Origin of the sequence: Paenibacillus macquariensis, assembly GCF_900156375.1 — a bacterium.
Lineage (GTDB): Bacteria > Bacillota > Bacilli > Paenibacillales > Paenibacillaceae > Paenibacillus_AQ > Paenibacillus_AQ macquariensis.
Genome location: NZ_FTNK01000006.1, coordinates 1 through 57,671 on the forward strand (window position 1 = coordinate 1; position 57,671 = coordinate 57,671).

A 57,671-nucleotide genomic window follows, 5' to 3' on the forward strand; every position below is an offset into this window, starting at 1 on the left:
CCCGTTAGTTGAACAACCGCTGCCAGTAATTTACTGACAGCCATTTTATTTACTAAGGGGATTCTTTAATTAAGTTGTAGAAAACGTATGATTTCACCGTCAATTATTTCTTCGCTAAACCTCTGAAACCCCAAGGATTCATACAGGTTCCCAGCAATCAAGTTGTCGGGTCTGTGCCCGATCATTAATCTATTACAACCATTTTGACTCATAAGATCAATTAATTTTTCCATTGCTTTTTTGCCAAAACCATTCCCTTGATGATTCTCATCAATCATCAGTGCAGGTATCCAATGGTTACCGTCTTCGTCGGGAGTTTTACAAAAGACAATAAATCCAACTAGCAACGCCTCTGAATATATTGCACGCAACTCAAAATCATGAACGAAATTAGATTCTGCAATCCAATAAACAACAGGAGCTGGAAAAACACTGTTTTGTTCTTGCTTTACATTTAACTTGGTACAATCGTACCAGTTCTCAATTGATACTGGCTTTAATTCAATAACCACATAAATTCCTCCAGAATTTTGATATCACAGAGGAATTCCTCTGTGATTATAATTGAACTTCCTCCGTAACAACCACGACAGCAAAGATTTTCTTCATACCTCACCACTCCCTTCAATAATGGAACACATATCCAATAGTATACTACTAATTAATTCTTTGCGATTAGTATAAAACTGTTATAAAAAAGATTTCTCGAGTCCTGCCTTAGTTTGATCATTCGCCACGTTATCCTGCCCGTTAGCTTAATCAATCAACCTCTCTACGCTCTACTTCGTTTCATGCGCACTAAGTAAGAGCGTTGATAAGATTTTTGCAAGCCGAGGTCTATTGAAATGAATTATCTCAAACTAGCTTCCTCGTCTAAATCTTCTTGAGTTATCTCTCTGTCCTTGTAATAATGCTTCATATCGTGTTCATTGATGGTACGCAACACTCTGCAAGGATTGCCAACTGCAACAGAATTAGCTGGAATATCTTTCGTCACTACACTTCCGGCGCCAATGACACAGTTTTCTCCAACGGTAACTCCAGGGCAAATGATGCAACCAGCTCCAATCCAACAATTATCCTCAATGATTACAGGATCAGCATACATATATGCTCTATAATTAGGGTTTATTGGATGCCCAACGGTTGCGATTGTTACGGCTGGACCAAACATAACATTTTTTCCGACGATAATTTTAGTGTCATCAACAAAATTGCAGTTAAAGTTGATATATGAACCTTCTCCAATTTCAATGTTCGTTCCATAACAGAAGTAAAACGGAGGCTCGATCCATGCCTTTGTTTCTTTACCGAATATTTCATTCATGAGTTTTACACGTTCTTCATAGTCATCCGGTCCTGTCGCATTCAACGCAATCATTCTTCTTTTTGCATTGGCCCTGTCCTGTGGCAGGCCCTCACAGTAGTCTGTAAATAATTTTCCGGCCGCAATTCTTTCTCTCATTGTCATATATAGTTCCACCTTTCTGTAGTAAAATCTCTTTTCATATTGTTTACCGCCACTTCACCTTACTTCTGCAAAATCTCTAGTAATATTCTTGATCCACTTATATTGGCGGTAACGGATTAACGCGGCTGGCAGCTTCAGTATTTCATCTAAGCAAATAACGGCGTATAGGATAGTTGGAGGCACTTGCCACACGAAAGCACACAAGTAACTTAATGGCAGTATGATGCCCCACACCACGATAGTGTCGCACCAGAAACCGAATTTTGCATCGCCCCCAGCGCAAAATATCCCTCCAATGGCCGTGGAATTGAATGACTTGGCTACACAATAATAAGCACAGATATAAAGCATACCGTTCAGATAACCTTGCGCAGTTCCATTCAAGCTCACCATATTAAATATCAACGGCTTCATAATCAAAATCGTTAGCCCTGCCAACCCGCCAAATGCCAATGCGTAGAAGCTAATCCGATTCCCGGCTCTTTTCGCCTTTTCGCTCTCTCCGTTACCTAGATATTTGCCGATCAGCACAGAACCGCCACTAGCAATCCCCCCGCATAACACAATGGCTAAATTACTCACGACTGTCGAAACGGAATTAGCTGCCACAAGATCTGCGCTGACATGTCCGATAATGGCTGCAGTTGCAGTCAGCGCGCAACCCCATACAATGTAATTGCCCTGAATAGGCATCGTGTATCGCATGAAGTCCTGAAGCAGTTTGCGTTGAATGCCATCACGCACAGGTAGCTGGAATTTAATCTTCCCCCGCGTAGTGGAATGCACGATACAGCAACCGAGTTCAATGAAACGTGCGCACACCGTCGCCAGAGCAACTGCCTGAATCGCCTTCTCGGGCATGTCTGGAAACAAAACAAAAATGCAGAGCGCGTTAAATAGAATATTCAAGATGAAGCAGACGGAGCTGATCCATGCACTTAAGCTGGCGTTCTCCATGCTTCTTATGACGCTGAAGTACATCTGTGAAATACCCATGGCTAAGTACGAGAATGAGATCACTTGCAAAAAGCTCGAGCCATACCGAACTAATTCCTCGTCATTCGTGAATAAGCGCATGAGCAGCTCCGGAAAGAACAACGACAGCCCAAAGAAGAACAGGGAGACGCTAACCGAGAACAGGCAGGCGATACTCAGGACGCGTTGGATCGTCTTCACATCTCTCTTCCCCCAATATTGGGCAGTCATAATTCCTGCACCTGTTGCCAGTCCCATATAGAACAAGGTCAATACGAAGGTGATTTGTCCTGCCAATGAGGCAGCCGACATTGCTGACTGGCTAATATCCCCTAACATCACGATATCCGCCGTCATCACCGCTGCTGTAATCAAGTTTTGCCATGCAATCGGAATGACCAGACGGATCAACTCACGATTGAAATGGTTATCGCCCGAAACAGCCGATCGTATACGGTGTTGCACGTCCTTCGCCCCCTTCCCATAATAAATATAATATAAAAATAGTATATTTAGTTGGAGATTTCCATAATAATTCGCTATAATATTATCAAAATCGTATTTTTAGGATGTGTTGCCGTGCGTACAGAACTGGAGGTATTCTCCGATTTATCCGAACGATTAGACTACAATTTGCCGAATTTTCAGCTTTATGTACGTAAAGGCCCCCTGCACCAATTCGATAGATACGCAGCCGCATGCCATTGGCATCCGGATCTAGAATTTATTCTCGTGCTTGATGGCTCGATGAACTTTTTTGTGAATGGAAATACGGTGCATATCGACGAAGGCAAGGGGATTTTTGTAAATAGTAAACGATTGCATTACGCGTACTCTCCCGATATGACAGACTGCTCTTTTATTGTGGTAGCCATTCATCCTTCACTAATTGGGAGGGATACCTGGGAGGGCAAGGAATACTGGGAAGAGAAGTTTGGTCCAAATTCGGAGGATTATCTATTACTGACAGACCAACTGCAATGGCAGAGGGAAGTTCTGCAAGCGCTGAATCAGATCTATAACGAGATGCACAGCACTGCGCGCAATCCATTTCGTCTGCTGTCTCAGGCAATGGCAATCTGTGCCTACATGGGCGATCATCTGAAGGAGATTTCCGGACATCTTGCTAACGACCAGTTGTCGGCTACCATCTGGAAGATGACAGGGTTCATTCACCAACATTATGAGAACAAAATAATGCTTGATGATATTGCAGCCGCGGGATCGGTATGCCGCAGTCGATGCTGTGAGCTGCTCGGTCATTACGTGGGCCAATCTCCTAACTCCTATCTGATTCGATACCGCATCCAAAAAAGCTGTGAGATGCTGCAGGAAACAGATCGAACAATCAGTGAGATCGCAAGCTCATCCGGTTTTCAAAGTGCAAGTTATTTTTCATATGCTTTTCGAAAAGAGATTGGGGTGGTTCCTCAGGCTTATCGCAAGAAACACCGTTTCTATTCAGACAAAAGCTAAATCACTGCCGGATCTCTCCACTTCATAAAATGATTGCTTTGTGACAGTGTTTCTAATATGCATTTATATTGGAACTAACCTGCCCGTTAGCTTAATACGTTCATTTAACAAGCATACCGTAGACTTATTGGAAAGGCACATATGACCAGTTCATTCCATATATACCTATCACAACATATACAAAAGCTATCAGCAGAAGCCAGTATAAGATATTAAACGGAATAGCCCCCAAGTTAAGTTGGACTTTTATCCAATATAGAGGAGCTTTCATTATTTAACCCCCCTATAGAGTCAATTAATCATAAAAAAGTGGGGTTATGTTGTGATTTTGTTAATTAATTATGTGCTTTTCATTGCCACATTTGGTTCGTTATTTTTTCTATTAATATCTGCTTACTTTAGATTTATAATAAAAAAACCTTTGCGCTTTGGACATAGGCTATTAAAAATATGGCTAATCAGCAAAGAAGTTGGAAGCACCCGATTATTCGGAAATAAAGGTACTATTACAATTGGCTTAACTTTATTACCTTGGCAATAAAATATCCCGCATACTCAAAAGTCATAACAATATTTTTTATAACCATTATCTTCGTACTACTAATGCATAGTTTATCTATTTTGATGTATTCGCAAAAACACAAAGCTGCTACTCTAGTAGCACGCGCCACATTGTTTCTGACAATTTTCGCCCTCTTATGATAAGGCTCCCCTTGATTAATCTTCATTGTAAACAACTCGTCCCACATCACAAACCGCACTTTTCCTGACGTTTCGTGTTCACAATGTCTTGAGGTTGTGAACACGAAACGATGTCATTTTTAGATCAAAAATCAAACATCAAACCATCACTGCCATAACATAACCATAAAGATGGGCTGCTTTTGCTCATTTCAACTAAGCATATCCTGCCCGTTAGTTCAATACAAAAGTATGCTTAGTTTGTCATTTATCTTTTAATTTGCTTTTCAGCATGTATTCATCATAAGCATCATGGACTTTTTCCTTGCACACTTTTTTCCAAGTATCTTTATGCATGGTAACCGCATTTTCGTTATATGGTTCAGGCTCCATATCCCCACCAAAACCAATCCATGCATCGTGACCTACTTCCCCATCCTCGTGAGAGTAAGCAATTTCATGTGGTGCAGGTACGTGTCCTGCGAATTGACAATCATTTGCTAAACAATGATAGCCAGGCTTATGAACACCATATTTGCAAAAAATCGGAACAGTATCTTTCTCTTCTGTTTCACCAAGTCCATATAAGCAATGTAGTTCTACTATGAGATGAGTAAAGGCGATGAAACTCCCCTTCTTTCAAAAAGCAATTTTATTAATCATCTTTTCAACGCTTCAATCCGAGAAAGGTTGCTCAACAATGAACTCCTAATTGTGGACAAACATTGCGTTAACCTACCCGTTAATTGAAAAAGGACCGCCGATGATGCTGGCAGCCTGTTCTCATTGCGCAAAAGTTCCCCGTCAGCACACTATTATTATTGTGGCGGATTTTCCACACCTAAATGAATCCAATCTTCTTTTGGTGGTCCATAAACCCCAAACGGTTTTAATCCTGCTTGACGTATCAGAACGGTAATTTGACCACGATGATGAACAATGTGCTTGATTAGTCCCATTAATATTTGAGAATTTGATTCCTGTCTTCCAAATGCTTCTTGTATTTGTTCTAGGGATTTGTCTGTCCATTGTTGTTCAATGATTTGAGCTGAGTGAGAACTTACCACTTTGAAGGTTTCAGTTATTTCCTTTGCTGAGGTTGGAACACTTTCTGCATTTTCTATCCCATCTATCTTAAATCCGAAATGGGATAAATAATCTGGAATATTTGTTGTTAAATGCCATGCAATCCTTCCCAAAGTCCGACCTTCTGGATAAACTTGTTGTTTTAAAGATTCATCTGTCAAACCATTCAAAACGTTTTGAGTTAGCATAGCTTCCTTATTCCATTCTTTATTAAAGTCTGAAATCGTTACATACATATATAATTCCTCCCAAATCGTTTAATAAATTATTTATTGCTGGAGATACACTATAATACATTTGTTCTTATATCTCAAATTGCCTTCTTTAACTAACCTGCCCGTTAGTTGAACAAAGGGCTACCTCACGGCAGCCCTTTCATTATTGAACTATAGTTCCTCGTTAGCGTAACTTAACAACTAAATTTTAGGATTTGGTCCATATTGATTATCATTCTCTTGACTATCCTGACAAGCAAATATAATAAAAATAATATCACCAATTACAGGAATAAGTGGAATTAGGTTCCACCATCCACTTCTCCCAGTATCGTGCAGTCTGCGAGCAGCAACAGCTAAGCACGGTAAAAAGGTGGACAAATAATAAAGTACTGATAATACGGGAGGCATATTGGCGATTGACTCCAATATGGAAAATAAAATTAAAACAATGCTATAGACTAGCATAAACATCCAATATTCCTTACGACTTGCTCTCCCTTTAAATCCTATGTAATTCTTTAACCCTTTCAAATACCATACCATTTCTATACTTCCCCTATCGTAAATATATCCTGATTGAGTTTATCATGAAGAGACTGCGCCATATACAATCAAATTATTCCAAGTGCGTAGTTTCGTCCGGATGCGACAGAAAAAGACCAACTATTAATATGTTGGCCGACTTAAGTAATTCCTTATTCAACTATCGTGTCCCGTTAGCTCAATGACTTGTATGAGATCGGAACAGCATGCTGCCAACGACACAAATTTCAAAATAAGTGGACTCCGCCTCTACCGGAAATTTTCTACACACTCACGCAGAAAGGCGTCTAGCGTGCGTGGCTCTCTGCCGAGCAAGCGCTTCACAGTGTCATTTGGACTTTCTGGCACCACAGTAGACATGGTTTGAATTTCCACAACGTGGTTCGCGAGCCAAGGAGGCATATGCCCGTGCTCGATTAGATTGCGGAGTAGTACTTGGGGTTCCATGTTGATGTAGCTTATCGGCCGATTAAGCAGGGCGGATAGTTGACTCGCGATCTGAGGATAGCTGAAAATCTCCGAACCAGTAAGCGTATATATTTGGCCTGTTACCTCTCGGTTGGTCAGAACTTCTGCGGCAACATCTGCGATATCGCGACAGTCAATGAAGTTACACGGTGAACCGCCCATGGAGCCGAAGAATACATTTTGGGTTGTAATCGTTGGTGCAAGGTGCAGTAAGTTTTGCATAAACGCATAGGGGCGCAACACAGTGTGGGTGAGACCCGAATCGAACAGCGCTTTCTCGATTTCTTGATGCCAGCCTGCCACTGCCACTGGAGAGCTCTTCTCAAAGGCAGGACTGGATATTTTTACGATGTGTTTGATTCCAGCTTCGGCGGCAATCTGAATGATTGAAGTTTCCAATTCGATTTGTCTTGGACTGTTGGACATGGCAAGGAAGAGCTGGCTAGCTCCTGCAAACGCGCGGCGCAGCGATTCAGGGTCAGAAGCATCCGCCGATGCGACCTCTATAGTCGACCGGCCATTTTCTCCGATCTGATCACGCAACTTCTCTGGCTCTCTGCTCAGGGCCCTTGCGGGTACGCCAAGATCAACCAAACGTTCCAAAAGCGCACTCCCTATTGTACCTGTTGCTCCCATAATAACTATCATTTTTTATCTTCTCCTTTAGTTGAAAAATGTGTTCTGACGGCAGCACGCCATCGCCATGTCACTATCGTGCTTGCTATAAATCCAGATAACGGGAAATCGATCCATATACGGTCGACCCAGGTCCAACGATCGATCGGAATCATAATTTCCAGTAAACCAGATGTCACCCATGCGGCGAGTAGACCTAACGAAGCCCCGGCCAAGGCGAATATCCCTATCACAACCAAGTGAGGTGCGCCGATGATCCACCGTTTATGGCCTCCTCCGTTGTGCAACCAAAGGCCAAGCATCAAAGCCACCAAGGCCGATGTTCCGCCGATTGTAGTCAATGCCGCTATTTGAAGCCCCTTGTCGGCAGTGACCAATCCCCCGATTCCTGCCATTATGGCAGGAGAAACATAGGCCATAATGATTTCACGCCACAGCACGAAAGTTTTTGTATCGGAACCAGCAGCCTTGATGTCGTAATTACTTTCTGTTTTATTCGAGTATTTCATGTTGCTCATGTAGTTACTCCTTTCTTCTTTTAAATTGTTCAGCGTTTGCTTTCAGATAAATATAATTAGGAACCTAACTATATGAGAGTAAAAATGGGCTAGCTTCACTAGCCCATTCTACTCATTACTGATGTTTTCCTTTGGTTTCGAGCCTAGTTCGCCCGTAAGTGCTGAGATGCCTTGTGTAACTCGGCCTAGCAGGTCGAGAAATACGCTGCGCTCCTCGATATTGAGTAAGCCCACCATTGCTTCCAGCCGAGCGAAATGCTCAGGAGCCATTTCACGGAGCTTCTTCGCTCCTTCTTCCGTCAAAATGACTGATCTCTGACGTCCATCGTCTGAGCTTGATCGCCGAGATACTAGGCCATCTCGCTCAAGATTGTCGATAAGACCAGTCACTGTAGCACGTGTAATGCCTAGATGCTCCGCTAATTGCGAAGGCAACTCTTCTCCTTCGTTATCTTCAAGATCTGCCAATAAACGATATCGTCCTGTTGATAAACCGAATTTAGAGAAATGAATCTCCGAGGCATGCCCAAGCTTGGCTCCCGCTGCCATTAGCCTAGAAGCGACGAGTATAGCCTGTGCGTCTACATCTAGGTTATAGCGATCAATCTGACGCTTGGATTGTACAAGCGAGGGGATAGCGTCAATGTCATTTATTATTTTATTATTGTTGTTCATATATATAGTATGGCTCCTAACTACTTTTGTGTCAACACATTTTTATAACACATCAACACCCCGCCTTTCTTTATATCTGGAACTGTATTCCTTCTCGGCCACTGCAAAAGGCTTGATCTCTCTTTTATTCCAAATCGGGTTAGAACAGTTTGATCCTCATCAACCGAAGAATATACCAAATGTAATGGAGTTATATAGTTGGCTAGTTTAATTTTCATAGAGTTCTATAGAAAAAAGAGCTGTAATAATAATAATAAAAAGCCCTTTACAAGGACTTTTTGCTGGCTTAATCCCAGGTTTCATTAAAAGGACTCGTGCCGATTTATTATTTTTTTCTGTAAGAGGTATTAGCAATTCATCATTCGCCATTTTTGTGTAGAGTGATTCGTATTAAATCCAATTTGATTTAATTGTCGTGCTATCTCAGGTTCATTGAAAATAGTTTGTTTTTCTACTCGGACAAAATCGCCGTGTTTTGTAACAATTTCACCTATATCCCTGAGCATTGCGAGATCCACTCCTGGATCTATATCTGGATCTATATCTGGATCTATATCTGGATCCATTCCTGGATTCACTTTTGACTCTTCTGCAGTACTTAATTCTGAACCTAAGATATTAGTGCTAGCAGGATTTGCTGCTGTCTCTTTTGCAGCGATTAATTTCGGACTACTATCCGCTAATGAATTTGAAGTTATTGCCACTCCTAAAATTAGCGTTATTGCAAAAGATGTTAAAAATACTTTCTTTAACATGTTAATTCCACCCTTCTATACAATAATTATTTCCTGTATTCAATCTTCGAATACTAAAAACTTGAAATAAACGAGAACTTGGAAAAGCTATGCTCAAGAAAAGACTTCACTAGAAAACTTAACTATTTATACTATCTTTAATGTTATACTAGAACGAAAATTTAATAGATAAAGTATAGGTAGGTCTTTTCTATGGATTTTCCACTTAAACTTACCGAACTATCGTGTTCCGTTAGCGTAATGTAAATTTTCCACCTAAGAGTTTTACCCACTTTTGTTTGAACATCAACTCTCCGTGCTCCAAATAAGGAAAAAGTCCAGTATTCTACTTCCCCTCTAATTCGAGTTGAATGTCCTCAATAATGTGAAGGATCACGTAGCCTTTCATAGTGATTATACTGACGATATAACTCATTATCTTCAGGTGAAATCATATCGACAACACAGATAGTGCCCAATAATTCACTTACTCTAATCATTTCTTGTAACACTTTTGTTGGCCTTATCTCCTTCATTAAGGGAGAGGCTTTGATGAATCCATTTTAATAAATCCTCACTATTCAAAGATAAAGAATTGTTTAAAAAACCTCTAGCTTGCTTTTGAAACTCCGTTCGAACAGCCTGTCCATTTCTTTTTTGCACACTCATCTCAACTAAACTCCTCTCAACTATTCTCAACTCAGCTCATCTGGATAACCAACAATAGAAGTACAATACTTTTTATTCCGTTAAACTGCACATTAGCTGAATACTACTCTCGTTCCACTGTTACTGCTAATCGATTCTTCAAATCTCCATATTATTTTGAGCTAAACTACCCGTAAATTGAAAAAGAGACTGCCATGGTGCTGGCAGCCCGTGTTTTTACGCTATAGAGTATGGTTAATTCTTTATGAACTACTTCAGTGCTCGTGAACTACTCAGTCGTGACAATTCCTTCAGACGTATATTAAAAAGACTACCCTTCCTGTATATCCGCAATTAATTCGCTCGCAACCTCAATCATCATCGGGATCACGGCTTCATTGATGCCGGATACGTAAATGTCCCCCTGATAATACCTAAATGGGATCTGAGTATCAATATAGTTCCACATAAAGAAATCTCCATCTATGGACATACTGGTTGAACCTGTCACCGTATACACTGATGTATAAGTGAAATCAGATTTGGACGAGAAATACTGTTTGCACTCATCCAAAGATATGGTTTGCTCTAAATTTCCGTTTTCCTGTAAAGCTCTTGTAATTCGATAGCGTTGACTCATTGTAATGCCTCCAAATTTCTAGTAATTTTCTCTGCTAAGTAATCATCTATAATGATATGAATAACATGATATGATTCTTCTGCTATTATATCGTTAGAATCCTTATGACCATTGTAAGTTATTAATGCCTTCCATAGCGCCCATCCTCTTGCTCTATTCCAAGTTCCTTCATCCATATTCAATACCTTCTTGAATATCTTTCTACTGTTGTTATCAAAAAATGTCCATGCCATTGCAGCATCAGATGCCGGATCTCCAACACCCAATATCCCGAAATCAATAACTGCGCAAAGTTTTCCATCCTTAATCAGTAAATTTCCTGGTGCGATATCACCATGAACCCACACAGGTTCTGAATCCCATTTAGAATCTAATGCCAATCCCCAAATTTCTAACAATATATGTTCATTAAATGTATCTTTAACATTCTCAATCGCATATCTAGACTCTTCATCGTATACAGCTACAGATCCACCTCTATAGAAATTATGCTTCCCAGCTAAAGGACCTCCACTAGCATCTATAGATTGTAATTCAATTAAAAATGTCCCCAAGTCTGTTGCAAATTGATTAACATCACTAATAATGGCTTGAGTCAATGTCTCTCCCTCTAACCACTTATTGATAGACCATGGCCATGGATATTCTTCACTAGGATTACCTTTAGCTAACGGTGTAGAGATGGGTAAAGAAAGATTTTCGCTTAAAAATGGAAGCCATATTTGCTCTTTCTCCACTTGAGGAACATAGGATACTTCACTTGGTAACCGTACACTCATATGTTCACCTAAATGAAATGTTCTATTATCATTCCCACTATATTTGACAGGTTTGATATCTAAATCAGACCATTGGGGAAATTGCTCATGTATTAATCTTGCAACTAAATCAACGTTAATGTTAATCATTGAGTTCTATCTCCAACCACCCACATTTTTTATTCACCTCAGACATTTTACCATAAACCCAAAATTCTTGTTACAAATTCATGTTAAGTTCCAGAGTTGGGTACTCATCTTAACTGTTATCCAGAATATCCCCTTTGTCGCCAATATTACCTCAATCATATCGCTATCCGACCACTTCAAGGTCAAAGCATATTGAATATTAAACAAAAGAGAAACCACTTTCATATAGCGGTTTCTCTTTACTAATCATGATTTCTTCTAAGGAAAAAAAGTATAGTCGAACACAAAATGAAGTGAAATGTGTTTATTCGAGAGTGTACATTCTTCTGTGCCATAGTGCGAGCCGCTCTCCTGCGGATAAATATAGTTCTAAAGAAAACTGCGGCTCGCTTGACGGCATCCATGATACATTTTACGTCACAAGGATGATAAGCGGTGGAATTGCCGAGCTCCGTACCGAACACTTGATACAAGGAATCGTAATCATGCCCGATTCTCCAATTCCTTAAGAATGCGATTGTAGAATCCGTCGTTCAGCTTGTAGAACAACGTAAACACGATTACGGCTATCGTTATCACGATCATCGGAATGCACGTCATCAGGAACAAGATGCCGTCCTTCGTATGTTGGGATTGAACGACATTGGGCGCGAATCCGATGAAAGCCAATGTCAACCCGACGATCAATTCTTTCGTGGCGTCGCTGAAGCTGCCGACCAAAGAAGAAATGGAAATGATCGTGGAGTTGTTGCGCTCGCCCGTTTTCCACTCGCCATAATCGATAATATCCGCATAGAAGATCGGCATGAGGGCGGTCGTGATGCCTAGCGCCAAATAAAGCATAATTCCGCCGACATACACGATGGGGAAGAAGGTGCCCATGATTCCTTTGGCCGCGAGTAATATGACATAACCCACGATCAATGTTGCCCCTGCGACCTGGAACGCCGCTTTCTTCGATAGCTTTTTCATGAGTTTCGGGAATAAGGTCATCATCAACACTTGCGACAAACCTACGGTAATTCCGAACGTGGCGAACATGCCTTCGTTGCCCATATTGTATTTAAAGAAATAGAGTGCGGTGCCCATCGTGATAAATACCCCGACGTTCAAAAAGAAGTTCACGATGAGGAGGATAAGCAGCTGATCATTGCGCGACACGGCCTTAATAATGTCTCTTAGCTTCAATTGCTCAGTCGATTCAACTGTGACCCGTTCCTTGTATTTGTTAATAAAGAATAGATTGCTGACAAAAAATAGGGCGGCGAATAGAAGCCCCAACCGGAAATAACCTTGCGCTTGGGTGGCGGCAATGACAGCGAGCAGCGGCAATACGGCACCAACGGTCGTGAAATCCCCCAGCACTCCACCGATCGCCGGAATGACGGAAAGTTTGCGCCTCTCTTCTACATTGCGCGTTAGAGTCGGGAACACCGAACCCAGAGCCGTTCCGAATACGGTACTGAACAAGCCCCACATCACGTACATGATCGTTACGTAAACTAACAGCCGCGTCCCGGTAAATCCGGTGTTCGTGAACATTAGAACGGCGGTCGGCGGCATCAGGAGCGTGCCGACCAGCAGCCAGGGCTTTATTTTGCCCCAGCGGCTGTTCGTGCGGTCGATGACGACGCCCATCACTGGAGCCACGCACATATTGAGTATTTTGACGGCGAAAAACAGCGAGCCGATGAAAGCTATGGGAACAAGCGTGACATCGCTGAAGAAAATCATAATGTATGAAGATACGAAACCACCGAGCAGCCCGTTACCAAAAGCATTCATCCCGTACAACCACTTGAAGCCCAAACTTGTCTTTTCCTCCATACTGCACCTCACTCCGTTTCCTTAGGTTCGATGAATACGATGCTGAATGGTTCGCCTTCATCAGCTATACTGTCGAAGATTAACCGGCCCTTCTCGTAAACCTTGAGTCTCCTGCCGTACTCGCTTCTGCTGACTTCCAAGTCGAATGTCGTTTGGAATGCCTTCACATTCCGCAAAGCAGTCTCGTTCCATGAGCTAGGAAGATGCGGATTGCAAGTCATCGTCTTAAACCCGGTCGGCCTAATTTCAAACAATCCCTCGGTGAAAATACGGGCATAGAGGCCGCTCTCTGCTGACAGATGACGCTGATTGCCTTCCGGATAGGCTTCGACCGAGTAAGGTACATGCTCACCCAGCAACCGCTGCTTCGTCATATGCGTAAGATGCTTCAATGCGAGATCCGGCTCCCCTGCGGTAAACACCCCTCGGAGCGCATACAGCGTCGAACGGTCCCAGAACGTCTCTTTGCCCGCTTGCGAGCTGAGGCCATTGCTGGTCCATAGTCTAGGCGAGAACAACGCCTGCAGCGTGCCAGCTTTACGCTCGTAAATCCCCATCGTAAGCGGCACGCAAATCCAAGCTCTTAGTACCTCGTTGCCTTTATAGTAACGATAGGTTTCATATCCTTCCACGCGCCCGCCGAAATACGATTCAATAGCAAACTTTAGCCGTTTCGCCTCTTCCGATAGCTTTCTCACGACGTCTTGGTTTTCCCCAAGCTCCTTCGCCAGCAGGGAAGCGTTGTGGAGCGCGTCATAGAGTAAGCAGGATGTGAACAAGTTGGCCTCTCCCGATTTAAATCGGTTCTCGAGCTCATCCGAATCGCTGCGAATGACGCCTTCCGTGTTCTTCTGCCGCAGGGAGAACTCGATCGCCCACGCTATTCCCGGCCACAGCTTTTCCGCCGCCGTCCGGTCTCCGTATGCGAGACAGAACCTTGCGGCACCGTATGCGAACATCGCGGCGTCTCCGCGATCGCCCGCTCCGTTCCAGTAATCATCCCCTTCCGCGATAATACTCGTCACAAGCGGCTTCTTATATTCAGGGTCCATATGGTCCATATAGAGCGAATAGCAATTGATGCTCTGCTCATTGCCCGCGTCATAGCCCAAGAAGGGGAAGAACGGATTCATGTATTCGCATTGATCATTCGTCCATAAAGCCGCGTAATAGCTTCCGCCTCCGGGTCCGTGCATAAGCCCGTTTTTCGTCCGAAAAATGCTTTCGCTGCCGCGCACCTTGGAGAAATTAAATGCGGTGTTTAGAACCGGATCCGGCGTCTCCAGCTTCAATGATCCAAACCACTCGTCCACAAGTGCGAGTCTTGCGCGCTCCTCTTCGGTGGAATGAACTGTAAGCGCTTGCTGTTCTTTCGTTGCGGCAAACACTAAATAATAGGTCTTGCTATCCCCGGGCTCAAGGTTCAGATGGTCTCCGTTCTCTTCGCCCGTTACGAAGCGGCCTGAATCGTCTGCCAAACCCGCTCTCACCTCGTAAGCACCTTCTACCCCTCGCTTCGGATCGGTCAAATGAACGTAGCCTGGGGAGGCAACTTCGATGTTCATAGCGTTTCCCGTCTTATTAATGAGCGTCACTTTCTCGATCAAGGCTGGACAATGTACCGTTGGCATAAGCGTTCTCACGACTTCTAGCCCCGGGTTTGTGTCGGAGGCTATCTCCAGAAACCCTTTGATTCTGATCCGACGCGGATATTCCGCGCTTACCTTGATGCCGTTGACCTTTAGCCCCACGGAAATAGACAAGCAGAAGTTATGGGACAAGCTGCCTCTTGTCTCGTTCGGGATTTTGCGCAGGGTCGGAAAGACGACATGGCGGCTCAGTCTTAATTCGCCTTTCTTGTTGACGCCATAAGATATAATAGCTGAAACGAGAAATCCGCTCATTTCTAGGTGGTCGTAATGCGGAATCCGCTTATCCTCCGCTACCTCCCATACAATGCTTTCGTCTTCTCCCACCGTATGCCTTAATCCGGCCCCCGCCTCCGCTTTGCCTCCCGTATCGCACCAGAACGGAAATACCGGCGGCTGGTTTTTATATTCGAGTTTCCATATGATATAACGTTTGATCGTTGTCAGCATCTTACTCAATTCCGAGACCTCCCCGGGGATTATGCACTAACTCTTGCAATAATTTGAATAATAAAGGTATACTCCATTTATCGCGCGCCATCTGGTTGATAGGCAAGCACGGATAGATAACACTATGAATAAGCGGGGGTTATGGAGTGGACAAACTAACAACAAGACAACGCATACTAATAGAAGCTGAAAAACAATTTATTATGCTCGGGATTGCAAGTGTACAAATGACAGATATTGCAGCAGCTATTAATATCAATAGAAGAACTCTGTATCGTTATTTTCCCACGAAGGATGAATTAGCCTTTGAAATTGAGGTCATGGTAATGAAGCAACTTCAGGACTACCTCACATTGGATTTAGGGGACATGACAGGCAAAACCGGTTTTGAAAAAGTAACAGCGTATTTTTTTCAGGTTGATCTTGAAAACGTCAAAGAACAGATCAAGTTCACTGCCGAGTTCGACCGATATTTTCAGGGGAATTATCCTAATCCAGTGTTGGAGCAATCATTTATAGAAGCTTTAAATCCAAATCAGGACCAGCTATTTCTTTATATTCGCGATGGCGTGACAGATGGCTCCATTCGTAATGATATGACGGTCGAAGAGTTATATCACTTTATTAGCCACAGTTTTATCTCCCTCTTCCAACGGCTAATTCTGAGAGAGAATCACTTGAAGTATGAATATTGCGACAATATTGATTTTCACAAATCATTTCAGAAGATTATACTAACCGGAATACAGCGCACATAAAAGTCGGAGTTTATCAACTTCGATTTCATGTGCGCTGGCATGGCTGTTATTCAATAGCTATGGAGTTAGAACGACTCTTACAACTCCGCAATACGGTGTCGCCCAGAAACTTCCGAACACGGCTTCATCCCCATTTCGAGTTCGCGTCGGTACAAATTCACCTGATTCGGTCAAATATCCTTCCTCTACAGTTAGATAGTCCACAGGGGTTGATACTAGCGACATTTTCATAGCATCCAACCATCCAGGCCCTGACCCGGGAACCATAAAGAGATGGAAGTTGCCTGCCAAGTAAAATTCTTGTGGTCCGGCTTCAATAATAAGCCCGTGTCTAGGTCGTCCTGCAGTCAACTGAGGATTACGGGTATGTCTATGATCCTTGTGATCGGTCAATGGACCCATATCGATAAAAGGCACTGCTCCGATGTAGTCTTCGAATTCAAAACTCTGATTCATTTGATAATCCTCTTCTACGACGGCATGAATTTTGCCTGTCCCTTGATACTTCTGAATCAACGGCAATAGACTCATTACACTACGGAAGCTTTCGACGAATAATACGGCATCTTCCATCAGATTGCCTTCCCCATCTAGAACATTGTCTACGCCAAAACAGAAATAACCGATCGCGTCATAATCAGCCAACGCTCGAAGCATATTTCGCGCATTAAGCCCGTCCGTGCCGGATTCCGGAACAAATAAAGGATTGTCAGACCGACGATAGTCTTCGCATACAACTCTGTAGTCACTATAATTAACATTGTAAATATCCGGTGCGATCAGATCCAGATTAGGCGCTGTAAATTTCCAAATATCTAATGTGTTTCTAGTAGGTCCGCCAGCGGGATAGAAGCCCGGAATCGGCCAACCTGGAAACGAAATCCATGCATTAGTATACAATGGGATATTATATACTGTACGACCTACTCCAGCGATATGATCAATATATTTGGCAATAGACCAAGCTGTGCAGAACTCGCCACCCGAGACGCCAAAGATGTCCTTCCAGCTCCCTTGTTCTTTGGAACCGTTCTTCTTCCAAGCGTCCCAGGCATGGCCCTTCCCTAGCCCCTTCACATGTTCGAGAAGCTGAGGAGCGACAGGCCCAATATATGCGGCTTCCGCCTCAGGTCCATAATCTCTATCGCAGCCAAGAATACCCGGTTCATTCTCCACTTGCACCGCAACAATCGTCTGCGTATCACCATCTGCTTCTTTCAGATGCTTCATCAGTGCGCAGAACGCTCTCGTATCCGCCTGCAGCGATTCCTCACCAAAAGCTGAAAGGATATTCATAGGGGCGCCGTCACTGCGAAGCACTCTAGAAAATCGCTTCTTATCTGTCTTTACCCAGCTCGGGCAATAACGCATCTCGCCATTTTTCCAAGTTGCAAACCACAATACGATAAGGTGCAAATCATTCTTTCGGCACTCTTCCAGAAGCATGTCAACCGAAGAAAAATCAAATTTCCCCTCCTGCGTCTCAACCTTATCCCAATAAACCGGGGCTTCCAGCGTATTGCCTCCTATTGCTTTGATGCCCGCAATAGCAGATGTCAGTTCTTCCGCGTTATACGCGCTGGAGTTTTTTGATTGACCTCCCATTGGCATAAATGGTTTTCCCTTTACTTTAAACATATAAACATCTCCCGTTCTTCTATATATATTAGGGCGAATCCGAATTAAATTTATGTCGATAGCATCTTGAGCTTACAAATCACTTGTAGGATTAACTTTAGATGTAATTTTCTTCTCGTTGTATTTAAGAAGTGCCAATAAGGAAAATAGGGCGACTACAGCTGCAATAATAACGGATATCCTGATCCCAGAATCATGATCCGTCGATTTCCCTATCGCCAATATGGTAGGCAGGATAATGACGGATAATGCGGTACCAAATTTCGTAAGAAACGAGCGTACGCCAAAGTATAACGCTTCCTTGTTTTCCCCACTTAAACTGGCGTCATATACGGCACAGTCTGCAACGATAGCATTCGGTAATATGCCTGATATAGCCGCAGGAACCGCAGAGAGAACAACAATGGGAAACAGTTGTAGAAAACCGCTAAATGGAAGTTTCCCCATAAACGATATATAAATGAAAGAAATAATAAGAAACAGAAACGAAACAATCATCAATTTCTTCTTGCCATACTTTTTACTAAGTCTGTTGACCAGCGGATAGAGCACGAAAGAAAGTACGCCGACGGCAGCCACAATTATTCCGACATGATTTTCCTTCTGCCTCGCGAGTACCGTAATGTAGTAGACGAGGGAAGATTGGAAGAACCCATTCGTAAACCAATAACCTAACTCGCTTATTAAGAAATATCGGAAATCCCGATTTTTAAAAACAGCCTTAACCGACGTTTTGATATCCAAACTTGTCGCATTGGTCGAACCGTATTTCGTCTCATCAATCGTATATGCGGGTATGAGCATGAGGATGAACGCAATCATTGCAAGCGCTCCGAACGTCCACTGAATCGAGGCTGTTTTTGAAATTCCAAAGACCGTCATGACTGTCTCCCAGATACTTGGCGCAAAGGTCGCGAGTATAAGTCCTAGAAACCAGGTTACCGAAATGTATGTCGACAAATCTATGCGCTCTTCTGTGGTTCGGCCCAATTCTCCAAGGAGCGCGGTATACGGTATCACATAACAAGTAAACGCCACAAAGTAGAGGGGCAGGATGATGAAAAGCCATAAAGAATTGATCGTATGAACTTCGTTTTGAAAAGGTACGATAAATATGCATACAAGTAAAAGTGCGCAAGGCAGTGCACTTCGTCTCATAAACGGCGTCCTTCTTCCAAGGCGATGCCTGCTTCTATCACTTAAATTTGCAATCCATAGGTCAGTCACTGCATTGATTAACGTAGCTAACCCCATAATGATGCCAATAATCGTAACACCCATAAAGACACTGCCTTGCGGAATCGCCACTTGAATATCGGATCCTTCAGGCGGTAAATAAAAATAGATGAGCCATGTACCGATGATTCCAGCCAGAATCGACCAACCTAACTGCCCAAGCGAGTATAAAATCTTTATCTTCCTTGGTAATTTTTCCATCATTCACCTCCTTTGTCTTATTGCCGCCAACACTACGCCACACGTGTGGCATACCTGCATTATAAAGCGCTTTCAAGTATGCGTCAAGATCATTTCCACTCCTTCTGGAAATATATTTCATATCCTATCCTTAATATTCGTTGAACTAAACCACGGGTGAATGAAATAACGGATGTTGCCATCACACTTTCCATGCTGGAGAAGGTAAAGGGGGATTAACGACCTCTATCTACCTTACTCAGTATCTGAATAAGCAATAGAGAAACCCAACGTTTTAAAAAAACGTGGGTTTCTCTATAATCTGAAAGGCTGTCCACATGGACAGCCTCTCTTGTAATTCTTAATATTCATCTATCATTTCTTCGCCTGATCAGCCAAATATGTTGCTGCAACATAACCGAATGTCATAGAAGGACCGATTGTTGCGCCTGGACCTGGATACGTTTCACCCATCATGGAAGAGGAGCAATTACCTGTAGCGAAGAGGCCTTCAATATAACTACCATCTTCTTTCACAACACGAGCATACTCGTCTGTCAGAAGTCCGCCCTTCGTACCAATATCCCCTGGCACAACCTGGAGTGCATAGTACGGACCTTCATCCATAGTAAGCAGGTTAGGATTCTTAAGGGTTGGGTCTCCATAGTAACGATCATACGCACTGTCGCCTCGATGAAAGTCTTCGTCAACACCATTCTTCGCGAAGCGGTTGAAGCGTTCGATTGTTGCGGTCAATTTGTCCGCTGGCACACCAATCTGCTTCGCAAGCTCAGCAGGCGTATGCGCTTTCTTCACGAATCCGCTCTCCAGCCACTTTTGATGAAAAGGCTGTTTAGGGAACAAGGTCATGAAGATATAACGCTGCTTCGCTACTTCATTTACGATTATCCAGCAAGTAGAAGACCTCGCTTCTGGCTTATCCTTTGCATACATCGTATCTACGAATTGATGGTATGGTACGGCTTCATTCACAAAGCGTTCTCCGACTTGATTAATGCAAATCATGTTTGGAATACCACGGTCTGCTACCAAGAAGTAAGGAGTACCATCTGGCATGATTACAGTTGGCGCACCCCACACACGATCCATCAGATCAAGCTTCGCCCCTAAGCGCAAAGACACATCAATGATGTCCCCTGTTTGATCAGGAGCAGAAGAAGTCCACTCTACTTTCGTTGGACTAGGCAGATACTTCTCGCGCATTTCCTGACTACAAGAGAAACCTCCTGAAGCTAGAATAACACCATATTTCGCTTCGATCTGAATGCGCTTTCCATTCTTCTCGGCAATAATGCCTATTACACGGTTGCCCTCGGTTACATAGTCAACAAATGCCGTGGATAACCATAATTCACCATTCGTTTCCAAATGAGCAGCACGCAGACGAGCAATTAGCGCGACGCCAAGAGAGGAGTAATTTGCGCCTGTTAATCGACTCTTGATAAGACGCATACCTAGCTTAACGGCTGTGCGCTTACCAATCCATGTACGGGTAATCATATTCACCTTATGGAACTCGTAAGAGTTAATAACGAGACCTTTCGTAGGCAGCACATTTCTACGCATGTTCTCAAGATCCTTGCCAAGCTTCCTCAAGTCGAATATAGGGCATTCGATTGAACGACCACGTGGTAAGCCGCCTTTTCTTTCTGGATAATAGTCCGAGTAGCCAGGAACATATTGAAATAGAACTTGGCTCGTATTGTCTCTCATGAAATTTATCATTTCTGTTCCGCGTTTGATATACGCAACTTTACGAGCATCTGATACACGATTACCTACCGTTGAATCCAAATAGTCTTTGGACTTCTCATAGCTGTCATCAAGTCCTGCTTCCTTTAGAACTGGGTTGTTAGGTATCCATACTCCACCGCCAGAGAGTGCACTAGATCCGCCATACTTACTAGACTTCTCAATTATGAGTGACTTCAAGCCCTTCTTCTCTGCTGTTATTGCCGCTGCAAAGCCGCCAGAACCTGATCCTACAACAATGACATCATAGCTTGCATCCCACTTGTGATCCATGAAATTATCCCCCCCCTAATTGTTATAGAAGCAAAAAGCTGTTTACCATTGCAGTTACTATTCGGCAGGTTTGCCATTATCGCGATAATATTTATTTTTGATAATCGTATCATATGCTTTATTCTCTGAAATATCACTAGATTCCACTTATTTCTGTCCCAATTCTAAAGGATAACTCTACCGACAATTTCACCCTACTTATGGTACGGTTCACCGTAACGTCTATAGAACGAAATTAAAAGGCACCCACATGGGTGCCTTTCTTTTGGACAAAAGTTCAACGAGGAGAATCATGATTATTCAAAACCACGACTTACTCAACCCCAGGTTCGCTCCTTATTCACAGCTTAGCTACTAACTCAATGAAGATACTGTATTGCGAGTCTTCGTTACTGAATAAACGGCAGAAATAAGTGCTAGAACAACCATAATACCAGCCACCCAAGTATTGGTCGTAACAGGGTATCGGTCAATAAGGAAACCACCTAATCCAGAACCCAAAGCTACCCCAAGATGTAAGAATGACGTGTTTAAACCTAATTGAATGTCCGCGGAATCTGGAGCAGACTTGGCAAGTACTTTAAGGCGAAAAATATTACTTGTATTCGGCAATACCTATTTATATTTCCCTAGTTTCTTCCCTTAGCCATCCGCTCTCTTCTTCATTTAAATAAGGAGCTAGCTTCGTATATACCTCTTGATGATAATTGTTTAACCATTGCTTTTCACTCTCTGTTAACATATCTTTATTGATACCGGCTAGATCAATTGGGCAATACGTAATTGTTTCAAAATTCATAAATTGACCAAACTCTGTTTTCTCGTCTTCATCTACTATCAGCATATTTTCAATTCTAATTCCATATTTACCTTCCAGGTATATTCCCGGTTCATTCGTAATAATCATGCCTTTTTCTAATGTAACATGATTATTATTCCTTATGCTTTGTGGTCCTTCATGAACATTCAAGAAAAAACCTACCCCATGTCCTGTCCCGCATTTATAGTCCAAACCATACTGCCAAATGGGTTGTCTTGCTAATACATCTAAATGAGAGCCTGTTGCTCCGTGTAAATATTTTACTGAGCTTAATGCAATAAATCCTTTTAACACCAAAGTATAATCTCTTTTTTGTTCATCGGTAAGTTTCCCCAAAACAATCGTTCTTGTAATATCTGTTGTTCCATCATAATACTGTCCGCCTGAATCAATTAAAAAAAGACCTTCATTCTTAAGAGTATATTGCGTTTCTTTATTAGCTTTATAATGCATCATCGCAGCATGTTCTTTATAACCTGCTATCGTATCAAAGCTAGTTCCAACATATCCTTCCTGCGCCCTTCTGAAATCTTCTAATCTTTCTTCTGCAGCAATCTCTGTAATTTCTTCTTTGTCTACAACGGTTTTTAGCCATTTTATAAATTTCACCATGGCTATACCATCTTTTATTTCACACCATTTTACATTTTTTATCTCAACTTCATTTTTAATAGCTTTTAAATGAGTTGTGATGTCAGGAATTTCAATTTTCTTTGTATTACTGTTAATGGCATTATATAATCTGCTATTTGTTTTATTCGCATCTAAAATAATGGTATCTCCGCTTGTAAGATTTCCTAAGAATGTTTGTATTTCATGATTCGCTTTTAACTCGATTCCTTCAGCCTCCAGTTCTAATTTAACCAAAGGGGAAACCTTGCAAGAATCAATAAATAAATAACATTTATGTTCTGCTACGATTACATTAGCTATTACAACTGGATTGTTAGGCACATCAGCCCCTCTTATATTCAAAAGCCATGCAATGTCATCAAGGGAAGTTAAAATATAATAATTTGCTCCTATATTTTTCATTTCTTTTCTTACTTCATTTAATTTTTCTAATCGTGATTTGCCTGCATATTTTACGTCATGAGTAAAAATTGGTCCTTTAGGAATCTCCGGTCTATCTTCCCACAGATCACCAATTAAATCTTGATTCATTTTTAATACGATTCTCTTTGCTTTTAGATCTTTTTCCATCTTTTTAACCATATTAATTGAAAAAACATTTCCATCAAAGCCCACAATGCTTCCTTCATTAAGAACATCTGCTAGCCATTCTGAATAAAATGGTACCCCTGGATCCACCATTCTAAATAATCTGATTCCTGAGCCCTCAAGCTGCTTTTCTGCTTGAATATAGTATCTACCATCTGTCCATAACCCAGCATCCTCTAATGTAATAACTGCAGTACCTGCAGACCCTGTAAATCCTGATATCCATTGTCTACATTTCCAATGTTCTGCTACATATTCACTCTGATGTGCATCAAAACTGGGAATTATATAAGCATCCATTTGATTTTCTTTCATTAGCTGTCTTAACTTTTCGACCCTATCCCTGATATTCATTACTAATACCTCCATTTTCCTTAAGACTAAATTCTTTAATCTCACGATCATATAGCCATGCAGCTAGTAATATACTAATTATTCCGGCTGTAAGCTTTGATATGATAAACGCTCCTAACATTTCTGGGGCTACTCCTGACACAAATCCAAATTGACCTCCAAATACAAATGCTCCACTTACTCCAAAGGCAGTACATACCACTTTTCCTTTGGGATTCATTTCCTTAAATGTTCCAAATACCAACAGATTACTAGCCAAACTTCCTAGAATACCTGCTACTGACACTGAATTAATTCCAAATTTCTCCCCTATTTCTTTAAAACTATTTTTAAAAATTCGATTGATAAATGCTAGCATAGGGTATGCTCCACCTAAAACAAATGCGATCTTGGCTACTACTACAGTAGATTCAGATAGTGGTGCTAATCCTGAGACAATCCTTTCACCAAATATCACATCTATACCTTGTAAAAGTAATCCGACAGTACTCAAACTCATTATAAGCTTTCCAAATACATTAAAAACTTTTATAAAAACATGAGGAGCTTTTAATAATCCTGCTCCTAAAATAATGGCAAAAACAAATATAGGAACCAGATTCCATACTAATATATTGATATTTATTTTTTGCCATAAGCCTGCTGCAAGACATCCTATTGGTATAGAAATAATTCCAACCAACACGCCCTTAGAAAAATATTTTTCATCCTCTTTAGAAAGCATCCCTAACGCGACAGGTATTGAAAAACTAATTGTGGCTCCTAATGTAGATGCGATGATAATTCCTGAGAATGCCCCCATTTCCTCTGTCAATGCTAGCTCATTAGCCATTTGATAGCCCCCCATATCTACAGCTAATAATGCTGCAGGAACGATAGAAGGATCTAGATGAAAAACTCTAAAGATTGGAATAATCTCAGCGGATAAAAAATTTGTAAATATAGGGGCTAAAGAAAGTATTCCTATCATGCCAAGCCCTAAAGCTCCCATGGTCTTTATTCCTTCCTCAAATTTCCCACCCAGTTTCAAATGATTTCCGGTAATATAATCAATAGCTCCAATTACAAAAAAAGAACCGATTAGATATAATACAAATTTATCCATTGTTATGATCCTTTACTAATCAGCATCTGTAGTATAAACCCCACTATTGTAGATATAATTAGGCGTATTAACAGCTATAAGCTTGACCTTTTTGTTCGTATAATTAGCCCAGTTATGGGCAATATTTGAGTCCATATGAACACTGTCACCAGGATATACTTCATGCCTCTTACCATTTATGTAAACTGTTAATATACCCTCTAAAACATAAATGAACTCTTCTCCCTTATGCTTATAGGATAATATTTCTTCATCTTTCTTTTGAGGAAGAATTTCTATAAGCCTTGGAAAAAGTTGTTTATTTTCTAAATTTGTACTTAAACTATACTTAATAAAACCACCTTCTACTGAATCCATTAATTCTTGTTCATAACTTCTTAAAACCATATCTTTCCTTTTAAGTGGATAATCAAAAAAATGTGTTAAATGTACTTCCAAAATATCAGCTAGTTTTTCAAGTGAATCAACTGCTATGGTAGTAAGCCCCCTTTCTAATTGAGACAGAAATCCAACAGATAGTTCGCTTTTTTCACTTAACTCTTTCAAAGTAATTCCTTTTTCAGTCCTCAATTTCTTTATTTCCATTCCTATATTCATCACTTCACCCCGAATTTTCATTATTGTGAATAATATAATATATATTAGAGTAACAAGCAATATATTATGAAATATTTTCATGAATATGAAAATCATTTAATTAACGTAATCATCTATTCTCTCAAGAACAGTCCGTATAATTATACAATCTGGCAAAAAAAAGACGCTTGATCTATTAGATCTATGCGCCTAGATTGTTAAATAATAAAATACGAAAAAGAGCTATCTTATTGTGCCTTACTCAACTAAAACGCCAATAACTCGAAGGAGAGTAAAGATACAGTCTGCCTACAATCTGATCAACCAACCTCAGTCTTCTTGTTAGGTCATGTTTTTTAGGTACAGATCTATATTCAAATGAGGAAAAATTTTCGAGCTTGGAGCAAGTTTTGAAACTTCCCCCTGATTTTGTTACATTGTAAATAGTTCAATTTGGATGATTACTTTCAAAAACAACCACCTAAACCGTTGTCACAATAACGTCCTAAGTGGTTCTATTTTTAACCTCACTTATTTATGGTACGGTTCACCGTACCATCTATACAGCGAAAGGCAAAAAATATAAAATGGTCACAACATGAAAGCCAATTAATCGAAGAGGTGAGCCATGCAAATCCATTACGAAGCCATCGAGCAGAGCGGGCAAATTCCGGTCAAGATTTTCACGCAGTCCCTCGAACTGTTCCCTTACCATTGGCATGATGAAACAGAGATCTTGTTCATCCTCAAGGGATCGATCGAAGTCATGATCGACAAGCAAGGAACGGTTCTGAACGTCGGGGATATCTTTCTTGTAAACCGGAACGAAATCCACTTCCTTCGTTCATTGGACAAGCAGGAACGAGCACAGCTGCTCATTCTTCAATTCAGCCTCGAGCAATTTCAAAAATACGGCGTCGAAACGAACGGAATGAGCTTTAAGCTCGACTCAAGCGCCTCGAAAGGAACGAAAACAAAGGAATATCATCGGATCCGGTCACTGCTTGCTTCAATGATGAAGATTGTCATCAACCGTGAAGAGCCGCAAAATTTGTTGATCGAACGGCATATGCTCGATCTATACATTATTTTGAAGAACCATTTCAGCATACCGGTTGAGCCTCTTACCGTGCAAATCAGAAAAGGTGACGAACGCCTTCTCGAAATCCTCAAATATATCAATACCAATTATAACAATTCACGCCTCAGCCTCAATAAAATCGCGGCCCAGTTCTTTTTGACGCCGCAATATTTGTCTAAATACTTCAAAATGAACATGGGCGTTTCGCTCAAGAAGTTCATCGAAAACATCCGATTGAACAAATCGTTAAAACCGCTTAAGCTGTCGGAAAATAACATTCTTGACGTCGCGCTACTTCACGGTTTTCCTGATGCGAAGTCATATTACCGCGTGTTTCGGGAAGTGCTCGGGATGACCCCGACGGAGTTCCGCGAGCTTCAGGAGATCGATGCGAACCTCGAAAAGCCGAAGGATTACTTCAGCATCAGTAGCAAAAAGACGTTGTCCGAGCTATTCCAATATATCGACTGGAATGAGAATGAATCGATTTCTTCTGTTGGTGGAAGAGAAAGGTCCGTCACGTATACCGTTGACATGGGGGTCTCAAAAGGGAAGCTTCGACCAAGCTGGAAACGCCTTATGACATTCGGTTATGCGCCGCATGGACTTCGGCAAGATTTCCGCAGACAACTCAGGACGCTGCAACAGGACATCGGATTCGAATATATCCGGTTTCATGGTATTTTTGCTGATGAGTTGCTCGTATATAACGAATCTCCTTCGGGTAAGCCATATTATAATTTCAACCATGTCGATACGCTGCTGGACGGATTGCTTGAGGAAGACGTCAGGCCATTTTTGGAGCTTGGCTTCATGCCTTCGTTGCTTGCTTCCGCAGAAGGCGACATTTTCTGGTGGAAAGCGAACGTTACGCCACCGAAAAGCATGGATCGGTGGCTCGACATGGTCGAGGCTTTTGTCCGACATATCATAAACCGATACGGCATGGCGGAAGTATCGCGATGGTACTTCGAATTTTGGAACGAGCCGGATGTTGAAGGCACCTTCTGGAAAGGCACGCGAGAACAATTTTTCGAACTGTTCGAAGTGACTTTCTCGCGCATAAAGTCGATCAGTCCGATGCTTAAAGTGGGCGGATTCGGCAATTTATGCCTTTTCAGCGGCGATTCCTGGTTGCGGTCGTTTGTTTCGTATGCCCGGGAACACGGGATCGAACTCGATTTCTTTTCTTTTCATGCGTATCAGTTGGCGATTAATCCTTACGACCTGGCGGACGAAAGATTGCGGATAAATGCGATGCAGATCTTTAACTTTTACGAAGATTTAAGCGAGTTGCTTTCGACTAACCCGTACGTTCGTTTAGGCGATGAGGATCTGATCGAACGAGCTGTAAAACAGACGATTGAATGGGCGGCTGAGCTGCCGATGAAGGAGCGAGAGTATTGGATTACCGAATGGAATTGTAACATCGACTGCCGAGATTTGATCCACGACACGTGTTTTATGGCCGCTTTTATCGTGAAAACGGCTTTGCAATGCGGACATTTGGTCGAAGGAATGGGCTATTGGACGGCGACAGACCTGCAAGAGGAGTTTTAATTGCCGCAGCCGTTATTTCACGGAGGCTTCGGTTTGCTGACGTATAACGGCATCAAAAAGGCGGGCTTCCACGCGTTCGCGTTCCTCGCAAGGCTAGGGGATGAAATCGTATTGCAGCGAGAGGGCATCATCGTGACGCGCCGCGGGGAAGATTATCAAATACTTTTGTACAATTATTGCCACTACAACGAGCTGTATAATCAATTCGATTATTCGCAGGTTACTTCGAAGAACCGTTATGGCATCTTCAACGAGACAGCGCCGAACCGATTCGGCTTGCGGCTTGAAGAACTTAACGGACATTACCTATTGGAACAAATGCGGGTCAACCGGAAGCATGGCTCCTCCTTTGATGCTTGGGTGGAGATGGGCGCACCGGACGAGTTGACTGTCGAAGGCCGAGCGTATCTCGATCGGATGGCGCAACCGCAATATCGGACCTGGCTAGAGAAGGCAGATGAGTTCATTGAGCTGGATATCGAGCTCGAACCGCACGAAATTCAGCTGATTCTGGTGATAAAGCAGTATTGATGGAACAAAAGGAACACGCACCCGATGCGTGTTCCTTTTGTTAATCTACTTTTGCCGTTGCATTTGCTTATAAACCGAAAGAAGATCATAGAAGGAATAACCAAAGCCGATGTTCGGAACGAAAGTAAAGCGCTTTCACTGTAAAATCATAATCAAGAAGTGGAATAGAAAAATAGGAGGTTTAGATTATGGAAGTGAATTATGGGCCAGATAGATTTTCCATTAACCCATTCTTACCCTGCAATGAGTATATCCCAGATGGAGAACCATATGTCTTCGGTGACAGATTATATTTGTACGGCTCACACGATCTGTTTGGAAGTGGGGAGTTCTGTGGCGGTGATTATGTGACTTGGTCAGCACCAGTCGACAATTTAACTGACTGGAGATACGAAGGCGTTATCTACAATAAGATGCAGGATCCGTTTGTGAAAGAAATGGTCAATTCAGGTAAAAAGGGTATGATGAAAACCAATATGTTTGCCCCAGATATTGTAGAAATAGAAGGGAAATATTATTTGTACTATGGTATCGGACTTTCTAAGTCTGGCTTCGGTGTTGCGGTTTCGGATTCGCCAGTTGGACCATTTGAATATATCGGACGTGTGCGTTATCCAGAATCAGAAAAGCCAATAAACTGGAAAGATGGTAGAAACGGAATCGAAGATGGTGATTTCGCTTTTGGTAAAGGTAAAGGCCCGCTTTTGAATATGGCTAACTATCCATATGATCCATCTGTTATTTATGACAATGGAAGATTATACATGTACTTTGGAGTTTGTTTCTGCCACATGGTGGAGTTGGATACAAACGATATGAGAACGGTAATGAAGAATGAAAAAACAGGTCGTTATATGAGTGAATCACTTATACCCTCAATGTTCACTCAACGTTCAAAGAGGAAAGATTTCGATCACATGGGTATGCTCAACGGACCCTCAATCAGAAAAATAAATGACGTTTTCTACTTAGTTTATTATGGAACTGGCCCAAATAAATGCAATGCAATGTGCTATGCGACTTCCAAGAGTCCTTTCGGTCCATTTGAGTATGGAGGCATTCTTGTTTCTCTAGGAAATTCAAGATATAAAGGTCAGAATGCTCCTACTGAATATGTGGGTAATACCCATGGTGGAATGGTAAATCTAAATGGTACTTGGTATATCATTTACCACAGACATACGAGCAACAAAATAGGGGGCAGACAGGCTATGGTAGCTGCGCTCACTATGCGACCTGATGGAAACTTTGAACACGCAGAGCATCATTCTATGGGCTTTAGCAAATCTGCCTTACCTGCATATTATCAGTGGCCAGCATATATCGCTTGCTATCTGACAGATGCACAAGGAAAAACAAAAGCAAAAACTAACTCTCCGTATATTCTGCAAAGGGAGTTAGCATTTGGATTATTAGACGACCATTCAGGCAAAAAGGTTTTCCAAGTCGTTACAAATACTACAAGTGGAAGTGTCGTTGGATATAAATACTTCGACTTCGGTTATGAAGCGCGTGAAAATTCGAAGGTTATTTTATCAATTCTTGCAGAAAGCAATGGCTATGTAGAAATTTTCATAGACAATCCAATTAGCGGTGAGTTGATTGCAAAAGTACAAGTGGGAATTTCGAGCGAGTATACTGATTTTCTTTCGCCACTAAAGGCAATCACTGGTGAGCACGCAGTTTATTTTGTATTCCATCCAGAAGGCAAGACGTTAGGCGATCTCTCGCACTTTGCATTTGTGTAAAACGAAAGTAAAGCAATATATGGCCCTTTATCAATATCAAGTAGTTACATCGGATCTAGCTTTATCCAATCTATTCCTGTACTTGCACCCCTTAACGGAGATGTGGGCAAAAGTTCTTACTTATTATCGCTGGAGTGTGGAATCGTGACTTTTATAAACAGACTATTGTAAGAATCACTTATTTTAAGAGTCTGCTAACTAAACTAATGCGACAGGGTTTGAAGCATTCGATGGCTTACACATCCAATTAATGAAGCAATCCTACTGCCAGGCACTGGCCCGAAGGATTGCTTCTTTTTTCGCTTTCTGATTTGAGTTGACCGAACACCTTCAACGTTTATGTCATACCGGGTTAATGTCCATCAAATATCTCCGGAGATAGAGGTTGAATTTCTTCTTAACCAGTACTTGCAGTAATACCGCTTTGACTTAACAAGGGCTTTCCCTGTTTTGTTCAAAAAAATTTGCATCATTTGTGATACGCATCATTCGGGAACCTGTCTCAGTGTCTTCTCCTGATTTTCTCTTCTTGACTTGTTAGGGATCGGCAATACTGCATGCCCATTTTGGCTCATGAAATGCGCACTACGAATTCCATCTTCATTGAACAGAAACGTTTCCGCGAGGACAACTTTTACTTTCCCTTTAAAAACCAAGACTGCGATGGATGGGTATATTGCATCTGCCTTCTTGGCTATGATGGTGGCATTTGTAGAACGATCAATGACATACAGGCATATGCATACTAAACCTGCTCAGAATTGATCAAATTTGCTCCACAAGCCCTCCCCCACAACAAGAAAATACCTTGATCCCATCAAAAATTTCGCCCTACTTATGATATGGTTCCCTCCGATTCATCTTCACCCCCCCTTACCTTAACCTCAAGTAAATAACTCGAAGAAACTTGAGTTGGCTACACTTCAATCATCGTTGATACAAGATAATTCTCACTCATCATCTGAGAACAACATGTTGAAATACCGATCACGATTATTCAAGAAATCTCGGGTCAAGCTATAATGTTCCGTTTCTTCGTATTGTATCGGTTCTATAGACGACTCTGAGAAATGTAATATTTGAGCATGTGGGTATGCCATAAGTATCGGAGAATGTGTCGCGATAATAAACTGAGCCTGACCACTCTGTTCCAGCTCCCAAATCAGCCTTAGAAAAGATAACTGACTCTGCGGAGACAACGCCGACTCTGGTTCATCTAACAAATATAGCCCCTTTTTATCTAATCGATTGTTGAAAAAGGTCAAAAAGGCTTGTCCATGAGAACGTTCATTCAAGGACTTCCCACCATACGGTCCATATGCGGAGCTACCTACATCTTCTGCTAACTCATCGATATAGTTCGCAAATGCGTCAAATGTTTCGGCTCGGAAATAGAATCCACTATTCACCTTAGGCATCCAGCTTAGTCTCATAATTGATGCGAGCGATACATTGTCCTTCTGCTTTGAAATGACAAGATCTTTCCCTCCAATAATACTAAATCCACAACTGTGCCCTATAGATTCCAATAACGTGGATTTACCTGAACCATTCTCTCCCGTTAGAAAAGTCACGTTACTCTCTAAGTGTAGCGTACTTAAGCTACGTAATACTGGCATTTGGAATGGGAATTGATGTTCATCCGCAGGTGGAACGTTATCCCAATCTAGATTAATTCTCTTCAAGAATGGCATAGGGTCTCCTTTCAATTCACTTCATGAACCCACATTGATAGAAAGAAACCTCCCAACGAAGAGTCCGTGGAAGGTCGTCATTACAAACAATTTATAGATTAAATATAGAACTCGTCAGGAATCTTCCCGAATTTACGTTTGTGATATAAAAGTGGTTCTTTGTTTTCACTTTCAATCGCTACAACTTCACCTATCAAGATCGTATGATCACCCGCTTCAATGGTTTTGAACGTCTTACATTGCATCACGCCAGAAGCTCCTTCAATAATCGGAAGACCATTCTCGGATAAATCCCATTCACAATTTCCAAATCGGTCAATATCTCTACTTGCAAATAAGGAACAAATGTCACCTTGATCTGCGGATAGTACGTGTACAGCAAATTTATCCGTTTTGATAAACGTCTCATACGTCGAAACTCTCTTATCAATGGACCATAGGACAAGTAAAGGATCTAAAGATACGGAAGCAAATGAATTAACGGTAAGGCCTAACGGAACGCCTTGTTCATCGACGGTTGTAACAACAGTCACTCCCGTAGGGTAATTTCCCATAACTTCTTTGAAACACGCAACATTCTTACTGTTATCCATTCTCTCAAAACACCTCTCCATGTATGTATCATTATAATCATAGTGCAATTATTCATTTAACGTTGTATTACCTGTCACTCAAGTTTAACACATCCACTCCGTTGTTTAAATCCTCTTCCTCGATATTTAAAATAGGAAATTAACACATAAAAGTTTCTCTTTTAAACATCTCATTTCTATCTTTTAATGGATGAAGGAGGTGGTTGGAATAACCATAATTTCTTTCTCTGATCGATTTATTCGTAACACGCTGTCGGTCGTGGGCTTTCCTTTGTCCTTATTTCAGATGATATCTACTACATATCAGCGTAATCAATATAATCCTAGTGGGCGCATGATTGAGATTAATCAACACAACATGCATGTGAACGTATCCGGGGAAGGCTCATTGACCATTATTTTGGAGTCCGGAATGGGTGGTTGTTCACTGGATTGGTGTCATGTTCAACCTGAACTGTCTGAACTCGCAACCGTTATCAGCTATGACCGCGCTGGTTTTGGTTGGAGTAACCCGTCCCCTTCAGTACCTACTTGCCAACAATATTTAGATGATCTACGCTCGTTATTAGCTACACTAGATAGGAAGCCCCCATTCTTGCTTGTGGGACACTCCTACGGTGGAATGATCATGAGATTATTTGCCGCCACGTACCCGGACGAAGTCATGGGGTTGGTATTGGTGGATTCCACTCATGAGTACAGATACTTATCAGATCAGATTGATCCTGTTAGAAAGAATCAGCGTAAGAAGGCTTTACAATTGTACCGACTTGGTTATTTATTGGCTCCGATAGCTATACCTCGTCTGATGAGAATGCATATTGGCTCCAAACGACTATCTCCTGAAATACTGAAGAAAGCTCAAGCATTGGGTTACCGAACAAGTGCTTATAAGTCGGCTTATTCGGAATTACTAAATATAGGAGAGAGTAGCATCCAATTACTGCAAGCACCACAATTAAGCAATAATTTACCTGTCATTGTATTAAGTGCTGGGAGACAACCTGAGGATTGGATAAAAGAACAGAAGTATTTGTTACACCTTACCCCATTGACTACACAAATCATCGTAGATGACAGCTGGCATGCCATTCAAATACACAGACCTGATGTAGTCATAGACGCCGTTAAGAGCTTATTGAACTAATACGAATGGAACTATCCTCATGACAGTACAACATGTCCACATTTCCAAGGATTTTATTTTTTTTGAAAAGGCATCCACCAGTTCATTCGCCCAAACAGTACCATTAATGAAGGAACAAGGATCAATCGAATGATCGTCGCATCTATGAATATGGCTGCCGCAATGCCGATTCCAAGTTGTTTCACACCGATAACATCTGCGAAGGCAAATGGTAAAGTTACAGCAATCATAATGGCAGCCGCTGAAGTGATGATTCGACCCGTTGAGGATAGACCTGAAGTGACCGCCACAACATGATCACCCGTACGTTCATATACTTCAGACATTCGAGATAACAGGAATACCCCATAATCCATACTGATTCCAAATACGAGACCAAATACAAAGATCGGTATCATGACCGCGATAGGACTAGCTTCTAATCCAAGTCTCCCTTTTTCAAAAATAAAGACCAATATCCCAAACGAAGCACCAAGACTCAACAGATTCATAACTATGGCTTTAAGTGGAATAAGAATGGACCGGAACGCGATGCATAGAACGATAAAATTTGTGACTCCAATAAATAATAGAATAGAAACAAGATGACTCGAAATCTCATCGAATATCTCTTGCTGATACTTTGCCTCTCCCCCAACAAGCAATGGGAGTTCTGCTTCGGCACCTTTCGATTCTATATTCCGCAACCATTCCGTTGCTATCTTCGATCCGGCGGCACCCTGTATTGTCATCCGAATGAGCATTTTATTATCATTTAGCACGGATTGTAACATGGGTTCTATTTTTTTCATAACAATTGGATTCTGAAGCATTCGAAGTGAATCTTGCTCCATTAACAAAGGAAGTCGATCAAACACCGATTCAATCTTGATTACTCCTGGATCTTGTTTCAGTCGCTTCACCCATTGATATGCCCGTATCCAATCTTCTGTTATAAATGTGGCATTCTTGGCTTCCAAGATCGCAACAACCTCTGAGCTGGAAGTCGAGGTGAAGTGTGTATTGTAAAGCTCGGCGGCCGTACGTGACTCATATCCCCTAGGGAGTGAGGTGGCATCGGGTATGTTAATGATCATATGACGTATTGGAACAAGGCAACTCAGTAACACCATCATTGCAATCAGTGTCGATACGATAGGCCTCTTCATGATGGTGAGTGACCAACGATCCCAGAATCCTGTGGTTAGGGTCTTCTTACTTTTCTTTCCCCTCTCAGACTTCTGTCTTGTAGCTAATATAAAGGGACCTAATATGCCAAGTAGTGCGGGAAGTAATGTTAAATTTAGAAAAAGAGATATAATGAGCACAACCATGGCACCCAAGGCGACGGTTGTGAAGATAGGCAAATGAATGAACTGAATCGCAAGTAGACCCAGAATGACACAAAGCGCCGAGAACATTACAGCTCGTCCCGCAGTTCTCATCGATGTTATTAACGTCTGCTCAACACTCCGACCGGAGAGTTCCTCCTGAAATCGACTAATGATCATCAGTGAAAAATCAATACTCAGCGCCAATCCCACCATGGGAATCACACTTAACACAAAATTGGAGAGTTCTATCTTCGTCCCGATCAACGCCATGATACCAAGTGTCCCTGTTACCCCAATCATCCCTATAATAAGTGGAAGCACTGCGAAGACGACACCTCTAAATGCAAATAACAATATCACAAATGCTATAGGTAAACCTATCAACTCTGCTGTCTTCAATCCATGCCGACTCGCTTGATTCACATCGTATTGAATAACAGACTTCCCTGTCACACCTACCGATATTTTTGGCGTTGAATTAGAAAGCTGTTGTCTAATCTGCTCCAATACAGGCCCAATCTCGTAACTATGTTGACGAAATCCAAGAAGTGCATAAGCTACATTTCCTTGAGACATTCCTTCTCGATCATTCGGAGATACTTGGGAAGTTAGACCCTCAATGGACCGCATTCGCATCAGTATGTTCTCAATATATCGATGAAATTGCTGCGTTGTTACCGAGGACTCTTTTTCAAAAACAAGCATAATCGGTTCATCTGGTATTCCGAATTCTGAAGATAAGATTTGCTGAACCTGTGCGAAACTCCCATCAGACACTAGCCCGTGGTCTTTGAGTACCGCTGGTAGATTCGTTGCACACGTGCCAAAAACAACAAAAAAAGCGGTCCACAACACGATGATCCACGTCGGGAACCGAAATGAAAGATTAGCAAGCATACGGTATCCCATAACCAAGTTCTCCTAACGATATGGTCTCAATCGTGTCGCCTTCACGAGGTATTTTCCGAGCGGTGGATAGAGCCTTACAGCACTTGGGAACCACCGCGTAATGTTGGGCATCGAACATAACCTGTGTGCATACCTTCCACGACGGATAAGACCACTGAATTCTTGCTCCATCGCTTGTGTATATTCTTCTTGCCAACGAGATAGGGATATATCCCCGCGTAGATAACGATCAGCGAGCGCACAACATAGGATGGATGACCGTAGCGCAATAGACATACCATCTCCACATAGTGGTGGAATGACCACTGCCGCATCCCCAAGATGAGGAATCACGTGCCATGCAAGCGGATGAGAAGATAAATGCACTGGAGCAATGGAAGCTTGTGTACCCGCTATGGGAACGGCTTGTTTCATTCTCTCCACCAATTGAGGATTATCTCTTGAGACTGCTTCAAAGATAGCGGGTACGCTCGTTCCTACGCCCTTGACTACCTCCTTATCCAGTAGCGCAGCCACATTCGAATACCCATTCTCAACAGGTGAAATACCGACATAGCCACCTTTTACGAAATACAACTCTGTAACGAGTTCAGGGTCAATTCCTAAATAATGCGACTTGATCCCGACATAGGAAGGCTTACTCGAATCTACAATATAAGGTTCGTCGAAAATACTAGCATGTCGATGAGATCCCCAAGCAGCATACACCGTACGTGCTTGAATCACCTCCACTTCACCTCGTACCTTTATCTTGACCTCATAACCTGACTCATGTTGCTTAATCGAGATTACTGACATACCCGTGCGAACGCTAGCTCCTGCTTGAACAAGCACTTCATGAAGTGCGAAGTCCAGCTTATAACGACTTATTCCCAGTGCTGTCCCTGGTAAGGGAACTTCTACTGAACCTCCATCTGCAAATATCAATCTCGCTTTCGATATCTTCTGAGGCTCTAATGATTCCATCACAGCATCTAGTCCAAGCGTACTAAGCATTTCTTGTGATTCTGGTGACAGAAATTCACCACATGTCTTATGGCGTGGGAATACCTGTCGATCTAATAAGATTGTACGCCATCCTCGATCTGCTAATTGTTTCGCAAGACTACACCCCGCAATTCCCCCGCCAATCACGAGAGCATCTATGATGTGCTCCATCTAATTCACACTCCCCTCTTCGCTATCAGAAGCATGTTGTGGAATGACAACAGCATAACGAAATAAGGGTCGCCATGAATAGCGCAGTTGAGGAATTTCTAATGCTTCTCTTAACGTAATCCAATCCGTAGCACGAAACCCTTTGGCTACAGACAAAGGGCCATCGTGCCTAATATAACGATTAGTGGACACCACTCTACTGACAAACCATACGGCTAGCCAAGGAATCCATTGTCTGTGAATATCATTTATAACTACACCAAGCTTGGACACTTTATGCATATGGGTTACGATCCTATGAAGCTCATCCCCCGTGAAATGATGAATAAATTGCGATGCCGTTACGATATCAACTGATGCTTCTGGTAGTTCCAACACATCGACAAATCTTACGGTTACCCTTGGTTCATCATGGAAGAATTGACGTGCCTCTTCACAAGCTTCCTCCGTTACATCTGCTAAATGGATCGTAATATCAATGCCTTTTTTATCAGCCCATTTCAGAAGGTGTCTATTCACATCTCCTGAACCTGCACCCACATCAAGAATCGATAAGTGCTTTGTACGCCCCGCGAGAATCCATAACTGCTCAACACCATAAACAGTAGGACTCGAAGCAGCAAATATCCGATTTAACAGCCTTAAATCACGTAGTGCTTCGTGTAGTTCTTCTCCACCCATACTGAAATCATCCATTAATTCAGGTTCTTCGGCTCTCCTTCGTAACTTCTTAAGAATGGACATGATCGATAGCCTGTTCTTGTAGAATAGCTGAAGGAAGGTACGTAAATTTCAGTAGTTCTGCTGTGAGCCCAGGACCGAAAGCTAACGCCACACCACTAGATGATCCAACTTTACGAGATCTAAGATCCTCACGCATCGCTTTTAGGACAAATAGAATCGTCGCTGACGACAAATTACCATAGTCATGCAAAATACTTCTACTATACTGAACCTGTTCATCACTTAATTCAAACATCTGCGCTACGACATCCACAATCCCTCGACCTCCAGGGTGAATGGCCCATAAGCTAGGAGATTCTTCTCCATCTAATAGCGATTCCATTTCTGGCGTCAGATAGTGTCCTAACAGCTTAGGAATATTCGTTGACAGATAGAGATCGAATCCATAATCGCCAACTTCCCATATCATTTCCTCACTACAATCAGGCATGAGAACCGAATGACCATCTCCTAATTGGAACAACCCTTGTACGTTCTTACTCGCGGCTCCTATCACACATGCAGAAGCCCCATCTCCAAAGAATGACGCACCAAACAAAGCCTCTCGCTCACTTGAAGGCTGGAAGTGAAGTGTGCATAGCTCCACACAAACAATTAGGATTTGTCTACTTGATTGCCCTTCCACTAGCGTCTTAGCTAACTGAATGGCTTTTAGCCCCGCAGCACATCCTTGAAAAGTTAATGGAATCCGCTGAACACGTGGAGACAGACCCATTTCCTTCACAAGTACAGCATCCAAGCCAGGAAGGAATTGCCCTGTACAACTTACCGTTATAAGATGTGTGATCTGCGAGGCTTCAATCTCTCCATCACGTAAGGCATCCTGCGCCGCACGTAGCGCTAATGGAACGGATTCTCTTTTATATATACCCATACGTTCTGCGGTGGAAGGAATGTCATCGTGCCCTTCGGATGGCAAATAACGACTTCTTGAACCATGTGCGATGAGGTTAGGTTCACACGTATATCGGGTTGCAACACCACATTGCTTAAAAATCCTCCTAGCCCACCGTACGGCATTAGGTGAATCATGTAACGCTTCCTCTAGTTTATCTAGCACCTCACCTTGTTCAATTCGGTTTGCAGGTAGAGCCGTACCTATGCCTAGTATAGAAATGTTAGGAGACATCGTATCGATCATGAGCTTCACAACTCCTTGTCCTAGATTAGTACGAAGATTACGTAATGGAACAAGTTTATTCTACAAATAGCTTGTATATGCATGAATCCTTAACTATCATCCGTAATTCATTTCGTTGTCCCTCCCCTTTACAACCTTACCCGTTAGCGGTAACTTTATATATTGAGTAGACCGATGAGAACGATAGACGAATAAGCGAGTGAGGGGATTTAATTGACACAAGAAATCAATGCACAACCACTTGAGAACACTATAGAAATTCTTAAGTCAGGGTCACAACGTATTCTAATCATGACGGCGGTCGCTGCAGAGAGAGATGCTGTTATACGAGGTATTCGTGGATCAAGCCAATTCGAGGTAAGACTAGCCGGGGTTGGTTCGCCAAGCGCTGCTGCAAATACAGCGACTGCTCTTGCCTTAGGAGATTATAGTCTAGTCATTAGTGCTGGCATTGGCGGTGGATTTGTTGGACGAGCTGAACTAGGATCCATTGTCGTAGCAAGTGAGATTATCGCCGCAGATCTTGGAGCAGAGACTCCCGAAGGATTCTGTAGTGTAGATGAATTAGGCTTTGGATCTTCTCGTGTTCCTGTGGAATCCAATCTAGTAGCTCTATTAACGGATGCACTTCATGGCGCTGGACTTTCCGTTCATACGGGTCCAATTCTTACTGTTACAACGGTGACAGGTTCATCTGAGAGTGCGATTGCTTTGGACAAGCGTGTGCCGGGAGCTACTGCAGAGGCGATGGAAGGCTATGGTGTGGCTGTTGCAGCACAGATCTATAACGTTCCCGTACTTGAGATTCGAACGATATCCAATGCTGTGGGTCCCCGGGATCGAGCAGCATGGAAGATGAAAGAAGCTTTTGAGGCTCTAGAAGCCGCGAGTTCAATTCTACTGGAGGTGCTGAGATGAAGATTGCCTTTTCCCCGTGTCCTAATGACACGTATATATACCATGCTTGGGTCCATGGTTTAATACCTGGTGCGCCCGAGTTAGAAGTTACCTATGCAGATATTGATATTACAAACACGCTTGCGCAAGGTAACGAAGGACCTGATATTCTCAAAATATCATACGGTGCGCTTCCTTGGGTGTCTAATGAATATGCATTACTCCCTTGTGGAGGAGCGCTTGGACGAGGTTGTGGTCCTTTAGTACTCACATCCGGTAGAGATGCGATCACGAATGATCCCGCTACACTTGCAGGTCGACGTGTTGCAGTACCTAGTGAGCGGTCAACCGCTTATTTATTGTTCCGTTTATGGGCAGCACAGAACATCCCCGGTGGCATAGGTGAAATCGTCATTATGCCTTTTGACCAGATCATGCCTGCTGTACGTGATGGCCTCGTTGACGCCGGACTCGTCATTCATGAAGCACGATTCACCTACCCTGATTATGGTTTGTCACTTATGACCGATTTAGGTAGTTGGTGGGAAGAAGATACGAGCTTGCCTATTCCATTGGGAGCCATCATCGCGCGTAAATCATTAGACTTGAGTAAAGTTACGACATGGATCCGCGAATCTGTCGAGTATGCATGGGCGCATCCAGAGGCATCGCAGGAATACGTCCTACATCACTCGCAAGAACTATCACCTGAAGTCGTCCAAGCTCATATTGATTTATATGTTAATCCATTCAGCGCTGACTTAGGTGATGAAGGATACGGCGCTATCAAGGCATTACTCAACCGGGCTTCTCAAGAAGGAATCATCCCTCCCTTCGATATCGATGCACTACTTTGGCGAGAATAGAGAATTTCATACAAGAATATTAAAAAAAGAGATGACAATGAAGTCATCTCTTTTTTTTAACAACGTATTGAACTCCTCCACAAACAACTCATGATTATATCTAGGAGTTGATCAATTGTCGATTTCTTTATTTATTACCTGTTCATTAGCAATTTCTTCTTCCTGTGTATTTACTTCTGGAAGAGGTTCATACCAATCCGTCCTATTCTTAAACCCTTGAAATATGTTCATCACGATGACTTTCAATACGGCATATCCCGGAACAGCTAGTATTATTCCGACAACTCCAAATAATTTACCAGATACGATAATAACAAATATAATTGTAATCGGGTGAATTTTTAGCGTTTTCCCCATGATTTGTGGCGATATAAATTTCCCTTCAATCAATTGTACAATCGTCCATACAACGACCATCTTCAGGAGCATGATTGGTGAAGTCACTAACGCAATAATAATGGCAGGCGTGATTGCAATCGTCGGTCCTAGATAAGGAACCATACTCGTACATGCCGCAATGATCGCAAGCACCACTGGATAATCTAGTCCGATGATCAGATATCCGAAATAGAGTAATACCCCAATGCAGAAGCTAACGATAATCTGACCACGAATAAACGAACTAATCTGATGACTAATTTCACCTAGAACTTTCGATGTGCGCGGGCGTATCTTTGTTGGAAGAAGCTTAAGGAAATACGGAGGCAGTTTCTTACCATCCTTCAATAAATACACCAATATGAAGGGTGCAATAATAAATGCCAATACAAATTCCGTTACTGCACCTACAACTGTACCAATGCCTTTAAACGTATTATTAAAAAACGAAGCCGCTTTCGATGAAATATCATTCATAAAATTAGGGTCATTAAATCCAAGCGTATGCTGGATTTGAGAGAATAGGTCGCTTCCAATCCAGTTCTCAAATAATCGTTGTGCTTCTTCGGTATACATTGGCAAATTCTCAACAAACTCCAGAACTTGGTTACGAATAACCGGAATAATTTCAACAATGAGCACCGTCATGAGACCGATAATAAGTGCATAGAGAATCAGTATAGAATAACCACGCTTAATCTTTTTTCTTTCCATAAAATCTACAAGTGGGTTGAGCAAATAATAGGCTACCGCCGCTAGTATAATCGGTATCGAAACCGTGCTCAGAATGATTTTGATCGGAGTGAAGATATAAGCAATTTTGCTAAATACGAAGATGATTAGCCCAATCATCAGGATAACGAACAACGAAATCAACTTTTTTTGTTGGAGTATTTGAACTCTTTTTCTCGAATCAGACGGCCTTTGTATCATAATGTTTATCATTTCCTTTAGTGAATATTGATTTTTTCATTCATTATAACGTATTAACCTTATCAGATTCCAATGAACACTTTTCTTATAATGGCGCCAATCGTAAGTCTTTCGTGAACCATAGGCGGTAACTCACAAGACTTAATATAATACTTGTCATCGCTGCTGATGCCGTAAATGCAAACACGATTAAGATCTGGTAACGTACAGCCTCTACTGGATCGGCTCCCGCCACGATCATACCCGTCATCATCCCAGGTAATTGAACAAGCCCAACCGTCTTCATCCCATCAATCGTTGGAATCATGCTAGACTTGACTGATCTCTTGAGTGAATCTTGAATCGCTTGTCTTGCACTTGCTCCTAGACACAATAAAGTCTCTATTTCACCTTGGTTTGACTCCACTTCCCGCTTCATATGATTCAGGAATAACCCTGATACCACCATCGCATTACCAATCGTCATGCCACTGATCGGGATGATATATTGGGGTGTTGCTTCGATAATATGTAATCCTAAGAGTAAGCCCATCATCAACACTTCCGTACAACCAATCGAAAGAGCTATACGCCATCGTATGCCAGACAATCCTTTGCCACGTTTACCAGCGCTCCAGGCAGCGACAGTAATCATGACTGAAATAATGACTAGAATAAACACAGGATGATTCGATTTGAATACAAACATTAATACATAGCCAACTAGCAATAGTTGAACAGCCGACCGTATCGTCCCAATCGCAATGTCCTTTTCTAGATCAAGCTTCTGCCACATGGAGACCAACATCGTGATCATTACAAAAATGAGTGTGAAACTGAGAGCTATATAAGACATGAACTTTCCTCCTGTGGTACACGTTGTAAGTAGTTTCTGGCACTTACTGTACTTGGATTCTCGAAAAATTCACGGCCATCGCTATCTTCTAAGAGAGACCCTTCCTCAATAAACCACACCCTGTGACTCATTCTTTGCGCTTGTTCAATGTCATGTGTAATCCAGATAAAGGTTGCGCCTTCTTGTTCTTGCCAATCCTGTAGCACCTTTTCAACCGCGTGTTTACTTTGCATATCTAAGGAGGCTGTAACCTCATCTAACAATAAAATCTCCGGTTTTAGAAGTAGCGTACGGACGAGAGCCACCCTTTGTTTCTCTCCCCCAGATAAGTCGATCGATTTCTTACCCCAATCAAGATAATCCAAATTCAAAGAGATCATAAGCTCTCTCGCGAGCTGCATATCAAAAGGTGTCTTATGAAGTTGACTTACCGTTCTCAGATTATCCTCTACGCTTCCAGGTAGCATATATGATTGTTGAGATACATAACATATCTTCTTTCTCCATTCTTTAGGATCTACTGTTAGATACGAATGCCCATGTAAAATGGTTTCACCTTCATCCTGAGCCTCCAATCGGCACAGAATTCGAAGAAGTGTGCTCTTCCCTTGTCCCGACTTTCCAAGAAGTGAGATGATCTCGGGTCTCGTAATTTGGGCTGTGAATCCATCTAATATAATCTTATCTAAGTAACGCTTCCTCAATTGATTCATTTCCAATATATTTGCCAATATTTATTACCCTCCAATGGTATATAACAATGCTTTAGATAGTATAGCGTAATCTCTTATTATTTTATCATGTTAAGCAGCCATATCTCGCTATTGTTCCATATAAAAAGAGAGCCTAAACTTTAACGACAGTTTAGACTCTCTACATGTTAACTATTTTATTTCTTAGCTTTAAAAATTTCTCCAATAGCCCCTAGGCTACCGAGAATCTCCACAGCATTCGAAGGAATAAATACTTTATTAGCAGGTCCTTTAGAAATTTCAGTCAAAGCTTCAAATGAGCGATAAGCAAGGACATTCTCATCAAGCCCTGCTTCACGGAGCAACTCAATCCGGTTCTTCTCCGCCTGAGCAACGGATAGGATTGCTTTCGCTTGACCGATCGCTTCTAGCTCTTGAGCCTGACCTAACCCTTCAGCTTCACGAATACGGGCTTCTTTATCCCCTTCAGCTTTCAGTATTTTGCTCTGTTTGTCACCTTCAGCACGTAGAATCATGTCTTGCTTAGCAGCTTCCGCTTCGAGAACGATGGCACGTTTGCTACGTTCAGCCTTCATCTGCTTATCCATAGCTTCTTGAATATCTCTTGGTGGCTGAATATCAATAACTTCAACCCGTTCAATCCGTACGCCCCACTTCTCTGTCGCTTCATCAAGGGCAACACGAATCTCCATCGATATCTTCTCACGCCCGGATAATGTTTCATCCAACTCCATCTTCCCGATGATCTGCCGCATGGTAGCTGTGGATATGTTCCGAACACCGTATACATAATCAGAAATACCATATGTCGCCTGATCTGGTCCAACAACTTGATAGAATATAATTGTATCTATCTCAACTTGTACGTTATCTTTCGTAATCACGGTTTGCGGAGGCACATTCGCCTGTTGAATACGCAAATCATGATATACCCTTACATGATCGATAATTGGAATAAGGATATTTAATCCTGGTGTTAATAAACGGTGGAATTTACCGAGACGTTCTACAACCCCAACGCGTTGCTGAGGTACTATTTTGATAGTAAGTGCGATAAATACAACAACAATAATAAGAATAATAATTGTAATAATCATTAAGAAACCCCTTCCCATTTTTGAACTTCCAAGACGGTGGTACCCCGTTGTAAGACAATAATAATATCATCCTTTTGCAGAGCTTGGTACGAGTTAGCACTCCACGTCTCGTTCCCCACTTTAACAATGCCATTCCTACCTACGTCGATTTGTTCAATAACAATTCCTTGCTTACCGACTAAATCATCAATAACGTCTGTGTACCCCTTAGATTTCCGCATATATCTTGTGAGGGGTTTCGTGAAGAAGGTCAGCCCCAACGCCACAATACAACCAACTAATGCCTGTACGAAGAATAAATCTGGTGCTACCAACGCAATAAGTGCCGCCGCAATTGCCCCAATCCCAATCCATAACAGATAAAAAGTTAATGTCAACATCTCAATGACAAACAGTATGACTCCGATGACGAGCCAGATTGCCCAAAGTTCCATTGTTCTCACCACCTTTTGCTGGATTATATGGAACCAAGCAAAAAATTATTACCCACAATCGTCAGATAACACACTCAGAATAGTTGTTATCCGTATTATGTAATTAGTTCATACGTTATTTCTCTCTGGTTGGTTCCTAATATCATTATACCTTAACATTCCATCATTTAGGTTTATTTATTGTTCAAAGCTCACCATTCATGTCATAGCTGTCGCACATTTACGAACTTCATAGGGAATCGTCCTCTTCAAAAAAATGAGTAATTCACAGTGTTGTTCACACGTCGAATTACCCTATACTTCATTTGGAAAAGAAATCTTAAATATCGTACCTTTTCCTACAATACTAGTCACTTCAACCAACCCACCTTGTAACTCCACTAACTTTTGTACAATCGATAGTCCCAGCCCCGTACCACCATGTTGTCTGGAACGTGATTTCTCCACACGGTAGAATCGTTCGAATATATATGGCAGTTCATCCATTGGAATCCCCGGTCCTGAGTCTTGGATCGTAATCATGATACGTTTATGTTGCTGATGAAGCCCTACAGTGATTGGACCATTCTTCGTGTAGCGAATGCCATTATCCAACAAGTTAAGTAAGACCTGCTCCATTCTAGCACGATCCAATGAAATAGACTGCGTTTGCTCAAGGTGAGAACCTATCATTATCCCTTTTTCTTTGGCCTGAAACTCTACTTTATGTATGCTACTTCTTAATAATAAGTTGAGATCAATGAACTCTAAGTTTAGGTCGATTCTCCCCTCTTCCATTTTGGAAAGTTCGAATAGGTCTTGGATGATAATGTTCAATCTCTTAGCTTCCTGCGAAATGATATTCAGATATTTCTGTTTCTCTTCATCATCTTCAATATAACCCTTCGATAATACGTCAGCATACCCTTCCAAATACGTTATCGGTGTTCTCAGCTCATGTGAAATATTTGCGAAGAATTCCGACCTCGAATCTCGATATCGTTGAAGCTCCTGTGCTAAATCATTTATAGCCGTTGAAAGAGAACCTATTTCATCATTTGAAGTAACATTTACCCGAGTATGTAACTCTCCTTTGGCAATCTCGCGAGTCGCAGCTTCAATCTGTAGCAGAGGTTTTGAGAGCTTTTTAGAAAGGATGTAGATTAATCCCAGGGCTAACAATAAGGTGCCTAGTCCCGCGTACAGAAGAAGATAACGTACAGACTGTAATGAATCCTTCATACTCTCAAGGGAGCTGACCACATACACCCCACCAGTGAATGACTGGGTTCCCATACTCATACTCAAAGGTTTACCATGAAGCAAATAAAGTTTATTACTACTCATGAACTCTTTCTCAATCATTTGTCCTTGTAACAACTTCTCCTTCTCCCAGATATCAGGAAAATGTTCTGTTGGTTTCGTATCCAACTTTTCCGTTGAATCCATAAACGTTCCATCTGAATCCACAAGAAATATATCGACCCCGGTGAACTCAGCCATCGTTATGAGTTCAGACTTCGAATTATTGTGTTCTTGTAACATGGCAGTGACATGAGTCGCTATATCATTGGCCTCTTTATGAGCTTCTTTAGTATAGAAATTCGAAATAATCCCATTTGCTACGAACCCGAGTATGAATAAAATAACTATAAACAAGCTGAAAATCATCATACCTAGCTTTAAGTCAATTCGATTCCAATTCAATATCATCTACCACCATTTGTCTTCTTTTTATAAGAATAAATATCATAACGTACCCATGTCTTCCAATATACTAAATACCCAAGGTAAAGGAAATACATATATCAGTCCCAAGGCAGAGGAGCTCTCCTGCTAAATACCGATTTATATTTATGCATATTGATCTACAATAGGAAATAAGCAGGTTAATTTCAATATTAAGTAAGAATATAATCACTATAGTTATACACCACTAAGGAGGTATTTCATGCTGTCACAACAGATCGTCGAAGATGCATTAGCTGCGGCTTTAAGTACGGGGGGGATTTCTCCGAAGTTTTTGTTGAAGATTTATTCAAAAGTACCCTTGAACTTCGAAATGGAAAACCAGAGGGCATTCTTTCAGGGAGAGATTTTGGCATTGGCATACGTGTATTTAAGGGTCTTCAAAATTCCTATTCCTATACAACGGATACGTCTAGAGAAGGAATAATGAAATGTGCCTTTCATGCAGCTCAGGCTTTCTCTGGTACTTCTACCATCGATCTGATTCCTTTAAAGAAAGAACTTGCTCAGATTCTTCATCCCATCTCAATGTATCCTCGAGATGTTGAGAAGAAGAGAAAAATAGACTTTCTAAAAAAGGCATCTGAATATGCTCAGAATTATCATTCAAGTATTCAACAGGTTTATGTCCGATACGTAGATGCAGAACAACAAGTTCTGATTGCTAATTCAGAAGGGAAATATATTGAAGATACCCGTGTAAGAAGTAGGTTCGTTATACAATCAATCGCTGCTGAAGACAATAAACTTCAAGCTGGTTTCTACGCTCCCGGATCATCCAAAGGATTCGAGTTCTTAGAGCATTTAGACCTGCAACACTATGCCCATGAAGCTTCCCGAATCGCCGTTACGATGCTGAATGCTTCACCTTGTCCAAGCGGCAAGTTCCCCGTTATTATCGACAATGAATTTGGCGGCGTTCTGTTTCATGAGGCTTGTGGTCATGGACTTGAAGCCAGTGCTGTAGCCAAGAACAACTCTGTATTTGCAAATAGAATTGGAGAAAAGGTAGCATCAGACATCGTTACTTATATCGATGATGGCACGCTTCCAAATGAATGGGGATCCATTAACATCGATGATGAAGGTGAGCATTCAAGAAAGAACATATTAATTGAAAATGGGATTCTGAAAGGATACTTAATTGATAAACTAAACGGCCGGCGCATGGATGCAGAATCTACGGGTTCTAGTAGAAGAGAATCCTATCGATTTGCACCAACCTCAAGAATGACCAATACTTACATCGCCCCAGGTAAATCTACAAGGGAAGATATTATATCCAATACGGAGAATGGTATATACGCTAAATATATGGGTGGCGGACAAGTGGACCCGGCTACAGGAGATTATAACTTCGCAATAATGGAGGCATATCTCGTTAAAGACGGTAAGCTTGGTAAACCTGTTCGTGGGGCTACCTTAATTGGGAATGGACCTACAACGATTAAACATATCGATATGATTGGAAATAACTTAAGTCATGGTGCAGGAATGTGTGGCGCTTCAAGCGGAAGTATTCCTGTGAATGTTGGGCAACCGATGCTACGTGTGAGCGAAATAACCGTTGGTGGCAGTGAAGGAGGAAATTAAATGAAGATCACTGAATTTCAGGAGCAATTATTTATAGCAGATTTTGAGGCAGGATTCACCGATATGGAGTTGTATTTCGAGAGGACAGAGAAGTTCCAATGTGGGTTGCATCAAGGGGAAGTGGATTCTTATGTAACATCAGAGACTTTAGGCGTTACTTTTAGAGGATTATTTAAAGACAAAATGGGATATTCCTTTACGGAACACTTAGATGCTGAATCTTTGACTTTCCTTATTCTACAAGCCCGGGAGAATGCTGAAGTGAACGAAGATGAATCTCAAGAAACCTTATTCTCTGGAAGTGAGCATTATCATATACAAGATTTCTACGCTGAACAACTCAACGAACTGTCGATACCTGACAAGTTGAATATTTTGAGAGACATTGAGAAATCCCTCTATCAAATAGATCATCGGGTATTATCGACCGACATGTTAGTATTAGAAAGCTCCTCAACCGAGCGTGGAATCATAAATACAAAGGGATTAAATCTTCATGATCGCAACAATCATATGGTTGTGGTTGTTTCTGCAATCGCACAACAAGATTCACAAATCAAGTCAGCATATGTCATCCATTTCACCCAGGATCCAGAGGCACTTATTCCAGAGGTCATTGCCAACCAAGCTGTGAAAGAAGTTGTTTCTCAATTTAATCCTCAGAATGCAGAGAGCAACAATTACGCCATTGTACTCAGAAGTGATGCAGCTGCAAGCTTATTACATGTGTACTCCACCATTTTTTCTGCTGAGAATACCCAAGCCGGAAATTCGCTATTAAAAGATAGCGTTGGAGAAATCATTGCTGCGCCCATTATTCAAGTCGTTGATGATCCATTCCTAGCGAATGGGCTCTATAGCAGAACATTCGATAGTGAGGGAACGGCTACAGAGTTAAGAAGTATTATTACCGACGGTAAGCTAATCACTCTGTTACATAATCGCAAAACGGCTGAGAAAGATAAGACTGTAACGACGGGGCATGCTTATAAATCTTCTTATAAGGATTCTGTCGGCGTATCCCCAACCAATATGTATATCGTCCCATCCGAGTCCAGTCGAGAAGATTTGATTGCTTCTGTCCAAGAAGGGATGTTAATTACCCAATTATCTGGATTACATTCAGGGGCTAGTACCGTATCAGGCGACTTTTCATTCGCGGCGAAAGGCTTTTATATTAAAGATGGTGTTGTGGCGTATCCTGTTAATCAGTTGACCATTGCTGGAAATTTCTATGATTTTCTTAAGACGGTTGATCAAATAGGCTCCGATCTTGAATTCTCTTCCGAAGGACATGGTTACGTTGGTTCTCCATCGCTATTGATTAGACAATTGGTCGTTACGGTCGATTCATAAGTTAAGAAATAAATAAGGTCCTGTCCTATTCAAGATAGGGCCTTATCCCTTGTTCAGTATCTCACTTCGACGAGGAACCGTAATCTGTAATAGTCAACTTAACATCGTACGTAATATCAGACTGACTAAACGTCTCGTCCCAATCTTTTTTAACTGTTTTCCAAACCTTAGGGTGTTGTATTCGAAGCTTATTACCGAAGCCCGCCACATCCACATGATAAACATCTTGCATCTTATGAATAGTTTTATGTAACATCTCTTTCAATTCTTCCTCGAAATACCCCTCTGCTTCTTTCAAAAATTTGTCGTCCGTAGGAACTTGTGACGTATCCCAATTCTCAATTAACCGGCCATCTGATTCTATACTTACATGAAAAGAAATATCGTTTCCGTGTACCTTTGTTTTAATTTTGGTTTTTGCAGATTTGATTTCATAAGCAAGAACTTCGCCCGACTTATCATACGTTTTGATTAACCCACCTTCTATTTCTCCCTTAATCCAAGTCAGTCCTTCGACCTCGTGCTCATTTAAAGTTCCGATCCATTTATTCGTTTCACCTTTAATAACCCCAGCCCCAGCAAATTCAACTTCACCTTTGGCAGAAACCAAATTTTGCAGAACAAAACTTGATCCTGAGTTCATGATTCCATCTAATTTAGTAAGAATCATAGGTGCCAATATTTTATTGTTTCTAAATTGATTCTCTACCATACTTCTGAGATGGAACGAGGGAATGTCTCCGGTTTGACTTGAGACTAGAGCTTCGCTAGCTTTTCCTTTACTTATTAATACAAGGCAACTAGGTCTGATATCGTTATCTCGTAAAATAAATTTTAATAGCTTTTCTAAATCCATTTTGCGTGAAAGCTCAGAAGAGATGACAATAACTTTCAAATGATGCCCGATAATGGGGCGGTACCGCCTAAGAGAATACTGACGATACAATTGAAAGACCGAATCACCTGTTTCCTCTGTATTCAAATACATCGCGGAGGATTTTGAAGTGCTTGATTGTTGTTCATTTTTCGAGGCAAGAACGGGTACAGTTTGGAGCGTTGCTGTTATGAGGTTCTTTTTAGGATAACTATCGCCTTCTTTAGCCAATTCTTGTTCTAATTCTGATTCCTCGCCAACATCAAGTGCTAGCCCTACGTTAACACTCAGATCTTCAATCTCCTTATTACCCCAGCATCCAGTTAGACAGAGTACTAATAGGATGGAAAGGGCAAATACGAAATAGCGTTTCATGCTATCCATCTTCCTTCAAAGCTCCTTTTTTGAAGATTTTTGTAATTAGGAGAAGGACTACTGGCAATAACCCAAACAAATAAATAGATACACTTCCAATGAAATCACCAAAATCAAACACTTCATTCATATTTTTGGGTAGCAGTGCAACGATGAATATGATCGGAATCAAGCCGTACATGATAGGTTGAATATTTCTTTTCGATAATTGAGCCAGACCCATCGATGCCGCATAAAAAGTAATTGTAAATGTCGAGAATATTTGCATGATCCAGATAACAAGCAAAAAGAACTCAAATCTTTCAAAAAGGAGACCCGTAATTTCAAAACTTCGCATGAGATCAAGCGTTGGCCAAGTACTTCTTACGACTCCATCAACAGACAATGCACCCACAACCATAATATAAGTGATCATGTACATAACTAGAGGTATTGAAGTACCTATAATCATTGCTTTTACGCCTTTTTTGGGATGTTGCATAAACGCCGGAAGAATGAACATAATCTCATAGCCTATAAAAACAAATACTGTTGATCTCAACCCCCTAAGGACAGGTAAGATTCCCTCTCCTAGCACAGGACGTATATTATCAATTTCAAAAATTTCACTACTCAAAAACATACAAATTAATAAAACAACGATCGTAATCGGTAGTATAATCTCAAACAATCGCGCCATTGAATTGATCCCACTCGTAATTAGATATAATCCAATCCACATGAAAGACATAACAATAACCCACATAGGTGTACCTTCAAGCAAATAAAGCTTAGTTACTTCAGCCATCACTCTAATCTGAAACGCAGAAATAGCAACAAAATAAAGGATCATCAGCGTGCTCAAACAGCTACCGATCCAGCTTCCTACAATTTCTTGTACGAATTGATAAATGGTTTTACCAGGATATTGCTGACACAGTTTCACGATACATATTCCTGCGAGCAGAACTATCAACCCGCCTACAATTAATGATATCCAACCATCTGCCGTTTTCACTCTCTCGGTTAAAGTTCTTGGAAGTGTAAGAACCCCAGATCCAAGCATATAGCAACTAATAATTACGACCGTTTGAGCCGTTGTTATCTTATCATCCGTCCGGGTAAACACAGCATCCTCCTCCTTTGCGCTCTCATTTATTTTTTACGGTCAGAATCCTTAGTCTTCATCAAGAGCGGTCGACGTTTCATCACCTTAAAGGGCAAACGAAATATAAAGTCTTTCCAATCATCTAACCTATATGGAGATATTGGACTAATGTACGGCACTCCAAAACTCTTCAGCTTCACTAAATGGCTGAATAATAATAGAAAAAACAAAACTGTTCCATAAGCACCTAAAACAGCGGCGCAGAACATGGCCAGAAAACGTAATAATCGTAGCGTTATGCCTGCACTATACGACGGAATCGCAAATGAAGAAATAGCAGTTACGGCTACAACAATAACTAGAAAGGGACTAACTAGACCCGCATTCACAGCTGCATCACCAATAATTAGACCACCAACAATACCCATAGCAGGACCTATAGGTTTGGGTAATCGGACTCCTGCTTCTCTTAATATTTCAATGGATGTCTCCATAATTAATGCCTCTATAAGTGATGGAAAGGGTACGCCTTGTCTCGCCTCAATAATAGACATAACCAACTTCGTAGGAATAAGCCCAGGATGATAAGAAATAAACGATATATACAATGCAGGGGCGAATAAAGCAAAAAATGTAGCTAGAAATCGTAACATCCGCAGGAGCGTACCTGGTATCCATCTTTCATAATAGTCCTCGGGTGATTGTAACAACATGCTAAAGGTTACCGGCACAATCAGTGCAAACGGACTCCCATCCAATAGAATTGCAACTCGTCCTTCCAATAATGAGTTAATAACTCGATCAGGTCGCTCAGTGTTTTGAGCTTGTTGAAACGGACTTAAACTATTATCCTCAATCAATTGTTCTACATATCCTGACTCAGGTAAATAATCCATATTTATGGATTCAATCCGGCGTTTAACTTCCTCCAGTAATTCGGAATTAACGATATCGTTCATATAAGCAACGACAAGATCTTTTTTAGCCCTTGTCCCTACTTGGAATTTAATCAGTTCCAAACTTTCATTCTTACCATGACGCCTTAGTATTGCGGTATTATCGCTCAATATTTCAGTGAATCCTATACGTGGACCTCTCAATAGCCCTTCTGATAAAGGCTCCTCTATACTTCGTGTTTTCCCCGTTGCTGAACCTAGAAGTAATACTTCTACTATTCCATCAATCAGCATTGCTGTGGATCCCACCAGTATATCCGAAACTACCTGCTGTAGATTAAGTGCCTCCCTTATTTCACTAATAGGAAGCATTTTATTCATAAGATATGTTTTTGTAATCTTCGTCTCATCAGATGGCTTCTCCGTCTCTTCAACATCATCGAACATCAAAGACTTCATCACTTGAACCTCTATAAGCTCCTTATCATAAAGTCCTTCGACATATATAATAGCTGCCTTTTTACCATTAGCCATCGTAAACTCTCTAAAATGAACATCACAATTTTTAGCTATCCTATTCTTAATGGATGCTAAGTCTGTTACATACTCACCTGTAAACGGGGCATTATCCTCTGCCTCAGCCTTACCATCCTCAGGTGTATTCTCTTCAGATTTATTCTCTGTTGTAGTACCCTCTGATGTTAGAGAACCCAAAGCAGACTGAAGCCATTTGGATGTAAAGTAAATAATTATAGGAACGATCAAGAGCACTAGAGCTTGAACAAAAACTATCCAATCCGGAATATAAGAAACAATCGTTTGCCACATAAACATCATCCCATCAGCTACAATCTTAAGAGTTGACAAGACCGAGTCATGTCATTCGTACCCGTAGTGTTACCATAACTCTCCAAATCATACGAAAATAATGAAAAAAATAACAAAAGCACCTATCCCTCAGCATTTTGCTGAATCGAATAGGTGCTTCATCAAACTTTACACGTACTTTATTTATTAGGATTTACAAATAATAAGGAAGTACACATACAGGTTTAGACACGGTTTCACTTATTCCTGTATATTGCAATCTTCCTGATTCTTGATCCACGCGGAATGTTACAAGATTGTTCGTATCTCGATTGGCTACAATGAGATAATCTCCATTTGGGGTTATCGCGAAATGCCGTGGATGTCCACCTTCGCAAGATACATGTTCCACAAGGTTTAATTTACCTGTCGCTTCATCAAATGCATAAATAACAATGCTATCATGTCCTCGATTAGAGCCATACACATATTTCCCATCTTGAGAAATCGTAATCTCCGCACAACCATTCTCCCCTGTGAAACCCTCTGGGAGTGTAGGCACTGTCTCCTGCTCCTTCAATTCACCATGCTCAGCATCATACGTAAATGACGTGATTGTCGAGTCAAGTTCATTAATGACAAAAGCATAGGTTCCATGTGGGTGGAATGTTAGATGTCTTGGTCCCGCTCCTGGATGGAGATGTGTTGTTCCTTTCTTGATCAACTGTTGCTTATCCGAATCGATACTATAGGCTTGAATGATATCTAATCCAAGGTCTTGTACGAACAAGTAATTGCCATCTGGACTGTAAAAAGAGGAATGTGGGTGCGGGCGATCTTGATTAGGATGTACACTGTGTCCTTCATGTTGCTTAACATCCAATAGTTCTCCCAAGTTACCGTCTTGTTCAAGAGAGATCAACCCGATCATCCCTCCGTGATAACTAGTCACCGTAAGGAACTTGCCTTCTGAATCCCGTTGAATATGGCATGTAGTCGCTTGTACACTATTCTTTCGGTTGATCAATTTCAACGTTCCTGTGGTAGGATCTACCGTAAACGCAACGATTTCACCGATCTTAGCACCCTCTGCGGACAATGTCTCTGAGATGGCATATAATTTATGTTGATCCAAATCTACATTTAAAAACGTCGGATTCTTAAGTCCAGCAACCTCGTCTACTCTTGTTAATTGCCCTGTTGCTTCATCCAATGAATACACATATACACCGCTATCTTCTGATTCAGCGTATGAACCTACAAATACAAACACATCATTATTATCTACCATTTATAATGCCTCCCTTAGTTGTATGTACCGTTTATTTCTTACCATTACCCACCTTGTTCAGGATCTGTTGTATGTCCGAATTCAGCGATTGTACATCTGGTCCTTTAGCCGGATCGTTGGTTAATTTATATTTCTCTTTCACCTTCAATATCGTATAGACCCGATTATTTAACACATCTTCTGAGATTTTCCCATGATTCACGGCATCTGTCAAAGCTTGAATAACCGATTGCCCCTTCTTCGCATCATGACCGATCAATACAATATTAGTACCCGCGAGTACCGTTTGAACGGAAGCTTTCTGTAAATCATAATTTTCCGCGATAGCACCCATGGTCATATCATCAGTCATGACAATGCCATTGAACCCAAGTTCATCACGTAACAGATCCGTAATTATTTTCTTCGACAAAGAAGCAGGGACATCTGGGTCAACCTTAGGCATCAGAAGATGTGCGATCATCACCACTTCTGCTTGTTGTTTAATCGCATCTTGGAAAGGAACCAATTCAAGCTTGTGTAACCGTTCTAGGTCATTCTCAACCACAGGTAGACCGATGTGTGAATCAACTGACGTATCTCCGTGACCTGGGAAATGCTTAATGACTGGCACAACGCCTTGAGATTCTAACCCCTTCATGGTCGCAATGCCAAGTGAACTTACCAACTTCGCCTGATTTCCGAAGGAACGATCTCCAATAACCGGGTTATTGGGGTTACTATTAATATCAAGAACAGGAGCGAAGTCCATATTTAAACCGAATCCTTGTAACTCACGACCTAGAATCTGTCCGACTTCATTGGATATTTTCGTGTCATTTTTCTTCCCAATGGCTTTATTTGTAGGTAACTTAAGGAATTCCTTTGGCATCCGTGTCACACGGCCACCCTCTTCATCCACACTCATCCAGAGCGGGACTTTATTGGCAACGTTACTTTTCTTAAGGTCGTTAATTAAGCTTAACGCTTGCTGCGTATTCTCAATATTATCTTTATAAAAAATAAACCCACCGACATGGAAGTCTTCAATGAATTTTCGACTATCCTCATCGATAATCGTACCTTCCATGCCAACAACAACCAATTGACCTATCTTTTCCGCTGTCGTCATACCCTTCAAGAGTTCTTTAGCAGCATCTTCTGGTTCTGTTGGTTCTGTTGGTTTGAGATCTTCCGATGTTGTGCCATCAACATTAGACTGAGGAGGAGTATTCACACCTTCATTGGTCGTAGAGTTCGTACCTGAATTCTCACCCGTATTACCACTCGTACTACACCCTCCAAGAACAAGGATCACACACAACCAGACCATCATGACATTTAATTTCATGTCCGATTCATCACTCATTTCTTAAGAAATAGTTGCCGACATCTATATATTGTACAAAACTTTAATTGTGATTAACAGTAATCCAACCTTGTTTCATACCTACTTCCCGTTTATCATACTTCCTGATCATTAATGTAAGGGGCCCCTGAACGAATATCAGGGGCCCCAACGTTTAACCTATTTACTATTCAAATGAATATGTCCAGAATCGTTCTGTTCCGAACCTTTCCTTCATTGCATCACTCTCGACCATGTTACTGTCTACTGGTAACTGCCACTGGGAACGGTGAGCTTGTATCGATCCAATCTTATGTTTGAGGAAAGCCGTAACATCGACTTTCACATCTGGAAGACCTAACATTTGCTCACAGTCTTTCGTGAATGCCATACAGTGGAGCGTTGGTCTTTGTTCCTTAGGCATCTTGGCTAGCGTACGAATAACAGCAGCACCTGTAGCATCATGATCTGGATGTACACTATAGAGTGGGTGAAAGGTAATCACTAATGATGGATTAAGTTCCGTAATAAGTTCCCCAAGTCTCTTACTCATAGCTTCATGATCTTCAAATTCAATAGTCTTATCGTGATAACCCATCATTCTTACATCGGTTATCCCAATAGACTTACAAGATTCCATCAGTTCCAACTTACGAATCTGAGGAAGAGTTACCCGATTGGCAAACACGGGATTACCCATATTACGAGCCATCTCCCCTAAAGTTAAGCAGGCGTAGGTAACTTGTGTTCCTTCACTGATGCGCTTGGCTAACGTTCCTGAGAGACCGAAGCATTCATCATCTGGATGTGGAAGTACTACTAATATCTGACGTTCCATATGAGTTCCTCTTCTCCCTAATTAAAATGGTTCTTTACTTAATTGTAACGATACGACAAGTTTACCTTCATTATCATGACCCGCAAGGATAAGACGTTCGCTATCGCTTTCATCCCAGTGCGTCAACCCCTGAGAATATACCCATCCTTCATTAATCTTGAGTCCGACACGAAAGGGACCGCTACCTTCA

48 protein-coding genes and 2 pseudogenes (1 of these 50 running past the window's edge) are annotated in these 57,671 nt (G+C 41.6%); 9 read left to right on the forward strand and 41 right to left on the reverse strand.

What is annotated here, in order from left to right:
* Positions 1-65: 65 nt before the first annotated feature.
* The 3 genes from BW961_RS12435 to BW961_RS12445 all read right to left on the reverse strand — a co-directional run bounded on the left by BW961_RS12435 (position 66) and on the right by BW961_RS12445 (position 2,911).
* Positions 66-512, reverse strand: coding sequence for a GNAT family N-acetyltransferase (locus tag BW961_RS12435; RefSeq protein ID WP_076576847.1), 447 nt, complete (start codon positions 510-512; stop codon positions 66-68).
* Positions 513-850: 338 nt separating this feature from the next.
* Complete coding sequence (locus BW961_RS12440; RefSeq protein WP_068591090.1) at positions 851-1,471, reverse strand: sugar O-acetyltransferase; 621 nt, start codon at positions 1,469-1,471, stop codon at positions 851-853.
* Positions 1,472-1,525: 54 nt separating this feature from the next.
* Positions 1,526-2,911: an MATE family efflux transporter gene (locus BW961_RS12445; RefSeq protein ID WP_244555943.1), complete on the reverse strand. Its 1,386-nt coding sequence runs from the start codon at positions 2,909-2,911 to the stop codon at positions 1,526-1,528.
* Between the two features lie 114 nt (positions 2,912-3,025).
* Between BW961_RS12445 and BW961_RS12450 the strand changes: the two genes are divergently transcribed.
* Positions 3,026-3,922 (forward strand): AraC family transcriptional regulator, encoded by an 897-nt coding sequence (locus BW961_RS12450; RefSeq protein ID WP_068591087.1) that lies wholly within the window; start codon positions 3,026-3,028, stop codon positions 3,920-3,922.
* Positions 3,923-4,867: 945 nt separating this feature from the next.
* On the opposite strand, the gene BW961_RS31580 is transcribed toward BW961_RS12450, so the two are convergent.
* From BW961_RS31580 to BW961_RS12510, 12 genes are all read right to left on the reverse strand, one after another.
* Positions 4,868-4,996 carry a hypothetical protein gene (locus BW961_RS31580; RefSeq protein WP_280175205.1) on the reverse strand — a complete coding sequence of 43 codons (129 nt, stop codon included), beginning with the start codon at positions 4,994-4,996 and terminating at the stop codon, positions 4,868-4,870.
* 425 nt (positions 4,997-5,421) lie between these two features.
* A complete protein-coding gene (locus tag BW961_RS12465) occupies positions 5,422-5,925 on the reverse strand; it encodes a DinB family protein (protein WP_068591083.1) in 504 nt (167 codons plus the stop codon).
* Between the two features lie 180 nt (positions 5,926-6,105).
* A complete protein-coding gene (locus BW961_RS12470) occupies positions 6,106-6,450 on the reverse strand; it encodes a DUF805 domain-containing protein (RefSeq protein WP_068591081.1) in 345 nt (114 codons plus the stop codon).
* 249 nt (positions 6,451-6,699) lie between these two features.
* Positions 6,700-7,566, reverse strand: coding sequence for an SDR family oxidoreductase (locus BW961_RS12475; protein ID WP_068591079.1), 867 nt, complete (start codon positions 7,564-7,566; stop codon positions 6,700-6,702).
* Entirely contained in the window at positions 7,563-8,072 is a 510-nt protein-coding gene (locus BW961_RS12480) for a hypothetical protein (RefSeq protein ID WP_139331634.1), read from the reverse strand. Before BW961_RS12480 ends, BW961_RS12475 begins: the two co-directional genes overlap by 4 nt.
* A 108-nt stretch (positions 8,073-8,180) precedes the next feature.
* Positions 8,181-8,747, reverse strand: coding sequence for a MarR family winged helix-turn-helix transcriptional regulator (locus tag BW961_RS12485; protein WP_068591077.1), 567 nt, complete (start codon positions 8,745-8,747; stop codon positions 8,181-8,183).
* Between the two features lie 347 nt (positions 8,748-9,094).
* Entirely contained in the window at positions 9,095-9,502 is a 408-nt protein-coding gene (locus tag BW961_RS12490) for a hypothetical protein (RefSeq protein ID WP_076576856.1), read from the reverse strand.
* Positions 9,503-9,973: 471 nt separating this feature from the next.
* Entirely contained in the window at positions 9,974-10,150 is a 177-nt protein-coding gene (locus tag BW961_RS30510) for a hypothetical protein (RefSeq protein WP_156510092.1), read from the reverse strand.
* 310 nt (positions 10,151-10,460) lie between these two features.
* Positions 10,461-10,769 carry a hypothetical protein gene (locus BW961_RS12495; protein WP_068580072.1) on the reverse strand — a complete coding sequence of 103 codons (309 nt, stop codon included), beginning with the start codon at positions 10,767-10,769 and terminating at the stop codon, positions 10,461-10,463.
* A complete protein-coding gene (locus tag BW961_RS12500; protein WP_068580074.1) occupies positions 10,766-11,677 on the reverse strand; it encodes an aminoglycoside phosphotransferase family protein in 912 nt (303 codons plus the stop codon). The genes BW961_RS12495 and BW961_RS12500 overlap by 4 nt, the downstream gene beginning before the upstream one ends.
* Positions 11,678-12,160: 483 nt before the next feature.
* On the reverse strand, positions 12,161-13,504 hold the full coding sequence (locus tag BW961_RS12505) for a glycoside-pentoside-hexuronide (GPH):cation symporter (RefSeq protein ID WP_068580076.1): 1,344 nt from the start codon (positions 13,502-13,504) through the stop codon (positions 12,161-12,163).
* Between the two features lie 8 nt (positions 13,505-13,512).
* On the reverse strand, positions 13,513-15,612 hold the full coding sequence (locus BW961_RS12510; RefSeq protein ID WP_082867312.1) for a glucosidase family protein: 2,100 nt from the start codon (positions 15,610-15,612) through the stop codon (positions 13,513-13,515).
* A 137-nt stretch (positions 15,613-15,749) separates the two neighbouring features.
* On the opposite strand from BW961_RS12510, the gene BW961_RS12515 reads away from it, so the two are divergent.
* Positions 15,750-16,361, forward strand: coding sequence for a TetR/AcrR family transcriptional regulator (locus BW961_RS12515; RefSeq protein WP_068580078.1), 612 nt, complete (start codon positions 15,750-15,752; stop codon positions 16,359-16,361).
* A 57-nt stretch (positions 16,362-16,418) separates the two neighbouring features.
* Here BW961_RS12515 and BW961_RS12520 read toward each other — a convergent pair whose 3' ends face one another.
* The 7 genes from BW961_RS12520 to BW961_RS12550 all read right to left on the reverse strand — a co-directional run bounded on the left by BW961_RS12520 (position 16,419) and on the right by BW961_RS12550 (position 25,558).
* Positions 16,419-17,999: a DUF5597 domain-containing protein gene (locus BW961_RS12520; RefSeq protein ID WP_068580080.1), complete on the reverse strand. Its 1,581-nt coding sequence runs from the start codon at positions 17,997-17,999 to the stop codon at positions 16,419-16,421.
* 72 nt (positions 18,000-18,071) lie between these two features.
* Positions 18,072-19,439: an MFS transporter gene (locus BW961_RS12525; protein ID WP_068580082.1), complete on the reverse strand. Its 1,368-nt coding sequence runs from the start codon at positions 19,437-19,439 to the stop codon at positions 18,072-18,074.
* A gap of 351 nt (positions 19,440-19,790) precedes the next feature.
* A complete protein-coding gene (locus BW961_RS12530; RefSeq protein ID WP_068580084.1) occupies positions 19,791-21,461 on the reverse strand; it encodes an FAD-binding protein in 1,671 nt (556 codons plus the stop codon).
* A 354-nt stretch (positions 21,462-21,815) separates the two neighbouring features.
* Complete coding sequence (locus tag BW961_RS12535) at positions 21,816-22,073, reverse strand: MFS transporter (protein WP_068580085.1); 258 nt, start codon at positions 22,071-22,073, stop codon at positions 21,816-21,818.
* Between the two features lie 7 nt (positions 22,074-22,080).
* Entirely contained in the window at positions 22,081-23,856 is a 1,776-nt protein-coding gene (locus BW961_RS12540) for an aminopeptidase P family protein (protein ID WP_068580088.1), read from the reverse strand.
* On the reverse strand, positions 23,840-24,961 hold the full coding sequence (eutH, locus tag BW961_RS12545; protein WP_068580090.1) for an ethanolamine utilization protein EutH: 1,122 nt from the start codon (positions 24,959-24,961) through the stop codon (positions 23,840-23,842). The genes BW961_RS12540 and eutH overlap by 17 nt, the downstream gene beginning before the upstream one ends.
* A 15-nt stretch (positions 24,962-24,976) precedes the next feature.
* On the reverse strand, positions 24,977-25,558 hold the full coding sequence (locus BW961_RS12550; RefSeq protein ID WP_068580546.1) for a helix-turn-helix domain-containing protein: 582 nt from the start codon (positions 25,556-25,558) through the stop codon (positions 24,977-24,979).
* A gap of 607 nt (positions 25,559-26,165) precedes the next feature.
* On the opposite strand from BW961_RS12550, the pseudogene BW961_RS12555 reads away from it, so the two are divergent.
* Positions 26,166-28,709 (forward strand): annotated as a pseudogene (locus BW961_RS12555) (GH39 family glycosyl hydrolase).
* A 188-nt stretch (positions 28,710-28,897) separates the two neighbouring features.
* A complete protein-coding gene (locus tag BW961_RS12565; protein ID WP_068580096.1) occupies positions 28,898-30,457 on the forward strand; it encodes a family 43 glycosylhydrolase in 1,560 nt (519 codons plus the stop codon).
* Positions 30,458-31,407: 950 nt separating this feature from the next.
* Here BW961_RS12565 and BW961_RS12570 read toward each other — a convergent pair.
* Together BW961_RS12570 and BW961_RS12575 are read right to left on the reverse strand one after the other, a co-directional pair.
* Positions 31,408-32,151: an AAA family ATPase gene (locus BW961_RS12570; RefSeq protein WP_068580098.1), complete on the reverse strand. Its 744-nt coding sequence runs from the start codon at positions 32,149-32,151 to the stop codon at positions 31,408-31,410.
* Positions 32,152-32,249: 98 nt separating this feature from the next.
* Positions 32,250-32,744 carry a flavin reductase family protein gene (locus BW961_RS12575; RefSeq protein WP_068580100.1) on the reverse strand — a complete coding sequence of 165 codons (495 nt, stop codon included), beginning with the start codon at positions 32,742-32,744 and terminating at the stop codon, positions 32,250-32,252.
* A 199-nt stretch (positions 32,745-32,943) separates the two neighbouring features.
* On the opposite strand from BW961_RS12575, the gene BW961_RS12580 reads away from it, so the two are divergent.
* Complete coding sequence (locus tag BW961_RS12580) at positions 32,944-33,891, forward strand: alpha/beta fold hydrolase (RefSeq protein WP_244555944.1); 948 nt, start codon at positions 32,944-32,946, stop codon at positions 33,889-33,891.
* Between the two features lie 53 nt (positions 33,892-33,944).
* Here the strand turns inward: BW961_RS12580 and BW961_RS12585 are convergent, their stop codons facing one another.
* The 4 genes from BW961_RS12585 to BW961_RS12600 are packed head-to-tail and all read right to left on the reverse strand — an operon-like array spanning position 33,945 to position 39,156.
* The gene (locus BW961_RS12585; protein ID WP_082867313.1) at positions 33,945-36,113 is read right to left on the reverse strand and encodes an MMPL family transporter; all 2,169 of its coding nucleotides are present in this window, start codon (positions 36,111-36,113) and stop codon (positions 33,945-33,947) included.
* A 12-nt stretch (positions 36,114-36,125) separates the two neighbouring features.
* Positions 36,126-37,271 (reverse strand): NAD(P)/FAD-dependent oxidoreductase, encoded by a 1,146-nt coding sequence (locus BW961_RS12590; RefSeq protein ID WP_068580102.1) that lies wholly within the window; start codon positions 37,269-37,271, stop codon positions 36,126-36,128.
* Positions 37,272-38,015, reverse strand: a complete 744-nt coding sequence (locus BW961_RS12595) for a methyltransferase domain-containing protein (protein WP_068580104.1) — start codon at positions 38,013-38,015, stop codon at positions 37,272-37,274.
* A complete protein-coding gene (locus tag BW961_RS12600) occupies positions 38,002-39,156 on the reverse strand; it encodes a type III polyketide synthase (RefSeq protein WP_068580106.1) in 1,155 nt (384 codons plus the stop codon). The genes BW961_RS12595 and BW961_RS12600 overlap by 14 nt, the downstream gene beginning before the upstream one ends.
* A 258-nt stretch (positions 39,157-39,414) precedes the next feature.
* On the opposite strand from BW961_RS12600, the gene BW961_RS12605 reads away from it, so the two are divergent.
* Positions 39,415-40,074 carry a futalosine hydrolase gene (locus tag BW961_RS12605; RefSeq protein ID WP_280175208.1) on the forward strand — a complete coding sequence of 220 codons (660 nt, stop codon included), beginning with the start codon at positions 39,415-39,417 and terminating at the stop codon, positions 40,072-40,074.
* Positions 40,071-40,919, forward strand: a complete 849-nt coding sequence (locus BW961_RS12610; RefSeq protein WP_068580108.1) for a 1,4-dihydroxy-6-naphtoate synthase — start codon at positions 40,071-40,073, stop codon at positions 40,917-40,919. Before BW961_RS12605 ends, BW961_RS12610 begins: the two co-directional genes overlap by 4 nt.
* 111 nt (positions 40,920-41,030) lie before the next feature.
* Here BW961_RS12610 and BW961_RS12615 read toward each other — a convergent pair whose 3' ends face one another.
* The 6 genes from BW961_RS12615 to BW961_RS12640 all read right to left on the reverse strand — a co-directional run bounded on the left by BW961_RS12615 (position 41,031) and on the right by BW961_RS12640 (position 46,995).
* Positions 41,031-42,230, reverse strand: coding sequence for an AI-2E family transporter (locus tag BW961_RS12615; RefSeq protein ID WP_068580110.1), 1,200 nt, complete (start codon positions 42,228-42,230; stop codon positions 41,031-41,033).
* Positions 42,231-42,315: 85 nt separating this feature from the next.
* Positions 42,316-43,065 (reverse strand): ABC transporter permease, encoded by a 750-nt coding sequence (locus BW961_RS12620; protein WP_068580112.1) that lies wholly within the window; start codon positions 43,063-43,065, stop codon positions 42,316-42,318.
* Positions 43,053-43,796 (reverse strand): ABC transporter ATP-binding protein, encoded by a 744-nt coding sequence (locus tag BW961_RS12625; protein WP_139331635.1) that lies wholly within the window; start codon positions 43,794-43,796, stop codon positions 43,053-43,055. Before BW961_RS12625 ends, BW961_RS12620 begins: the two co-directional genes overlap by 13 nt.
* A 158-nt stretch (positions 43,797-43,954) precedes the next feature.
* On the reverse strand, positions 43,955-44,875 hold the full coding sequence (locus BW961_RS12630; protein WP_068580114.1) for an SPFH domain-containing protein: 921 nt from the start codon (positions 44,873-44,875) through the stop codon (positions 43,955-43,957).
* Positions 44,875-45,309, reverse strand: coding sequence for an NfeD family protein (locus BW961_RS12635; RefSeq protein WP_068580116.1), 435 nt, complete (start codon positions 45,307-45,309; stop codon positions 44,875-44,877). Before BW961_RS12635 ends, BW961_RS12630 begins: the two co-directional genes overlap by 1 nt.
* A gap of 294 nt (positions 45,310-45,603) precedes the next feature.
* Positions 45,604-46,995 carry a sensor histidine kinase gene (locus tag BW961_RS12640; RefSeq protein ID WP_082867315.1) on the reverse strand — a complete coding sequence of 464 codons (1,392 nt, stop codon included), beginning with the start codon at positions 46,993-46,995 and terminating at the stop codon, positions 45,604-45,606.
* A 244-nt stretch (positions 46,996-47,239) separates the two neighbouring features.
* Here BW961_RS12640 and BW961_RS12645 point away from each other — a divergent pair.
* Positions 47,240-48,630, forward strand: a pseudogene (locus tag BW961_RS12645) (TldD/PmbA family protein).
* Entirely contained in the window at positions 48,631-49,986 is a 1,356-nt protein-coding gene (locus BW961_RS12650; RefSeq protein WP_068580118.1) for a TldD/PmbA family protein, read from the forward strand.
* 61 nt (positions 49,987-50,047) lie between these two features.
* Here the strand turns inward: BW961_RS12650 and BW961_RS12655 are convergent, their stop codons facing one another.
* The 7 genes from BW961_RS12655 to BW961_RS12685 all read right to left on the reverse strand — a co-directional run.
* Positions 50,048-51,244: a Ger(x)C family spore germination protein gene (locus BW961_RS12655; RefSeq protein ID WP_244555945.1), complete on the reverse strand. Its 1,197-nt coding sequence runs from the start codon at positions 51,242-51,244 to the stop codon at positions 50,048-50,050.
* A complete protein-coding gene (locus tag BW961_RS12660; RefSeq protein ID WP_068580120.1) occupies positions 51,237-52,343 on the reverse strand; it encodes a spore germination protein in 1,107 nt (368 codons plus the stop codon). The genes BW961_RS12655 and BW961_RS12660 overlap by 8 nt, the downstream gene beginning before the upstream one ends.
* Before the next feature lie 26 nt (positions 52,344-52,369).
* Complete coding sequence (locus tag BW961_RS12665) at positions 52,370-54,046, reverse strand: spore germination protein (protein WP_068580122.1); 1,677 nt, start codon at positions 54,044-54,046, stop codon at positions 52,370-52,372.
* 193 nt (positions 54,047-54,239) lie between these two features.
* Positions 54,240-55,316, reverse strand: a complete 1,077-nt coding sequence (locus tag BW961_RS12670) for a lactonase family protein (RefSeq protein ID WP_068580124.1) — start codon at positions 55,314-55,316, stop codon at positions 54,240-54,242.
* Positions 55,317-55,347: 31 nt separating this feature from the next.
* Positions 55,348-56,646: a beta-N-acetylhexosaminidase gene (nagZ, locus tag BW961_RS12675; protein ID WP_082867316.1), complete on the reverse strand. Its 1,299-nt coding sequence runs from the start codon at positions 56,644-56,646 to the stop codon at positions 55,348-55,350.
* 184 nt (positions 56,647-56,830) lie between these two features.
* Entirely contained in the window at positions 56,831-57,481 is a 651-nt protein-coding gene (bshB2, locus tag BW961_RS12680) for a bacillithiol biosynthesis deacetylase BshB2 (RefSeq protein WP_068580128.1), read from the reverse strand.
* Positions 57,482-57,502: 21 nt separating this feature from the next.
* A protein-coding gene (locus BW961_RS12685) for a YojF family protein (RefSeq protein ID WP_068580130.1) crosses the window boundary here: on the reverse strand, positions 57,503-57,671 show its 3' end. Its footprint extends 176 nt past the window's final position; 169 of the gene's 345 nt are visible here — the last part of the coding sequence; its start codon lies off the right edge, out of view; its stop codon occupies positions 57,503-57,505.

What these genes read in the sequence shown, in the direction of transcription:
- BW961_RS12440 (WP_068591090.1), bottom strand. Translation starts at nt 1,471, where the DNA reads ATGACAATGAGAGAAAGAATTGCGGCCGGAAAATTATTTACAGACTAC.
- BW961_RS31580 (WP_280175205.1), bottom strand. Translation starts at nt 4,996, where the DNA reads ATGGAGCCTGAACCATATAACGAAAATGCGGTTACCATGCATAAAGAT.
- BW961_RS12465 (WP_068591083.1), bottom strand. Translation starts at nt 5,925, where the DNA reads ATGTATGTAACGATTTCAGACTTTAATAAAGAATGGAATAAGGAAGCT.
- BW961_RS12470 (WP_068591081.1), bottom strand. Translation starts at nt 6,450, where the DNA reads ATGGTATGGTATTTGAAAGGGTTAAAGAATTACATAGGATTTAAAGGG.
- BW961_RS12475 (WP_068591079.1), bottom strand. Translation starts at nt 7,566, where the DNA reads ATGATAGTTATTATGGGAGCAACAGGTACAATAGGGAGTGCGCTTTTG.
- BW961_RS12480 (WP_139331634.1), bottom strand. Translation starts at nt 8,072, where the DNA reads ATGAGCAACATGAAATACTCGAATAAAACAGAAAGTAATTACGACATC.
- BW961_RS12485 (WP_068591077.1), bottom strand. Translation starts at nt 8,747, where the DNA reads ATGAACAACAATAATAAAATAATAAATGACATTGACGCTATCCCCTCG.
- BW961_RS12490 (WP_076576856.1), bottom strand. Translation starts at nt 9,502, where the DNA reads ATGTTAAAGAAAGTATTTTTAACATCTTTTGCAATAACGCTAATTTTA.
- BW961_RS30510 (WP_156510092.1), bottom strand. Translation starts at nt 10,150, where the DNA reads ATGAGTGTGCAAAAAAGAAATGGACAGGCTGTTCGAACGGAGTTTCAA.
- BW961_RS12495 (WP_068580072.1), bottom strand. Translation starts at nt 10,769, where the DNA reads ATGAGTCAACGCTATCGAATTACAAGAGCTTTACAGGAAAACGGAAAT.
- BW961_RS12500 (WP_068580074.1), bottom strand. Translation starts at nt 11,677, where the DNA reads ATGATTAACATTAACGTTGATTTAGTTGCAAGATTAATACATGAGCAA.
- BW961_RS12505 (WP_068580076.1), bottom strand. Translation starts at nt 13,504, where the DNA reads ATGGAGGAAAAGACAAGTTTGGGCTTCAAGTGGTTGTACGGGATGAAT.
- BW961_RS12520 (WP_068580080.1), bottom strand. Translation starts at nt 17,999, where the DNA reads ATGTTTAAAGTAAAGGGAAAACCATTTATGCCAATGGGAGGTCAATCA.
- BW961_RS12525 (WP_068580082.1), bottom strand. Translation starts at nt 19,439, where the DNA reads ATGATGGAAAAATTACCAAGGAAGATAAAGATTTTATACTCGCTTGGG.
- BW961_RS12530 (WP_068580084.1), bottom strand. Translation starts at nt 21,461, where the DNA reads ATGGATCACAAGTGGGATGCAAGCTATGATGTCATTGTTGTAGGATCA.
- BW961_RS12540 (WP_068580088.1), bottom strand. Translation starts at nt 23,856, where the DNA reads ATGAATATCAGGGATAGGGTCGAAAAGTTAAGACAGCTAATGAAAGAA.
- eutH (WP_068580090.1), bottom strand. Translation starts at nt 24,961, where the DNA reads ATGGATAAATTTGTATTATATCTAATCGGTTCTTTTTTTGTAATTGGA.
- BW961_RS12550 (WP_068580546.1), bottom strand. Translation starts at nt 25,558, where the DNA reads ATGAATATAGGAATGGAAATAAAGAAATTGAGGACTGAAAAAGGAATT.
- BW961_RS12565 (WP_068580096.1), top strand. Translation starts at nt 28,898, where the DNA reads ATGGAAGTGAATTATGGGCCAGATAGATTTTCCATTAACCCATTCTTA.
- BW961_RS12570 (WP_068580098.1), bottom strand. Translation starts at nt 32,151, where the DNA reads ATGCCATTCTTGAAGAGAATTAATCTAGATTGGGATAACGTTCCACCT.
- BW961_RS12575 (WP_068580100.1), bottom strand. Translation starts at nt 32,744, where the DNA reads ATGGATAACAGTAAGAATGTTGCGTGTTTCAAAGAAGTTATGGGAAAT.
- BW961_RS12585 (WP_082867313.1), bottom strand. Translation starts at nt 36,113, where the DNA reads ATGGGATACCGTATGCTTGCTAATCTTTCATTTCGGTTCCCGACGTGG.
- BW961_RS12590 (WP_068580102.1), bottom strand. Translation starts at nt 37,271, where the DNA reads ATGGAGCACATCATAGATGCTCTCGTGATTGGCGGGGGAATTGCGGGG.
- BW961_RS12595 (WP_068580104.1), bottom strand. Translation starts at nt 38,015, where the DNA reads ATGTCCATTCTTAAGAAGTTACGAAGGAGAGCCGAAGAACCTGAATTA.
- BW961_RS12600 (WP_068580106.1), bottom strand. Translation starts at nt 39,156, where the DNA reads ATGATCGATACGATGTCTCCTAACATTTCTATACTAGGCATAGGTACG.
- BW961_RS12610 (WP_068580108.1), top strand. Translation starts at nt 40,071, where the DNA reads ATGAAGATTGCCTTTTCCCCGTGTCCTAATGACACGTATATATACCAT.
- BW961_RS12615 (WP_068580110.1), bottom strand. Translation starts at nt 42,230, where the DNA reads ATGATACAAAGGCCGTCTGATTCGAGAAAAAGAGTTCAAATACTCCAA.
- BW961_RS12620 (WP_068580112.1), bottom strand. Translation starts at nt 43,065, where the DNA reads ATGTCTTATATAGCTCTCAGTTTCACACTCATTTTTGTAATGATCACG.
- BW961_RS12630 (WP_068580114.1), bottom strand. Translation starts at nt 44,875, where the DNA reads ATGATTATTACAATTATTATTCTTATTATTGTTGTTGTATTTATCGCA.
- BW961_RS12635 (WP_068580116.1), bottom strand. Translation starts at nt 45,309, where the DNA reads ATGGAACTTTGGGCAATCTGGCTCGTCATCGGAGTCATACTGTTTGTC.
- BW961_RS12650 (WP_068580118.1), top strand. Translation starts at nt 48,631, where the DNA reads ATGAAGATCACTGAATTTCAGGAGCAATTATTTATAGCAGATTTTGAG.
- BW961_RS12655 (WP_244555945.1), bottom strand. Translation starts at nt 51,244, where the DNA reads ATGGATAGCATGAAACGCTATTTCGTATTTGCCCTTTCCATCCTATTA.
- BW961_RS12665 (WP_068580122.1), bottom strand. Translation starts at nt 54,046, where the DNA reads ATGTGGCAAACGATTGTTTCTTATATTCCGGATTGGATAGTTTTTGTT.
- BW961_RS12670 (WP_068580124.1), bottom strand. Translation starts at nt 55,316, where the DNA reads ATGGTAGATAATAATGATGTGTTTGTATTTGTAGGTTCATACGCTGAA.
- nagZ (WP_082867316.1), bottom strand. Translation starts at nt 56,646, where the DNA reads ATGAAATTAAATGTCATGATGGTCTGGTTGTGTGTGATCCTTGTTCTT.
- bshB2 (WP_068580128.1), bottom strand. Translation starts at nt 57,481, where the DNA reads ATGGAACGTCAGATATTAGTAGTACTTCCACATCCAGATGATGAATGC.